We start from the raw sequence: 56,327 nt of genomic DNA, 5'->3' as shown, positions 1-56,327 counted from the left end.
ACCGCGAAGGTGGCCGCCTTGATGGTGATGACGAGCGCCGTCGCATAAGGGTCGAGGGAGAGCACGACGGCCAGGGCGGTCGCGGCGGCGGTGAAGCACACCGCCCAGAAGCGGGTGATCACGGTGTTCAGCGCACGGAAGGCGGCGGTGCCATGGACCTCTTCGGGCGCCATGGCCCTGGCGATGCCGAGTGTGAAGGGGGTGCGCAGGGCCAGCGACCCCCAGGCCATGAGCGCCAGGGCCGCGTTGAGCAGTGCGGGCCCGTAGCGGGGCAGTTCGGAGTCGGGCCGCAGGAGCGAATAGAGGACGACGAGGGCGAAGAAGGCGGCGGCCGTGGTCTCGACCATGGTCTCGTCCCACCCCCGGCCCTGGGCCCGGTCCCAGGCGATGAGGACCAGGGCGATCCCGAGGCCGACGAGCCCGCCCCACCGCCACTCGTCGCCGGTGGCGATGAAGCCGTAGACGATCCACGGCAGGAATCCGATCAGTCCGCGCATTCTTCCCCCTCCTCGGACGGCACCCCAAGAAACTAGACCGTCCACAGTGACACGTCAAAAAGGAGTGTGAGGAAGGGGCGTGCGGCCTCCGGCGGCGGCACCGGGGGGCCGAGGCGCCACCGGATCGGCCGGGCGGCTCAGCCCTGCCCGGAGACCAGGACCGCGGCCCCGGAGACCGCCCCGGCGGCCAGCGCCTCCAGCGCCTCGTCCGCCCGCGGCATCGGGTACCGCTCGGTCTCCACCCGGATGCCGTTGGCCACCGCGAAGTCGAGGAACGCCCTGCCGTCCGCCCGGGTGTTCGCCGTGACGCTGCGCAGCGTCCTCTCCTGGAAGAGGTGCCCCTGGTAGTTGAGCGCCGGGACGTCCGACAGGTGGATCCCGGCGACCGCCAGCGTGCCCCCGCGGTCCAGGGACTCCAGCGCCTTGGGCACCAGCTCCCCCGCGGGGGCGAAGAGGACCGCCGAGTCCAGCAGCTCGGGCGGCCCCTCGGCCGGGGACGACGCCGACGCGCACCCCAGTTCCACGGCCAGCCGCCGCGCGCGGGCCGAGCGTGTCACCACGTGCACCGTCGCCCCCTTGGCGACCGCCACCTGCGCGGCCAGATGGGCCGACGCGCCGAACCCGTAGATCCCCACCCGCGCGCCGTCGGGCGGATCGGCCCGCTCCAGCGCGCGGTAGCCGATGATGCCCGCGCACAGCAGCGGTGCGAGCGTCACCGGGTCGGCGTCGCCGGGCAGCCGGTAGGCGTACCGGTCGTCGACCACCGCGTACTCGGCGTACCCGCCGTCGGCGTCCCAGCCGGTGTAGCGCGAGGACGGGCACAGGTTCTCCGCTCCGCGCGCGCAGTACCGGCACCTCCCGCAGGTTCCGCGCAGCCAGGCGATGCCGACCCGCTCCCCCTCCTCGCGCGGGCGGGCGGTGGGCCCACACGCCGCCACGCGGCCCACCGCCTCGTGCCCGGGGACCGTGCTGGGGCGGCGCGGCAGCAGGTCGCCCTCGGCGAGGTGCAGGTCGGTCCGGCACACCGCGCACGCCTCGATCCGCACCAGCAGCTCACGCCCGACGGGCTCGGGCACCGGCAGCCGCACCGGGTGCAGGGGCCGCCGGGAGAGCGGGCCGGGGCGGTCGACCACCCATGCGTCCATGGTGTCGGGAATCGTCGGCGCCATGACTCCCACTGTCGGTCAGACGGGGAGGGCGTGTCGAGGCCGGGTGCGGATCAGACGTTGAACGCCTTCTCCAGCTCTGTGATGTCGAGCTTCTTCATGGTCATCATCGCGTCGGAGACGCGCTGCACGCGCGCGGTGTCCGGGTCGCCCATCATCTCCAGGAACACCTTGGGGATGACCTGCCACGAGACGCCGAACTTGTCCTTGAGCCAGCCGCAGGGGCCCTCCTCGCCGCCGTCGGCGGTCAGGCGGTCCCAGTAGTAGTCCACCTCGTCCTGGTCGTCGCAGTGGATCTGGAAGGAGATCGCCTCATTGAAGGTGAACATCGGGCCGCCGTTCAGGCCGACGAACTTCTCGCCCTTGATGGTGAAATCGACGAGCAGCTCGTCGGCGGGCGGGGAGGGGAGCCCTTCCGGCTGGGCGATGGCCGTCCCCATGAAGGAGTCGGGGAAGACCGAGGTGTAGAACTCCGCCGCCTCGCGTGCCCGCCCGTCGAACCACAGGCAGGTCGTGAATCCGTCGCTGGACATGCCGTCCCCCTCGGGCCGCCGCGCACCCTGTGTGCGCGCTCAGGGATTAAGACCCCGGCGGGCGCCGGAACTCATCGCTCCGGCGCCCGCCCGATCGCCCGGGCCGGGCCCGGGTCGCTCCGGGTCACTCCTCGGCGGGCCGGACGCTGCCGGTCACCTCGCCGAACCCGATGACCGACCCTTCCGGGCCGGGCGCCGTCGCGCTGATGGCGACCGTGTCCCCGTCCTCCAGGAACGCGCGCTCGGACCCGTCGGGCAGCTTCAGCGGCTCCCTGCCTCCCCAGGTCATCTCCAGCAGGCACCCGCGCTGCCCCGGCTCCGGGCCGCTGACCGTTCCCGAGGCGTACATGTCCCCCGTGCGCACCGAGGCGCCGTTGACGGTCATGTGGGCGAGCTGCTGGGCGGGGGTCCAGTACATCTGCGCGAACGGGGGCCGGGCGACCACGTGCCCGTTGATCCGCACCTCCAGCGCCAGGTCCAGCCCCCACGGCTCGTCCTTGGCGTCGCGCAGGTACTCCAGCGGCTCGGGGTCGCGCACCGGCGGTTCGACGCGTGCCGCCTCAAGCGCCTGGAGGGGCACGACCCACGGCGACACCGAGGTGGCGAACGACTTGCCCAGGAACGGCCCCAGCGGGACGTACTCCCAGGCCTGCAGGTCGCGCGCGGACCAGTCGTTGACCAGGAACGCCCCGAACACGTGGTCGGCGAAGCCGCCGACCGGCACGCGGCCGCCGCGCCGGCTCGGGGCGCCGACCACGAACCCCACCTCGGCCTCGATGTCCAGGCGCCGCGAGGGGCCGAAGACGGGGGCGGGGTCGTCCGGCCCCTTGCGCTGGCCGCACGGGCGCACGACGGGCGCCCCCGAGGGGACGACCGTCCCGGCGCGCCCGTGGTAGCCGATGGGCAGGTGCTTCCAGTTGGGGGTCAGGGGCGCGGAGTCGGGCCGGAAGATGCGCCCGACGTTGGTGGCGTGGTGCTCGGAGGAGTAGAAGTCGACGTAGTCGCCGACGGTGAAGGGCATGTGCATGCGCACGCGGTCGCGTCCGATGAGGTGGGGGCGGACGCCCTCCTCGCGCGCGGGGTCGGTGAGCCAGCGCAGCACGGTGGCGCGCACCTGCTCCCACACGGGCCGCCCGGCGGCCAGCAGGCCGTCCAGGGAGGGGCCGGAGACCGCGTCGGCGAACGGGGACCCGGCCGCCCGGGCCGCCGCCCCCAGGTCGAGCACGTGCGCCCCGACGGCCACCCCGGTCCGCGGGCCGGGGTCGCCGGGTTCGCTGAACACCCCGTAGGGCAGGTTGTGCAGGCCGAACGGTGAGTCCGGCGCGATGTCGAGCCAGCTTTCGGGCACCTCGTGGTCCTCCTGGGGTCGTCGGTTCGGGCGGCCGGGGTCAGGCGCCGTCGGCGGGGGCGCCGGGCGGCAGCCCCAGCGCCTCCAGGTCCTCCAAGGGCTCGTCCACGCTGCAGGTGCCGAACCCGGTGAAGGCGGCGCGCACCGCGCGGGAGCGCCGTTCATCGCCCAGCACCGTGCGCGCCTCCTGGGCGAGGGTCTTCCCGTCGCGCTCGCCGAGCACTCCCTCGGCCTCGGCGGCGCGCGCGCCGCGCAGCAGCGCGTCCGCGGCCAGCAGCACGTTGAGGAAGCCGTGGTGCTCGAACCCGGTTGCGGCGCCGGTGTGGCGGACGGCGTTGTGCAGCCCGGCCGTGCATTTGAAGGGCACCCCCGCGTCGACGGCGGCGGCGATGCGGGCGGCCAGCTCGGCTTCGGAGGGGAAGGCGTCGGCGGTGGTGCCGCCGGTGCGGAACTTGGCGCGGTGCCCGGCCCCGGCCAGGGCCGCCATCGCCGGGGCGGGGTCGGCCCGGCGCGGCACCTCGACGTGTCCGTGCGCCCCGTCGGGCAGGTGGTCGGTGAGGGCGCGGGCGGTCCTGCGGACGTCCTCCGCGGAGTCGCCGCCGGCCGCCTCGGCCCCCACGACGCGCACCCGCGGCATCCGCCGCGCGCGCTGCAGGGCGGGCCCGACGGCCGCCGCACCCCCCGGTACGGTGACGGCGGCCTCCAGCGCCCCCGCGGGCCCGGCCCCGCCCGCCGTCTCCTCGGCGAGCACGGACTCCAGGTCTGCGAGCCAGGCGTCGGCCACGATGAACGGGCCGACGTAGTCGGCGGTGGGCCCCTGCCGGAGCGCGCGGTGGCGCGGCACCGCGCGCTCCATGGGGGCGTTGCCGGGCGGGAACAGGGCGGCGTCGTCGAGCATGCGGGTGAACAGCGGGGGCGCGCTCATCCCCGCTGCCCCCGGCCCGCCCACGTCCAGGCGTAGGAGGGGTCCTCGGCGGCGGTGCCGCCCTCGCCCAGGTCCAGCGGGCGGAAGGTGTCGACCATGACCGCCAGCTCGTCGAAGGCCTGCACGCCGACGCTGCGCTCATAGGCGCCGGGCTGGGGGCCGTGCGAGTGGCCGCCGGGGTGCAGCGACACCGACCCCTGGCCGATGCCCGAGCCCTTGCGGGCCTCGTAGTCGCCGCCGCAGTAGAACATGACCTCATCGGAGTCGACGTTGGAGTGGTAGTAGGGCACCGGGATCGACTCGGGGTGGTAGTCGACCTTGCGCGGCACGAAGTTGCACACCACGAAGTTGTTGCCCTCGAAGACCTGGTGGACGGGCGGCGGCTGGTGGACGCGGCCGGTGATGGGCTGGAAGTCGGCGACGTTGAAGGCGTAGGGGTACAGGCAGCCGTCCCAGCCGACGACGTCGAAGGGGTGGTGCGGGTAGGTGTAGCGGGTCCCCGCGATGCCGCCGGGCCCGTTCCCGCGGTGCTTGATGAGCACGTCCACGTCGGTGCCTTCGAGGAGCAGCGGCTCCTCGGGGCCGCGCAGGTCGCGCTCGCAGTAGGGCGCGTGCTCAAGGAACTGGCCGTAGCGCGACAGGTAGCGCTTGGGCGGCGCGATGTGGCTGTTGGCCTCGATGGCGTAGGCGCGCAGCGGCTCCCCGCCCTCGGGAAGCCAGCGGTGCGTGGTGCCCCGGGGGATGACGATGTAGTCGCCTTGGGCGGCGTGGAGCTCCCCGAAGACGGTCTGCACGGTGGCGCCCCCGGACTCCACGTACACGCACTCGTCGCCGATGGAGTTGCGGTACAGCTCAGAGGGCGCTCCGGCGGCCACATAGGAGATGCGCACGTCGTCGTTGCCCAGGACGAGCCTGCGGCCGGTGACGGTGTCGGTGTTCTTCCACTCGTCGCCGAAGAGGCCGTGCAGTTTCAGGTGGCGCGGGGCCAGCGGGGCGTTGGAGGTGCGCGTCAGGTCGGGCACCTCCCACACCCGGGCGTCGACGATGGCCGACGGGATGTGCCGGTGGTAGAGGAGCGAGGAGTCGGAGGAGAAGCCCTCCTCCCCCATCAGCTCCTCGTAGTACAGGCCGCCGTCGGGGTTGGGGTGCCGCGTGTGCCGTGTGCGCGGGACCTCACCCGCTCGCCGGTAGTACGCCATCGGTGGTCTCCTCTCTGGGTGCGTGGGGGGCGGCCGTTGCGCCGCGTCCGCCCAGGGCGGTGCGGACGGCGGCGGCGATCGCCGCGGGGTCGGAGGCGTCTGCCACGGCCGCGATGTGGGCGTCGGGCCGCAGCAGCCAGGCCTCGCCCGAGCGCGGCTCCAGGGCGCGCTCCAGGGCGCCTTCGGTGTCGATGTCGGTGATGCGGTAGGCCGCCGCGGGGGCGGGCGCGGCGGCCCGGGCGGCGGCGAGGACGGCCCCGGGGTCGGCGGCGCCGCCGAGCAGGAAGGTGAGGCCTTCGCGCGCCAGTGGGCGCAGCCGCTCGAGGTCGGGGCGGCCGGGCACGGTGACCGGCGCGTCGGGCACGAGCACCCCCGGGCAGGGGTCGGGCGCGCTCCCCCGGGGCGGGCGGCCGCCGAAGACGCGCTCGGGGTGGGGGGTGGTGAGGGGCGAGCCGGTGTACCAGAAGGGCTCGGCCAGGCGGCCGGAGTCGACCTCCTCGCGCGCGTGGGGGTCGGTGAGGGCGCGCCGCAGGACGCTCTCGCGGTACGCCGCCTCCGCGGGGCCCGGCGGGACGAGGAACCGCATGGTGGCGGAGGTGACGTCGGCGTTCTCCCGGGCGGCGGCGCCGCGCTCGGCGGCGTAGCTGTCCAGGAGCGCCTCCCCGTCCCCCCAGCCGCGCAGGGCGAAGGCGATCTTCCAGGCGGCGTTCTCGGCGTCCTGCACTCCGGAGTTGAGCCCGCGGGCACCGAAGGGGGCCACCAGGTGGGCGCTGTCCCCGGCGAGCAGCACCCGGCCGGCGCGCATGCGGTCGGCCACGCGGGTGTGGAACCGGTAGACCGAGCGCCACACCACCTCGTAGGGGCGGTCGCCGATGATCTGCCGCACCCGCCGGTCCAGCCCGCCGCCGGCCTCCTCGCCCTCCAGGTCGAAGTCGGGCGGCACCTGCCAGTCGATCCGGTACACCGAGCCGGGGCAGGGGTGGATGAGCACCTGGCGGCCGGGGTTCCACTCGGGGTCGAAGTAGAAGCGGCGCTCGCGCTCCCAGCCGGGCAGGTCGGCGCGGATGTCGCAGATGAGGAAGCGGTCCTCGAAGCTGCTGCCGCGCAGGTCGGCGCCGAGGGCGCGGCGCACCGCGCTCCCATGGGCGCCGGTGCAGGCAACGGCGTAGGAGCCGCGCAGCCGCACCGTGCCCTCGGGGGTCGCGCACACGGCGGTGACCCCCTCCGCGTCCTGCTCGACGGCGGTGACCTCGTGGCCCCAGCGCACCGGGACGCCCGCGCGCTCCAGGGCGCCGTCGAGGATCTCCTCGGTGCGGGCCTGGGAGATGTTGACGAAGGGCGGCAGCGGGCTGGCGCCGCGGTCGCGCAGGCGCACCGCGAACAGTTCGTCGCTCCGGTAGAAGGTGCGGGCGGTGTCCCAGGTCAGGCCCTCGTCGGCGACGGCTCCGGCGCCCGCGGTCTCCCAGATGTCCAGCACGTCGCGCTGCTGGACGATGGCCTTGGAGCCGACCGGGTCGCGTTCGGGGCGCCGGTCGAGCAGGACCGCCTCCAGGCCCCAGTGGGCCAGCAGGAGCGCGGCGGTCTGCCCGACGGGTCCGGCGCCCAGGACGAGCACGGGCGCGCCCGCGCACGGGGGGTGGTGTCGGTTCGGCATGGGGGGCTGCCCTCCGATTGCTCCTCTGGATGTCGGTCCTGCTGGATGTCAGTCCTGCAGCTGGGCCCAGACCTCGCGGTCCCGCTCGGCGGTCCAGACGACCGGCCGCTCGATCCCGGAGAGCTCGTCCCACAGGCGGGAGACGTCGAAGGGCAGGCAGTGCTCGAAGATGGGCCAGTGGCCGTAGTCGGGGGCCAGGGCGGCGTGGGCGGCCTCGAAGGCCTCCTTGAGGGTTCCGCCGCGGTCGTGCACGGCGCCGACCCGCTCCAGCATGGTGGTGAGGAAGGCGCGGGTCTGCTCGACGGCGGCGCCGACGGCCGCGCGGCCCCGGGTGACCGGGCCGCGCCCGCCGATGAGCATGTCGGCGCCGTAGGCGGCGACGCGGTCGAGGGTCGCGCCCGCCCATTCGCGGTGGAAGGCGTCGCCGGTGTAGAGGGCCGCCTCGGCCTCGACCAGGTCCCCCGCGTACAGGATGCGGTGGCGGGGCAGCCAGGCGACGATGTCGCCCTCGGTGTGGCCGCGCCCGACGTGCTCCAGGACGAGCTCGCCGCGGTCGCCGCCCAGGTCGATGGTCATGCGGTCGGCGAAGGTGACGGTGGGCCAGGTGAGGCCGGGGACCGACCCGGGGTCCTTGGCCAGCCGCGGCATCCGGGCGAACTCGCTGGCCCAGTCCTCCTTGCCGCGCTCGGCGATGAGGTGCCGGGTCTTCTCATGGGCCACGATGGCGTCGGCGCCGAAGGCGCTGGCCCCCAGCACGCGCACCGCGTGGTAGTGCGAGAGCACCAGGTAGCGGATGGGCTTGTCGGTGTGCTCGCGCAGCCGGGCCAGCCATTCCCGGGCGGCGGTGGGGGTGGCCATCGCCTCGAAGCAGACGAGGAAGTCCTCGCCCTCGATCGCGCCGATGTTGGGGTCGCCCTCGGCGGTGAGCGCGTAGACGCCGTCGGCGAGGACTTCGAGGGTCTGCTCCTTGTCGTCCAGGTCGGCCGATGACGCGAACGGCTTGGCCATTGCGGGTCCTCCTGTCCGGGGCCGCGTCCTGCGCGGCCGGGGTCGCGGCGGTGGGGCGCGGATCACGCCTGCGCCCCAAGGTGGCACCCGTCACACCCATAGGTAAAGCACAAGAATCCGAGGTTCATCATTGGCCCGCCTTATGTGGCGGGCTCCGGGACGCGACCGGCACGGCCGACGCCCGCGCGGCGATTCGGGCATGCCGCGCGGGGGTTGCGGCCGCGCCGCCGCTACGGACCCACCACTCCTCTGTGCGAGCATCTCAACACTTTCAGTGACCGATCGGAAGGGGTGGGGCATGGCCACGGCGATCACGGGGGCGACGGGCTTCCTCGGACTGCACCTGCTGGAGCACATCGCGGCCGGACGCGAGGGGGAGGCCCCCGGCGAGGTGGTGCTGCTCTCGCGGCGCACCCGCGAGGACGCACTCGGCCTCGTCTACCGGCACCTGGAGGCCCGGGGGTTCGACGCGGAGGCGGTCGCACGCGCGCTGGGGCGGATGGAGGTGGTGAGCGCCGATGTCACACGGCCGCGCCTGGGGCTGGCGGACGAAGCGCACGCCGAGCTGGCCGACCGTATCGACGAGATGTGGCACAGCGCGGGCGACACGACGCTCTCCGACGACGCCGACCACGTGCACAGCGTCAACGTAGAGGGCACGCGCAACGTTCTCGCCCTACTGGAGCGCAGCGCGCGCCGCCCCGTCCTGCGCCACATGAGCACGGTGGCGGTGGCGGGCCGCCGGGCCGAGGGGCTGGTGGGCGACGGCGACTTCGACGGCTCCTACGGGTTCCACACCCCCTACGAGCGCTCCAAATACGACGCCGAGGAGCTGGTGCGCGATTGGGCGGAACGGACGGGCGGGTCGGCGGCCGTGTTCCGGCCGAGCATCCTGGTGACCGACCGGCCCGCCTACCCGGGACGCCCGGTGAACATGCTGGAGCAGCTGCAGCACACGCTCGGGGCGGTGCACACCGCGCTCGCCGACTCCCTCCGCGGGCGGGAGGTCCCCGTCGCGGTGGCCCCCATCGTGCACATGGTCCCGGTGGAGGACGCGGCGCACGCCATGGCGGCGGCCGCGCCGCGCCTGACCGGGGCGGGGGCGCACACCTGCAACGTGGTGACGCGCAAGGGCACGAGCCTGTTCGAGGCGGCGGGCGTGCTCGCCGAGCCCTTCGGGATCCGCGTGGTCCCCAGCGACTCCAGCATCCCCGCCGATGTGGCGGGGGCGGTCGCGGACAAATTCCGCGGGCTGATCGGACACGAGGACCACACCCGGCGCTTCAGCGACGCGGTACTGCACTCACTCGGGCTGCGCCTGGCGCCCTCACGACGGGTCGACACCGCCTACCTCCGGCGCGCCCTGCTGAACGGCGCGACGGCCGCTCCCGCCTGAGCGGACCCCCGGGGTTCCGGACGCGAAGCGCACGGGGATGCGGCCACCCCCGGCTTTCCCACCACGATCTCCGTGTGTGACGCTAACGATACTTTCAGTTACGACGCGGTATGTCGTCGCAGCTCCGAGTGATGAGGAAACCAGACGTGAGCGTGACCGGATACGCCGAACAGGCGGTCGCGGTGGTCGGCGCGGGGTGCCGGCTGCCGGGCGGGATCGACGGGCTCGACGCCCTGTGGCAGGCCTTGGAGGGCGGGCGCGACCTGGTGGGCCGCGTCCCCGAGGACCGGTTCGACACCGCCCGCTTCGTGGACGAGTCGGCACCCCGGCCGGGCAAGAGCTATACGGCCGCGGGCGCCTTCCTGGACGACGTCGCCTCCTTCGACGCCGACTTCTTCGGCATCTCCCCCCGGGAGGCCGCCCCCATGGACCCGCAGCACCGGCTGCTGCTGGAGATGACGGCCGAGGCCCTGGACGACGCCGCGATCGCCCCCTCGCGGCTGGCGGGCACCGGCACCGGGGTGTTCGTCGGGATCTCCGACTCCTCCTACGGCGCCCTGCAGATGTCGTCGAACCAGCGGATCGGGCCCTACACCGCGCCCGGCGGCGCCCACTCGATCGCCGCCAACCGGGTGTCCCACGCCTTCGACCTGCGCGGCCCCAGCATGGCCGTCGACACGGCCTGCTCGTCCTCGTTGATCGCCCTGGAGCGCGCCTGCCGCCAGGTGGCCGCGGAGGGCGGGACCGCCCTCGCGGGCGGGGTGAACCTGCTCCTGAGCCCGCACGTGTTCGTGGCCTTCTCCCAGGCCTCCATGCTCTCCCCCGCCGGACGGTGCGCGACCTTCTCGGCGAACGCCGACGGCTTCGTGCGGGCCGAGGGCGGCGGAATGGTGGTCCTCAAGCGCCTGGAGGACGCGCGCGCCGACGGCGACCGGGTGCACGCCGTGCTGGTCGGCTGGGGCGCCAACAGCGACGGCCGCACCGCCGGGCTGGCGCTGCCCAGTCCCGAGGCGCAGGAGGAACTGCTGCGCTCCGTCTACGACCGGTCCGGGACCGATCCCGCCCGGCTGGTCTACATGGAGGCGCACGGCACCGGGACGCCCGTGGGCGACCCGTCGGAGTGCACGGCGATCGGCCGCGCGCTCGCGCGGAGCCGCCCGCGTCCCCTGCCCATCGGCTCGGTCAAGTCCAACCTCGGCCACCTCGAACCCGCCTCCGGGATGGCCGGGCTGTTCAAGGCCATGCTGGTGCTTCGGCACCGGCGCATCCCCGAGTCGCTGCACGCGTCACCGCTCAACCCCGACATCGACTTCCCGGCGCTCGGCCTGGCCCCCGCGGTGGCGCCGCTGGACGTGTCCGCCCCGGAGGACGGACCCGCGCTCGCGGGGGTGAACTCCTTCGGGTTCGGCGGCGCCAACGCCCACGTCGTCGTCGCTGAGCCGCCCGCCGCGCCCGCCCCCGTGCACGAGGGCGCCGCCGACTCCGCCGCACCGCTTCCCGTGGTCGTCTCCGCCCGGACGCCCGAGGCGCTCGCCGAGGCCGCCGGGCGCACGGCCGAACGGCTGGAGTCGGCCGACCCGGCCGAGTTCTACGACATCGCCTACACCTCCGCCGTCCGCAGGGGCGCCCACCCGCTCCGGGTCGCCGTGCGCGCCGAGGATCCCCGCCGGGCCGCCCGCCTGCTCCGCGCGGCCGACACCGCCGGCGCCTCCCCCGCCGCCGACGACGGCCGCGTCGCCTTCGTCTTCTGCGGCAACGGCGCCCAGTGGGCCGGGATGGGCGCCGACCTCCTCCACCACGACCCGGTGTTCACCGAGGCCGTCCATGGGGCCGACGCCGCCCTGGCACCCCATCTGGACTGGTCGGTCGCCAAAGAGATGGCCCTGCCGCCGGAGCAGTGGCGCCTGGAGCGCACCGAGGTCGCCCAGCCCCTCCTCTTCGCCGTGCAGGTGGGCCTGGACCGCATGCTCCGGGCGCAGGGCGTCCGGCCCTCCGCCGCCGTCGGGCACAGCGTCGGCGAAGTCGCGGCCGCCTGGACGTGCGGCGCCCTGACCCTCGACCAGGCGGCGCGCGTCGTCGCCGCCCGGGGCCTGGCCCAGGCGCCCACCGCGGGCACCGGGCGCATGGCGGCCGCCGCCCTCTCCCCCGAGCAGGCGGAAGAGGCGCTGGCCGGCCACCCCGGGCTGGAGATCGCCGGGATCAACAGCGCGGGCGACGGGGCACGCCTGGCGGACCTGGGCGCCGAGCTGGAGCGGCGCGGCGTCTTCTTCCGCATGCTCGACCTCGACTACGCCTTCCACAGCTCGGCCATGGACGCGGCGCGCGACCCCCTGCTGGCCGCGCTGGAAGGGCTCGCGCCGTCCGCCCCTGAGATCCCCTTGGCCTCCACGGTCACCGGCGGCCTCGTCGAAGGGGCCGCCACCGGCGCCGAGCACTGGTGGCGGGGGGTGCGCGACCCGGTCCTGTTCGGGCCGGCCGCCGAGCGGCTGCGCGACGCGGGCATCGGGGTGTTCGTCGAGGTCGGGCCGCACCCGGTGCTGCGCTCCTACCTGCGCCGCACTCTGAACGGCGGCCGGAGCCCCCGCGCCGTCCGCGCCACCCTGGAGCGCGGCGCGCCCGGCCCACACGCCATGGAGGCGGCCGTCGACGGGATCCTCGCCGCCGGGGCCGACATGGACCGGCGGGCGCTCTTCCCCCGGGCCGGGCGGGTGGCCGACCTTCCCGCCTACCCCTGGCAGCGGGAGCGGCACTGGCAGGGCGAACGCGACCAGTGGGCCGCCGTCCCCGCGGGCCCGGTCGAGCACCCCCTGCTCGGCCAGCGGCTCCCCGCCGCGGCCCCGTCCTGGGAGGGGCCGGTCGAGCCCGCGATGGCGCCCTGGATCGGCGACCACCGGCTCGGCGGGACCGTGGTCTTCCCCGGCGCGGGGTACATCGAGATCGCCCTGGCCGCCGGGGAGAGGGCGCTCGGCGGCCCGGTGGAGGCCGACGGGTGGGAGTTCACGCGCGCCCTGCCCATCGACTGGTCCCGGGCCGGCGAGGTCCGCGTACAGACCTCGCTGTCGCTGCGCGACGGGACCGTGGACATCACCAGCACCGACCGCCCGGGCGCCGATCCGCGGCCGCACGCGCGCGGGCGGGTGCGGCGCCTGGTCGGGCGGGCCCCGGAGCCGCTGGACCTGGAGGCGGCCCGGCGGCGGTGCCCGGCCTCCTCCGGTCCCGAGGAGGTGTACGAGCGGTTCACGGCGATCGGCCTCAACTACGGCCCCGCCTTCCGGCCGCTGACCGGGACCCGGATCGGCCCGGGAGAGGTCCTGGCCTCCTACAGCGCCGCCTCCCCCTTGGACCGGCTCGTCCTCCCCCCGGTGATCCTCGACGCCTGCCTGCAGGCCGGGCTCCCCATGGCCGAAGGCCTCCTGGAGCACGACGCCCTCTTCCTCCCGGTGAAGATGGCCTCGGTCAGGGTCTGGCGCGCCCCGGAAGCGCAAGGCTGGGTGCACGTCCTCGACCGGACGCGGAGCGCCGAGGAGCCGTGCTGGGACATGCTCGTCACCGACTCCGAGGGACGGGTCTGCGCGGAGATCCAGGGGGCGCGGCTGCGGAGGCTCTCCGGCCACGGCCCGCGTCGGCTGAACGTCCAGCGGACCGTGCTGGAAGCCGCGCCCCTTCCGGACGCCCCGCGCGGGGCGGGAGTCCCCGCGCACGCAGCGCTGCCGTCCCCGGCGCAGGCGCTCGCGCGCGCGGAGGACCGCCTCAGGGAGGTGCGTGAGGACTGGCCCCGGTGGGGGCACCCGCGCTTCGTCGAGGACGTGAAGACGTGCCTGTCCCACGCGGTGGCCCGGTGGCTGACCGAACTGGTGCCCGGGGCCGCCGACGGCGGGGCGGCCCCCGCCGACCTGGAGGCCGCCGGGATCCGGGGCCACTTCCGCCGCTTCCTCGACCTCTGCCTGCCGACCGCGGAGAGCCGGGGAGTGCTCTCCCGCACGGAGGAGGGGCGCCTCAGGGCGCACACCTCTCCCGAGCGGTTCGATGCCGCGTTCCGCACCCTCTTCGACGAGCACCCGGCCTACACCCCGGCCGCGATGCTGGCCCTACGCCACTCCGCCGAACTGGCGCCCATGGCGCGGGGGGAGACCGACCCCCTGGAGCTGTTCGCCGACGCCGGGGGCGGCGAGCTCCTGCGCCAGTTCTTCGCCACCAGTCCACCGTTCCTGTTCTGCTACCGCCTGGCGCAGGCCCTGCTCGGAGGAATCCTGGACGGACTCCCCCGGGACCGGCCCCTGCGCGTGCTGGAGATCGGCGCGGGCACCGCCGGCCTCACCGGGGCCCTGCTCCCCCTGCTCCCGGCGGACCGCACCCTGTACACCGTCACCGACGCCTCGCCCTACTTCTTCGCGGCGGCCCAGAAGCAGCTGGCGGAGTACGACGGCGTCGAGTACCGGGTCCTCGACCTGAACGCCGACCCCGCCGAGCAGGGGTTCACACCCGGCGGGTACGACCTGGTGGTCGCCGCCAACGCACTGCACACGGCCGAGGACATGGCCGCGGCCCTGCCCCGGGTGGCGTCGCTGCTGGCCCCGGACGGGCGACTGCTCGCGGTCGAACAGCACGACGCGGTGGCGCCCGCGCTGGGCTTCGCCGTCCTGGAATCGTTCTGGGAGGCCGCCGACACCGGTCTGCGCCCCGACGGCGCGTTCCTCTCCCGCGGGCAGTGGGCGCCGCTGCTGCGCGAGGCCGGTTTCACCGGCATCGTCCAGGTCGGCGACGACGAGGGCCCAGACGCCGAGGCCTTCTCGGTGATCCTGGCGGCACGGGGCGCGGACGCGCCCGCCGCCGCGCCGCCGCCCGGCGCACCGGCCCCCGGAGGGGTGCACGTGGTCGTCGCCGAGGACACCGACGAACTGCCGACGGCCGAATCGCTCGCGGGAATGTGTCCTGAGGGCCGTGCGGCGGCCGCCCCCGGGGACGAGGAGGGCTGGCGGGCCCTGCTGGGGGCCGACGCGGCGGAGGCGACCGTCACCGTACTGCTGTCCGCCCCCTCCGGCGCGGGCGGCGGGGACGGCGGCTGGGCCCCCGATCCGGTCGGGTCCGCCGACCGCCGGGGCGCGCTGCTGCGCGGCCTGGTCGCCGCGCTGCCCGAGAGCGGCGCCGACCGGGACCTGGTCCTGGTCACCCGGCCCAGCGGGGTGCACCCCGCCCCGGAGCGGTGCGAGGAGCCGGCCGACGCCGCCGTATGGGGGATGGCGCGCACCCTGTCCAACGAGCGCCCCGACCTGTCCGTCACCCGCATCAGCCTGGAGCGCGGCCCGGACGCCGCGGCCGACGCCCGGCGCCTGGCCGCCGAGCTGGCCGAGCGGTCGGCGGAGGACGAGGTCGTCCTCACCCGCAACGGGCGCTTCGTGCCCCGCGTCGTCGAGGACGCCCCGACCGTTCCCGCCGATGAGGCCGGACCGGTCGCGCTCGCGCTGCACGACATCGGGCTCGGCTACCGGCTGGAGTGGACCCGCTCCGGCGGATCGGCCGTCCCGTCCGCCCTGGCACCGGGGATGGTCGCGATCGACGTCCGCGCCGCCGCGCTGAACTACCGGGACGTCATGCGGGCGAGCGGCCTGCTCCCCGCCGAGCTGGTGGAGGGCACCCACACCGAGCACGGCCTCGGCCTGGAGTGCGCCGGAGTGGTCAGTGCGGTGGGGCCCGGCGTGCGGTCGGTCGCGCCCGGAGACCGCGTCATGGCCATCGCCCCGCACAGCCTGGCCTCGCAGGCCCTCACCTTCGAACACGCGCTGTGCCCGGTCCCCGAGGGGGTGTCCTTCGCCGAGGCGGCGACCATGTCGGTGGTCTACGGCACCGTCGACCACGCCCTGGGCGAGGTGGCCCGGCTGGGCGAAGGGGAGACGGTCCTCGTCCACGGGGGTGCGGGCGGCGTCGGGCTCGCGGCGCTCCGGTACGCCCGCATGTGCGGCGCCGAGGTGATCGCCACCGCGGGGTCCGGAGCGAAGCGCTCGCTGCTGCGCCGCCTGGGGGTGCGGCACGTGCTGGACTCGCGCAGCCTGGACTTCGCCTACCGGGTGAGGGAGCTGACCGGCGGACGCGGCGTCGACGTGGTGCTGAACTCCCTGGCGGGCGAGGCGCTGCAGCGCAGCCTGGAGGTCCTGGCCCCGTTCGGGCGCTTCGTGGAGCTGGGCAAGCGCGACTTCGTGGAGAACAGCCCCCTGCCGATGCGGCCGCTGGGCGACAACACCGCCTTCTTCGGGGTCGACCTGACCGGCCTGGTCAACGACACCGGGCGGTGCCGCCGGATGTTCGAGCGGGTGGCGCGGCGCATCCACGCCGGCGACTACCGGCCCCTGCCGCACACCGCCTACCCGGCCGCACGGGTCCGGGAGGCGTTCACCCTGCTCCAGCACTCCCGGCACGTCGGCAAGGTGGTCGTCACCCTCGACCCCCTCGACCCTCTGGGGGACGTCCGGGACGGCGGCGGCGCGCCCGCCGCCCCGCGGCCCGACGGGACCTACCTGGTCACCGGCGGGCTGGAGGGCCTCGGCGCGGCCACCGCGCGGCGCCTGGCCCGGCGCGGGGCCCACCGCCTGGCCCTGGTCTCGCGCAGGGGCGCGTCGGCGCCGGGGGCCGAGGCCCTCGTCGAGGAGCTGGCCGGGCTGGGGGCCCAGGCCACCGCCTACGCGGCCGACTGCTCCGACGCCGCGGCGATGCGGGCGGTGCTGGAGGGCATCGAGGCGGACGGGTCCGAGCTGCGCGGGGTGGTGCACGCGGCCATGTGCCTGGACGACGACGAGTTCGGCGAGCTCGGCGGCGGGCGCTTCGCCACCGCCCTGGTCCCCAAGATCGGCGGGGCACAGGTGCTCGACGACCTCACCCGGGGCCGGGACCTCGACCTGTTCTGCGTCTACTCGTCGGAGGCGAGCCTGTTCGGGAGCATTCGGCAGGCGTCCTACAACGCCGCCAACGCCTACCTGGAGGCGCTCGTCCGTGCCCGTCGCGCGCGCGGGGAGGCGGGCACGGCCGTGCAGTGGGGGCAGATCTCGGACACCGGATACGTCGCGCGCCACGGGCTGTCCCTCGTCCTGAGCCGGTTCGGGCTCGACCCGATCACCTCGGACGAGGCGTTCGGCGCCCTGGAGCGCCACGGCGGCCACGACGTGTTCGGCGTGGCGCGGCTCAACATGGGCGAGCTGCGCCTGTCGATGCCCAAGGTCACGTTGTCGCCGCGGATGAGCTCGCTGGCCGGCGCGGCGAGCGGGGACGCCGCCTCGCTCCAACAGCAGATCCTGGACCGGCTGGCGGGCCTGAGCCCCGCGCAGGCGCACCGGGCGCTCTCGGACCACTTGGCCAAACTGCTGGGCGGGGTCATGCAGGTCGACCCCGACCGGCTGGACCACCACCGCCGCCTGGACGAGTACGGCATGGACTCACTGATGGCGACGGAGCTGCTGGCGACGTTCAACCACGAGTACGGGTTGGAGATCCCGCCGTTGGAGCTGTTGCGCAGCGGCGGGACCATCGCCGACCTGAGCCAGCTGATCCTGCTCAGGCTCGGGCTCGCGGCGAAGGGGCCGGAGGCCGGGGCGTCGCCGGAGGAAACCGGGGATGCGGTCACCGCGGATGCCCCGGAGGGCCGGGCCGGAACGACCGGTGCAGCCGACGGGAGCGGAGCGGTCGCGCCCGTGGCCTGACCTCCTGGGGTGGGCGGACACGGCTGGTAACATAAAGTCATCTACCCATGACTTTATGTGTCACCCGAAAGGGGTTCACCACCCGTGTCCGCCCCCGCCCCGCCGTCCGACGGCGTGCCGCCCGCCGAGCCCGGAAGGACGGGCTGGAGGCGGTTCGCCGTCGTCCTCCTGGCCGCCCTGGCCGCTGCCGCCGCCATGGCGTTCTGGACCGCGCGCGGGGGTGTGGCCGCGTCGCTCGCGGTCTCCGGGCACGTCTTCAAGGTGCGCGCCGACCGGCTGGAGGGCACCGGCTTCGCCCAGTACCCCGACACCGCGGTCACCGCCGACGGCGAGGCCCACCCCGTCGCCCTGACCGTCATCGACAGCGCCGAGCTCGACGACCTGTGCCAGTCGGCGCTGATCGACACCCCCGTCGGGCAGGCGACCTTCCTCGTCCGCGCGGGCGGGGACGGGCGGCCGGTGCGGGCCGAGCACATGGTGGTGGACATGCGCCAGCTCACCGGTGACGCCGAGTTCGGCGACATCGAGATCGGTCGGGACGCCTCCACCCTGGCCAACGACTCCGGCCGGACCGGGGAGCCCGGGGGCTTCGCCCTGCAGGGCCGCACCGTGGAGATCACCGGCCTGCGCCAGCGGGCGTACTCCGTCAACGCCGGGACCTTCACGCTGACCGGCCTCGAACTCGAAGTGAAGCGCGGCGACCACGAATGTTTCTGATCCCCGCATCCGCCGCCTCCGCCGCCCCGGGCCGCGTCCGCCGGGGCCGGCTCACCCGCCGGGGCCGGTTCCGCCACTGGCGCCGGTCGCGCCCGTTCTGGGGCGGGCTGCTGGTGACGGCGGGCGGCGCCGCGGTGGCGCTGGCCCCGCTCGCCCCCCTGCCGCTCATCTTCCAGCAGGGCGTGGCCGGGGTGTCGGGGTACGCGGTGGGCCTGCTCATGGTGGCGGTCGGCGTGCTGAGCTGGGCACAGCCGGCGCAGCGGGTGTTCTTCGGCCTCACGGCCGTGCTGCTGTCGCTGTTCTCGTTCCCCGCCTCCAACTTCGGCGGCTTCGGCGTCGGGATGCTGCTCGGCCTGACCGGCGGCGCCCTGCTGACGGCTTGGATCCCGGGAGGCTCCGCCGACCGCGCGGAATGACCCCTCGGAGGGGGTCATCCCTGCCGTCTGCGGGCGCGGAAGGCGGCGGCCTTGGTCCTGTTCTGGCAGGCGGTGGAGCAGAACCGGCGCGTACCGTTGCGCGAGGTGTCGGCGAACACCCGGTCGCACCGCTCGGCCGAGCAGATGCCCAGGCGGCCCGCCGCCGAGCTTCCCAGGACCACGGCCAGACCCGTCGCCATGGCCGCGCACCAGCCGACCGCCCAGGGGGCGTCGACGGCGTGGAAGTGCAGGTGCCACGGCTCGTCGCCGTGCCGGGCCAGGACCGGCATCGCCTTGGTGTCGGCCATGAGGGCGTTGGCGGCCCCACAGGCGGCGTCCATGTCGCCGGCCTCCACCGCGGCGAAGACCCGGTACATGCGCCGGACCAGCCCGCGCATCTCCTCGACCTCCTCCGGCGCGGGGATCTCGTGGGCGTACTGGCGCCCGGCCGCCGAGAGCGCCTCGGCGAGCACGGCGGGCCCAGCGGCCCCGTCGTGGGCGCGGCCGCCCTGCTCCCCGGGGACCAGCAGGTTGACGGCGCGCACGGCCGCCTCCACCACACCGCTCATGTGACTGTCGAAATCCACTTGACCGGTCACTCCCTCGCACCGTACGTTCGTCACTGTCGAAAACAGTATCGATGGTTATGGAGGACCCCGTGACCGCAACCGACCAGAGCGCCCGCGTCCCGGCCGACGCAGCGGCCGAGTGGATCGCGCGCTGGGACGCCCAGCAGGAGGGCTACATCCCCTTCCGCGAGGAGCGCTTCGCCGTCCACGCCGACGCGGTCGCCGCCGCCCTGGACGACGTCGAGGCCCCCGTCGTCGTCGACCTGGGGTGCGGCCCGGGGTCGCTGACCGCGCGGCTCGCCGACCGGCTCCCGAACGCCTCGTTCATCGGCGTCGACGCCGACCCCCTGCTGCTGGGCCTGGCCACGGCGCACTACGGGGACACCGCGCGCTGGGTCCGCGCCGACCTGGCCGACCCGTCCTGGGCCGGGGCGCTGCCCCCGGTGGTGCACGCGGCCGTGTCCACCACGGCGCTGCACTGGATGGGGCGCGACGACCTGGCCGCCCTGTACCGCTCTCTGGCCGGGCGCACCGCCCCCGGCGGGGTGTTCGCCAACGCCGACCACATGCCGCTTCCCGATGAGCGCATGAACGCGCTCGCCGACGCGGTCGGGCGCGGGCGCACCGGCCGCGCCGAGACCGGGGAACGCGAGGAGTGGGGCCCGTGGTGGGACGCCGCCCTGGCCGACGAGCGGCTGGCGCCCCTGCGGGCCGAGAAGCGCCCGACCCCGCAGACCACCGAGGACGCCCCCACGGGCACGCCCGAGCACCACCACGGCAGCAACCTGCTCTCGGCCGCCGACCACCTGGACCTGCTGCGCGAGGCCGGGTACGCCTCCGCCGGGGTCCTGTGGCAGGCGGGCGACGACCACCTGGTGGCCGCCGTCCGCTGACCTCCCGGCTCTCCGGCCCCCTCCCCCCTGCCGAGGCGATCTCCGGACGTTTCAGTCGCTGTGGGGGAGCCCGCTACCTGGCCGGGGGACCAACCTGGTCGACGACATGAAGCGCGGCGTCAGGGAGCGGAGCTGCTCGTGGACGTGCGACGCTTGCCCCTCGGGGGCACCGTCCCCCTCCCCGGCAAAGGGCTGCACATCGGCGCGGGCGTGCCCGACTCCGACCTCGCCGCGGACCCGGCCGTCCGGCACGGCTACCCGGTGCTGTCGAAGGCGCTGCTGTCCGGCGCCTCCGGCCGGCTCCGCAACCTGGCCACCACCGGCGGCAACCTGCTGCCCCTACTGGCCGTCCTGGGGACCTCCGAGCACTGCGCGGCGGCGCTGTGCGCCCCGGACGCGCGTGGTGGTGGCGGGCGGCGCCGGATCCCCGTCACCGACCTCCCCTTCCTCCCCGGGAAGCACGCCGCGCCGGGAGACCGCGCTCTCTCCCGGGGAGGTCAGCCGTATTCAGCGATGACGTCGCGGGCGGCCTCGAGCTCGGCGCTCTTGGCCTGCGCGAACCCCTCGAACACATCGGGTTCCGCATGAACGGCCTCGAGCTGGATGCGGCTCTCGACCCCGGACCACACTTCGACCAGGCGGGTGGAGCGCTTGCACCGGACGTCGGCCTCGGCGACGGCGATCTCGTGGTCGGTCGGGCGCTCCGACCGCGCCCACGCGGGATCGCCCAGGACCTCCATCGGATCGGAGTAGTCGAACCCGCCGTCCCGCATGCACGCGCTCCAGGCACCGAAGACGCGCTCGACCGCGGGATCCTCCATCGATGCCTCGAACGCCTCGGACTCGTAGTCGAAGACGCGCGATTCGGCGGGCGGTGGCACATCCTCGCGCAGCCGGTCCTCCGCCCGCTCTTGGCACCCGCCCCCGCCGTCCTCGCCCCCGCCGCCGAAGGCGGCGCGCTCGTCCCCGGGGGACAGCTCCTCACGCTCTTCGTGCACCCGCAGGCGCTCTCGTGTCTCCGGCGCGGGCGGCGGCATGTGGTATCCGTAGCGCGCAGCGACCTGCGGCTCGATCAGGCCGTACCGCCGCCGGTCCGTCGGCGCGGGGTCGCGCACCGGCGGCTCGAGGACCTCCCACTCCCTGCCGAGGTCGCGCATGCACGAGCGCATGAGCAGGTCCCGTGCGTACGCGACCTCCTGGTGGTCCACCACGGAGAGCCGGTACTCGTCAAAGGGAACGTGCAGGGCGTACACCTCCGGGGCGACCGGGACGGGACCGTCCTCCCCCGCCGCCCCGGAGCCCGCAGCGCAGCCCACCGCGGCCAGGAGGGCCAGGACCGCGCCGAATCCGCGCACGGACCGGCCCGCGGGTCCCGCCCCCCTGTTCCCGGACCGTTTCGACACGGTGTCTCTCGACCGCCTCTCAGCCGTGGAAGATGATGCAGCTCGCACGGTTGTCGAAGTCGTTGTTGGTCAGATCCCGGTCCTCGGAATCGGCGCGGGCGTAGTAGGTTATGCCTCCACAGCTGCTCCCCCCGTGCTGGTACATGGAGATTCCGTGGTCGGCGTGGTTCTTCATGGAACTGATGTGGTCGTTCATGGCGCCGCCGCCATCGAAGTAATTGTTCGCCAGGTTGCGGTCGCTTCCGTTGAACTCCTGGTTGCGGCCGTTGAAATCGTCGTGCTCATAGACGTGGAAGTCGGCGGCGGCCGCCGTCCCGACCATTCCGGAGAATCCGAGGAGGCCGACACTCGCGACGATCGCGATCTTTTTCAGCACGACATACTCTCCTTTCGAGAGGAAAACGGCTCCCGTGGCGATCCACGGCGATCCACGGACAGCGGAGTTGATGCTATGCACGGGCTCCGAGTACCACAAGGGCCCCCTCGGTCCCGGGAATGAACACACCCGGCGATAGTCGCGTTCCCCCTGCTTTCACGCTTATTATTCGAATGAGGCGTCCGGGACTCTCGGGTTCCGGTTCCGGTTCCGGGCCCCGCCCCCGACCGCTTCCTGCCCTGAGTCCCTTCCCTGGGAAGGAGGCCGACCGCCCGTGGACGGGAATCCCGGGCCCCGGCTCGGTGCGCGCCGCGCCGGCCCCGCGGGAAAACGCGACACGCCGACCGGGCGGACACGCCTCCGGCGCCGGTGCGGGTATCACCGGAGGGCGGGAGGTGCCCCGGCACCGCCCGGCCCGGCCGGGCACCGCCGGCCGGGCACCGCCGCGAACCGAGGACCGCACGTGAAAGACGACCCGTCCCTGCTCTACCGGCTCGGCGACGCCGCCTGGCGGATCCTGCTCATCGGAACCGTCATCGTCCTGCTGCTGTGGGGGCTGGCCTACGTCAAGGTCGTCTCCGTCCCCGTGGTGCTCGCCGTCTTCCTCACCTCGATGCTGATGCCGCTGGTACTGCGCCTGCGCCGCCTGGGGCTGGGGCGCGGCCCGGCCACCACCGGCGCCTTCCTGGGCGCCCTCGTCGTGCTCGGCGGCGTCGTCACCCTGGTCGTGCGGCCCGCGGTCTCGGGGACCGAGGACCTGGTCGAGAGCCTCGGGCGGGTGCCGGACACCCTGCAGCGGTACGCCTACACCCTGGGCCTGGACCCGCTGCTCCTCAACGACGTGGTGGACTCGGCCTCCCAGGAGGCCACCCGGATGGTCGAGCAGAACCGCCAGCAGCTCGTCACCGGGGTGTGGTCGGCCGGGACCGCCGCCCTGGAGGTCCTGGTGGGGGCGCTGCTGGTGCTGGTGCTGACCGTGTACTTCCTGCACTCGGGCGACCGGCTGATGGAGTGGAGCTACTCGCTGCTGCCGTCCGCCTCCCGGCCGGGCCTGCGCGCCTCGGCCGAGGCCGCCTACGGGGTGGTGGGCCGCTACATCCGCGGCGTGGCCATCGTGGGCCTGATCGACGCGGTCGGCATCGGCGTCCCGCTGCTCTTCCTCATCGATCCGGCGCTGGCCGCGCCGCTCATCCTGCTCACCTTCCTGGGCGCCTTCCTGCCGATCGTCGGCGCCTTCATCTCGGGGCTGTTGGCGGCGCTGGTCGCCTTCGTCACCGAGGGCCTGGTGACCGCGCTGATCGTGGTGGCGGTGGTGCTGCTGGTCCAACAGGCCGAGAGCCACATCTTCGCCCCGCGCGTCTACGGCAAGGCGCTGGACCTGCCCAGCGCCGTGGTACTGGTGGCCATCGCCTGCGGCGGCGTGATCGGCGGCATCCTCGGGATGTTCCTGGCCACCCCGGTGGCGGCGGTGGTGGCGGCGCTGCTGCGCGAGCGCCCGTTCGCGGCGGCCGAGGCCGAGGCCTCGGAGGGCACCGCCCCGGAAGACGGGGGCGGCGCGCCGAAACCGTCGAAGGGGAAAGCGAAGGCGAAGGCGGCGGCAGCGAGCTCCCCCGCCGAGGGCGGCCCCGGGGGCGGCGGCAAGGACTCGGGCACAGGCACGGGAACAGGCACTGGCGCGGGCACGGGCCGAGGCGCCACCGCCGAGGGCGACTCCTGACCCCGCCCCTCACCCGCCCTGCACGACCCGCCCCCGGCTGAAATCGCCCGTCCGCAGCGCCTCGGCCGGGAAGGGATAGGGAACCAGCCTCCGACGACACCGCTGTGGGCCCCTAGCGGGGCAGGGGCGGCAGTTCGTGCTCCAGCCCCGGGGCGGGGTCGCGGGCGGTCTCCTCCAGGCGGCGCGCGATGGCCTGGGCCGCCGTCTTGAGGGGCGGGACGAGGCGCGCCGGGTCGGCCCTGTGGCTGCGGACGACGATGCCCAGGGCGGCCGCGGGTTCGGGGGGCGGGTCGCCCGTCCCGTCCCGCCGCGCGGCCCCTTGAGTGTCCGGTCCGCTGCCGACCTGCGCCACCGGGACCGCGACCGACACCGACCCCAGGGTCATCTCCTCCCGCGTCAGCGCGTACCCCCGCCTGGCGACCGCGCGCAACTCGCGGTCCAGCCGCCCGCGTTCGACCAGCGTGAAACCGGTGGGGCGCGGCAGGGTCCGGCCGAGATAGCCCTCGCGCACCGCCGGGTCCGCGCCCGCCAGGAGCGCCTTGCCGACGCCGGTCGCGTGCAGCGGGAGCCGCCCGCCGACCCTGGACACGATCGGCACCGACCGGTGCCCGCACAGCTTCTCCACGTACAGCGTGTCGAAGCCGTCCCGGACCGCCAAGTGGATGTTCTCCCTCGTGGCCTCGTACAGGTCCTGCATGTACGGCAGGGCGACCTGCCGGAGACGGCTGGACACCGGCGCGAGCAGCCCCATCTCCCACAACCGGTTGCCCACCCTGAAGCGGCCGTCGCTCCCCCGCTCCAGCGCGCGCCAGGACTCCAGCTCACCGGCCAGGCGGTGCGCGGTCGCCAAGGGCAGCTCCGCCCGGCGCGCCAGCTCCGACAGCGTCAGCGCCGGATGGGCCACGTCGAAGGCGGCCAGCAGCCGCAGCGCGCGGCCCGTCACGGAGCGGCCTTCCCGCTCGGCGTCGGCGGCCATCCGCGCCCCCTCTCCACGCCTCCGTTCCCGGGGCCCGGCCGGGCCCCGGGGCCTTCCACTGAACGGAAGCCAAGACTAGCCCGTGACTCAGGACACCTAGTTGGGTGGCCCCATGCACACACGAGTGGGAATCCTCGGAGCCGGCCCTGCGGGCCTGGTGCTCTCCCTCCTCCTGGCCGAACAGGGCATCGAGTCCGTGATCGTGGAGACGCGCACGCGCGAGGAGATCGAACGGACCATCAGGGCCGGAGTCCTGGAACAGGGGACCGTCGACCTGCTGGTGCGGCACGGGGTCGGCGACCGCGCCCTCGCCCAGGGCGCGCGCCACGACGGGGTCGAGTTCCGGTTCGGCGGCGCGCCGCACCGCATCGACTTCGCCGGGCTGGTCGGCCGGTCGGTGTGGCTCTACCCGCAGCACGAAGTACTGAAGGACCTCATCGCCGCACGTCTGGCCGCCTCGGCCGACATCCGGTTCGGCTGCTCGGAGGTGGAGCCGCGCGGGATCGGCGGCGACCGCCCCGTCATCGCCTTCACCGGCGCCGACGGGACGCGGGAGGAGCTGGTGTGCGCGGTGGTGGCCGGGTGCGACGGGTCGAACGGGATCAGCCGCCGGTCGATCCCCGAAACGGCGCGGACCGAGCACTTCCGCGCCTACCCCTTCGGGTGGTTCGGCATCCTCGCCGAGGCGCCGCCGTCCTCGGACGAGCTGGTCTACACGCACTCCGAACGGGGGTTCGCACTGATCAGCACGCGCAGCCCCGAGGTGCAGCGGATGTACTTCCAGTGCGCTCCGGACGAGGACGCGGACTCCTGGAGCGATGCGCGGATCTGGGACGAGCTGCAGGCGCGCGTGGCCGGGGACGGCTTCTCCCTCCGAGAGGGGGCGATCTTCCAGCGGGGCGTGATCCCGATGCGCAGCTTCGTGTGCGAGCCGATGCGGCACGGGCGCCTGTTCCTCGCCGGGGACGCCGCGCACGTGGTGCCGCCCACCGGCGCCAAGGGGCTCAACCTGGCGGTGGCCGACGTGGCCGTGCTGGCGCGTGCGCTGGCCGAGTTCTTCTCGACCGGCTCACCGGCGGGTCTGGACGACTACAGCGCGACGGCACTGCGGAGGGTGTGGCGCGCCCAGCACTTCTCGTGGTGGATGACCTCGATGCTGCACACTCCCCCGGACGCGTCCCCGTTCGACGTCCGGCGCCAGCTCGGCGAGCTGGACATGGTCACGGGGAGCGCGGCGGGGTCGGCCTACCTCGCCGAGGCGTACACGGGGTGGCCGCTGGAGGGATGAAGTCCGCCCGCCCACCACAACCCCGCTTTTGACCTGCGATTTTATGATTCTTTCACAGATTCGGGCTTCGCCCCCCGACGGGGACTCCTCCCTCCCCCAGGCCGCATAGGCCACCGGAACCACACCCCCGGGACGGCGGCGCCCCTCCCTCAGGCGTCCAGGACCTCGAACTCCACGGCGAAGCCGACGCCGTTGCGGGCCCCGGCCTCCGTGGCGGACCGGCGCAGCATGGACTTGTGGTCGAAGCCCTCCAGCGCCGCCATGTACACCTCGTGGGCGTCCAGGGAGGCGATCCCCGTCTTCAGGTCGTCCTCCTCGAAGGGGGTGTAGTGGGTCGCCCGGGGCGAGGCGGCGAACGCCACCGCCCGCACGCCCTTCCAGGCCTTGAGGCCCTCCTCGGCCAGTTCGGGGAAGACCCACGTGTTGGCGGCGTCGCGGACCGCGTCGAGCAGGGCGGGCCCGAGCACCCGGTGGTCGGCGTGGTTGTAGGAGCCCTGCCCCGGGAAGTGCTCGCGGAAGTTGATGGACAGCACCACCTCGGGGCGGTGCTCGCGGATGGAGCGCGCCAGCGCGCGGCGCAGGTCCAGGCCGTACTCCAGGGTGCCGTCGGAGAAGTCCAGGAAGTCCACGCGCTCGGCGCCCACGATGCGCCCGGCCGCACGCTGCTCCTCCACCCGCAGCGGACCGGCCTCCTCCGGCGGCACCGTCTCGATCCCCGCCTCCCCCTTGGTCACCAGGAGCTCACGGATCCGCTTGCCCTGGCGCGCCCACCTGGCGATGGCGGACGTGGCGCCGAACTCCAGGTCGTCCGGGTGCGCGACCACGGCCAGCGCACGGGTCCAGTCCTCGTCGAAGGGCTTCAGCGGCGTGTCGTTCGCGTCTTGAGCGGCCATAGGGGGACTCTAACGGCGAGGGCCCGCCCCGGCCCCGCTCCGCGCCCGTTCGGCGGGGTGAAGACCCGTGGCCGAATGCGGACACCGCCTGCGCCCGAACGGGCGTCGACCGGCGTCGGCCGGGGTCCGCGACCGCGTCAACGGCCCTCGACCGCCTCCCACAGCTCCGACACCAGGCGGCTCCCGCCGGGGACCGAGTACAGCTCGCTCGGCGTCCGCTCACCGTCCTCCAGAGTCGTCGGGCAGGCGCCGCCGAACATCCCGCCCAGGGCGGTGCCGGGGTCCTGCCTGATCTCGAACTCGTCCTCGTACACGGGCTCCCCCGTGGCGAGCTCCCGCACGTGGACGCTGAACCGCTGCGCGTACATCGCCACGGTGCGCTGTGACGGGTCGGCCGCGCTGTACGAGGAGTCCTGGTAGAGGCATTCGCCGAGCCTCTCCCCGGGCCCCTGCCCCTCGACGCAGGCGAGGAGCTCCACGTCTTCGGCGGCCTCGGGGGTCCAGCCGGTCACCGTGTTCCGGCCGGTGGAGGACGACTCGCCCTCCAGGTCCGTCAGCTCGAACCGGTCGGGGGCCCGGTCGTCCTCGGGCGCGTCGAGGAACACCGCCACCGAGTGCGGGGGGCCGGACTCCGCCTCCTTCGCCTGCGTGTACCGGCCCTCGGGGGTGTCGCAGAGCGCCCCGAGCCCTTCGAGGGAGTACTCGGCGAACTCCTCGCCGCCGACGGCCCCCCTGACCGAGGACGGCAGCACGGCGGCGCACCCGCCCGCGAGCAGGGGCAGGGCGGCGGCGAGGGCCCCGGCCCCCACCGCCCTGGGGGCACGACCGCGGGGAGGGGTGGGCGACGGCACGGCGGTCCTTTCTCGCTACCCGGGTCCGAGCGCCCGTTGGACGCCGCTCGGACGGTCGAACACCGAACGCGTCCGGCAGACTACAGCCCTTCCGCCCGGGCTCCGCACGGCCCCGGGCGACCCGCGCCCCGGACGGTGCCGACGGTGCCGCCGGTGCCGCCGGTGCGGGCCGCTGTGGTAGTCGAGAGACCATGGACGCTCACCGGCACCTGCTGCCCATGGACACCTCCGCCGACGCCGCGCACCGTCAGGGGCGCACGGCCCTGCTGCCGGTCGGCAGCTTCGAGCAGCACGGCCCCCACCTGCCCTCGGCCACCGACACCGTCATCGCCTGCACCATCGCCCGGGAGGTCGCCGCGCGGTACCCGGTGCAGGTGCTCCCGCCGCTGACGCTGTCCTGCTCGCACGAGCACGAGGACTGGCCCGGGACGGTGAGCATCTCGGCCTCCACCCTGCTGGCGGTGGTGCGCGACGTGGCCGCGTCGGTCCGGCGCTCGGGCGCGGCGGGTCTGGTGCTGGTCAACGGGCACGGCGGGAACTACGCGCTGGGCAACGCGGTGCAGGAGGCCCGCGGAGAGCTGGCGCTGTTCCCGGGGCCGTCCGACTGGGCGGCCGCGCGCGGCGCCGCCGGGTTGGAGAGCGGTGCCGACGCCGACATGCACGCGGGCGAGGTCGAGACGTCGATCCTGCTGCACGCCCACCCCGAGCTGGTGGGGCCGGGGTACGCGGAGGCCGACCACGACGCGGAGGACCGGCCGCACCTGCTGACGCTGGGACTGCGCGCCTACACCGCGTCCGGGGTGGTGGGGCGCCCGTCGCTGGCCACGGCGGGCAAGGGCGCGGCCGTGCTGGACAGCCTGTGCTCCTCATTCGGTGCGCTGCCGCCGCTGTCGGCGCGGGGCGGCTGAGGCCCCGACCGGCGCCTCAGGGCCAGCAGCACGGCGCCGGGCAGGCTCGCCGCCAGTGCCAGCAGGCCGTAGACGACGGCGGTGGCCAGGCCCAGTTCGGCGCCGAGCCCGGCGGTGCCGAACGCGGCGGCCGTGGCGGCCTCGCGTGGGCCCCATCCGGCGGCGTTGGCGGGTACGGCCATGGCGAGCAGGGCCACCACGGCCGGGGCGACCAGGTCGGCGGCGGGGGCGGCGGCCCCGGCGGTTCGGGCGGCCACCAGGAAGAGGACGACATGACCGGCCAGGACGGCGGCCGAGAGCGCGGCGACGCGTGGGCCCAGGCGGCGGGCGAACAGGGTGGCGCGGGCATCGGCGGCCACGTCGCGCACCGCCCGGCGGACGCGCGGCAGTGCGGTGCCGCGGCGCGCCCAGGCGAGCAGGACGGCGGCGCCCGTGGCGGCGGCGAGGGCGGCGACGGCCGCCGCCTCCGGGGCCAGGAGGCCCCACCAGGCGGGCAGCGCGGCCAACAGCAGGGCCCCGACGGTGATGAGGACCGCCTGCCCTGCGGTGCGCTCCAGCACGACGGCGCGGACGCCGGGGCCGAGGGCGCCGCTGCGGCGGCCGTGGTCGACGGCGCGGTGCACGTCGCCCAGGACGCCGGTGGGCAGGACGGCGTTGAGGAAGAGGGAGCGGTAGTAGGCGGCGACGGCGGGGCCGGTGCGCAGGGGGAGGCCCAGGGCGCGGGCGACGAGGACCCAGCGCCGGGCACTGAGCAGGGTGGTGGCGGCGCCGATGGCCAGGGCCGCCGCGACGGCCTGCGCGGCGGGTCCGGGGCCCACCGAGCCCAGGGCCGCCGCCACGGCGGCGAGGTCCAGTCGCCAGGCCAGGACGCCGAGCACGGCCAGGGCGGCCAGGGCCCGCGCCCACGGCCACACCGCGGACCGCGGACCGGCGCGCCGCCGCGGCTCAGGTTCGGCCGCCTCGGCCGCTTCCGTCGTCCCGGTCACCATCGCGCCCCCGTCCGGCCCTCCGTCCCGGGGCGGGCCAGGCTGCCATCATGATGCCACCGGGGCCCACACCGGTTGCCCCGATTCGCGAACATTCAGCCCCCCTCTCGCTGGGACTGCCCCGACAGCCCCAGATCAATGCAGGTCACGACGGCACAGCGGGACAGGGGCCCCGCTCGCGGCCTCGACCGGCCACCGGGGCCGGGCCACCAGGCCGCCCGCTGGTTGCGGTTTCAGGCCGGGCCGCGGCCTGCGGCATCCTCACGATGGCGCTCCCCCGGCGGCAGTGCCAGGACGTCCTCATGCTGCACCTCCACGTACAGGCCGCCGTCGGCGCACTCGGCCCGGCGGCGGGACAGGTACCTCTCCGCTCTCGTGGCCAGGTCCGGGCACTGCTCTACGGCCGCCCTCACCCACCCCTCCAGCCATTCGGCCGCCAGCGCGCGCCGGTCGGCGCCCAGGCGCCACGGGCTGGGCCGCGTCACGACCCGTGCCCCGGCCCTGGTGAACGCCTCCGCCGCGGCTTCCACCGCGTGCGGCCCCAGCAGTGCCCTGCCCCCGCCCTCCCGGCGCTGGTGCGCGTTGAAGGCCTCCTGGATCTCGCGGTCCAGGGGGTCTCCCGGGGTCACGGTGACCCTGCCCTTCACCGACATGGTGAACAGGGCCGGGCAGCGCGCGCCGACACACGCCGCGACCACTCCTTCGACCTCCTCGCGCGTGAACAGGTCCAACAGCGCCGAGGCGGTCACCAGGCCCGCCCCGCGCAGATCGGCCTCACGCAGGTCCATCAGGTCGGTGGTACGCGTCTCAACGGTCACCGGCCGCCCGTCGGCGGACGCGCGCGGGCCGTGCTCCCGCGCGCGCTCCAACAGGCCCGGGTCGTGGTCGTAGACGATCCAGTGCTGCGGTCCGGGCAGCAGCGGTGCCAGCCAGCGGGCCATCGAGCCGGTGCCTCCGCCCAGGTCGCGGATGACGAGCGGCGTTTCGGCGTCCGGCCGCCTCAGCTCCCGCGCGGCCTCCGCCGCAAGGTCCCGGTCGCGCGCGGCGGCATCGGCGGGCTCCCTCAAGGCGAGCCAGTACGGGGCGAACCCCGAGTGCTCCGGAACGCTCATCGCGCCCCCTCCTGTGTCCGGCGCGCGGCCGCAAGCCGTTCCAGGACTCCGGCCATGTCCCGGGCCGCGCTCTGCCAGGTGCGCAGTTCAGCTCTCCTCGCGCGCGCTGCGGCGCGCAGCTCGTCGCGCAGGGCCTCGTCCTCCAGCCAGCGCCCGATCGCCGCCCCGAGCGCGGACGCGTCGTCCGGCGGGACGAGCAGGCCGGGCACCGTGCCGTCCGACGATCGCCCGACCGTCGCCGGGAGCGCGCCCGCCGCGCCGACCACGACGGGGATGCCCCGCGCAAGCGCTTCGGCCACCGCCATGCCGAACGTCTCCGCGCGCGAGGGCTGGAGGACGAGGTCGGCCTCGGCGTAGGCGCGGTCGAGGGCGGGCGGCTCCAGAGGGCCGGTGAAGCGGACCCGGCCGGTGAGGCCGTGCTCGCCGATCCGCCGCCGCACCTGCCGCGGGAAGGCGGAGCCCGCGGGTTCGGGTCCGGCGCACACGCACACCCACCGGCGTGCGCGGTTCGCGGCGAGCGCCTCGACGAGCACGTCGTGCCCCTTGCGCGGGGTCACCGAGGCCACGCACAGCAGCCGCGAGGCACCGTCACTCCCGGGTGCCGCGGGGGCGGGAGCGGTGCCCGGCTCCACGGTGCACACCCGCTCCGGGTCGAGCCCGTGGCGCCGGGCGAGGTCCCGCGCCGCGTGGCCGCTGGTGGCCACCACCAGGTCCACCGCGCGCAGCACCGCCCCCTCGCCGCGTTCGAGCACCGAGGCGCGCCCGGGCGGCGTCCCCGTCTCGTCGGCCAGGGGGAGGTGCACGAGCACGGCCAGCCGCAGCCGGGCCGCGGCCGGGACGACGACCTCGGGGACCCCGCACGCCACCAGGCCGTCCACCAGTACCGGCGCACCGTCCGGCAGGTCGGCGAGGGCGGCCGCCAGCCGGCCGCTCCCGGACGCGTCCGGGAGCGGCCACGCGCCGTCCACCGGGACCCCGCGCACGGGCACCCCGGTGCGCGCCAGCTCCTCCAGGATGCGCCGGTCGTAGACGTTCCCCCCGCTGGGCGCCGCCGGGTCGGCGGCGGCCGCGGGGACGACGAAGACCGTGCCGCCCACGGCGCTCACGGCACTCACAGCGCCCGCTCGTAGCCCGCCCACGCCACGTGGGACTCGTGCAGGGTGACCTGGAGCCCGGTGAGGCCGCGCGCCCCCTCCCCCATCCCCCCGGCCCGGATGCGCTCGGCGAGCCGGTCGGCGATGGCCTTGGCCAGGTACTCCGTCGTGGTGTTGGCGCCCTTGAACTCCGGGTGCCCGTCGAGGTTGCGGTAGTTCAGGTCGGCCAGGACCTCGCCGAGGCGCGCGCTCGCCAGGCCGATGTCGACGACGACGCCGTCCTCGTCCAACTCGGGGCGGCGGAAGGAGGCGTCGACGACGAACGTGGCGCCGTGCAGGGCCTGGGCGGGGCCGAAGACGTCGCCGCGGAAGCTGTGGGCGGCCATGAAGTGGTCGCGGACGGTGACGTGGAACACGGGGGCCTCCTCAGGCGTAGGCGATGGTGTGGCACAGGGCGGGGATCCGGCCGTCGGCCAGGCCCGGCATGACCTCGGGCAGCTCCTCGAACGGGCTCTCGCCGGTGATGAGCGCGTCGTAGGCGGGGTCGGCGAGCAGGCCCACCGCGAGGGCCAGGCGGTCGCGCAGCGTCCTGCGCGCGCTGCGCGCCGGGGACACCCGCCCCACCTGGCTACAGCGCACCGCCAGCCTCCGGGGGTGGAACGCCTCCCCCAGCGGGAGGCGCACCTGCCGGTCGCCGTACCAGCTCAGCTCGATCACCTCGCCTTCGGTGCCGAGCAGCCCCAGGGACAGGGCCAGCCCCTCTTCTGAGGCGCTGGTGTGGAACACCAGGTCGCACCCGTCCTGGGCGGCGCCGGGCGCGGCGAAGGGGACGCCCAGCCGCTCGGCGGCCCGCTCCCGGCCGGGGTCGGTGTCCACGAGCCGCAGCCGCACCCCGGGCAGGGCGGACAGCAGCCGCGCCACGCAGCAGCCCACCATCCCCGCCCCGACGACGCAGACGCGGTCCCCGACCCGGGGGGCCGCGTCCCACAGGGCGTTGACGGCGGTCTCGACCGCCCCGGCGAGCACGGCCCGCCGGGCGGGCACCTCCGTCGGCAGGGGGACGACGGCGTCCGCAGGCACGACGTACCGGGTCTGGTGCGGGTAGAGGCAGAACACCTCGCGTCCGACGAGGCCGGGCGGCCCCTGCTCGACGACGCCGCTGTTGAGGTAGCCGTATTTGACCGGGCCGGGGAACTCGCCCTCCTGGTGGGGCGCCCGCATGTCCTGCCTGAGGCTCTCGGGGACGCGGCCGCCGAACACGAGGGACTCGGTGCCCCGGCTGACGCCGGTGTAGAGGGTGCGGACGACGACGTCGCCGTCGCCCGGCTCGGGGAGGGCGGCGGGGCGGATCTCCCCGCGCCCGGGGGCGGTCACCCAATAGGCGCGCGCTGTGCGCTGCACGTACTCATCCTCCGTTCGGTGTCCGTTCCCGCACGCGCCGCCGTTCCCGCGCGCGCCACAGCCACAGTGCGTCCCTGCCGAAGGACCACGCCAGCAGTGCCAGAGCCCCCGCCGCCACTGCGACCGCGAACCCGTGGGGCAGGACACCGCTGACGGCCACGATCAGCGCCACCGCCTGCACGACGGCCACCGCCTTGCGCGCGGTGCTGGGCGGAAGGTCCCCGCCCAACCACGGGGCCACGCGCGCGGCACCGGCGAAGGCGTAGCGCGCCCCGCCGATCGCCAGCGTCCACGGCCCGAGGAGGAACGCGGCGTGCACGCTGAGCACCAGGATCAGGAAGGCATCGACCTCCATGTCGAAGCGGGCCCCCAGCCGCGAGGCCGTGCCCGTGCGCCGGGCCACCGGCCCGTCGAGCCCGTCCATGGCCAGCGCCACCGCGGACATCGCGACCAGCGTCCACGTGTGCCCCGGCCGCCCGAAGGCCGCGTCGGCCACCAGTGCGGCGGCCCCGCCCACCAGCACCGCGCGCGCCAGGGTGACGCGGTCGGCCGGGCGCATCGTCGCCGCGCCGTCGCGCCGCAGCCCGCGCGCGAGCAGCACCCACAGCACGAGCGCGTAGACGGCCCCTGCCGCCCAGCCCGCGGCGCCCAGGCCGACGGTCGCGGCCATGAGCGACATCAGCACCGGCAGGGCGAGGGCGCCCAGCGCCGTCCCGCACCACGGCCCCGTGGGCGGCGCGGCGGGCCGCGCGTAGGCGGGGATCTCACAGATTCCCATATGCGCGCTCCACCTCCGCCATCAACGCTTCGCGGACCCCGGGGGCCACGGCGATGGTCGCCTCGGAGTCCACCGTGTGCTCGGAGCCGTCCCGGTCGAGGACGGCCCCTCCCGCCTCGCGCACCAGGAGCACCCCGGCGGCGGTGTCCCAGGGCCGGTTGGCCAGGATGAGCGCCGCGTCGAGCCGCCCGTGGGCGGTCCAGGCCAGGTCGGCCGCGGCGGTGCCGAGCATCCGGATGCGCTGCACCCGGGCGCCCAGCCGCCCCAGCAGGTCCAGGCGCACGCGGTTCTTGGCCTGGGCGCCCGGACCCACCGCGAAGTCGCCGACCGACACCAGGGCCGCGGCCTCCTCGGCGGTTCCCGCGACGCGCAGCCGCTCGTCCCCGCAGTAGGCCCCTACCCCTGCCGCCGCCGCGTACGCGGTGCCCAGGAAGGGGAAGTCGATCGCGGCCGCGACGGCCGTGCGGCCCCGCACCAGCGCGACGGTCACCCCGCACAGCGGGATGCCGCGGGCCAGGTTGGCGGTGCCGTCGACGGGGTCGACCACCCAGTAGGGCGCGTCCCCGGCGCCGGTGCGCCCGCCCTCCTCGCCGAGCACGCCCAGCTGGGGCGTCTCCCGGCCCAGGAAGTCCCGCAGCGCCTCCTCCACGGCCAGGTCGACGTCGGTCACCATGTCGCGGTCGCCCTTGGAGGCGACCGATCGCGGGGCCCGCTCGGCGATGATCCGCCGGGCCAGGGCCGCCGCCTCGCGCGCGACCGGGAGCAGGTCGGCGCCCCGGGGGTCCGGCTCACCCACGGCGGCCCCCGGCCGCGCCGTCGACCTGCGGAAGGTCGTGGCCGAGGCGGTCGCGCTTGGCGGTCAGGTAGGCGATGTTGCCGCTGTGCGCGGGCGCCAGCAGCGGCACGCGGGCGGCCACCGGGACGCCGTGGGCCTCCAGGGCCGCCACCTTGTCGGGGTTGTTGGACATCAGGCGCACCGCCCCCACTCCCAGGTGCCGCAGGATGCGCGCGGCCGGGCGGTAGTCGCGCACGTCGACCGGGAACCCCAGGGAGGTGGCCGAGTCGACGGTGTCCAGGCCCTGCTCGTCCTGGAGGATGTGGGTGCGCACCTTGGCGAGCAGGCCGATGCCGCGGCCCTCGTGCCCGCGCATGTAGACCAGCACCCCGCGCCCTTCGGCCGCGATCGCCTCCAGGGCGGCGTCGAGCTGCTCGCCGCACTCGCACCGGGTGGCGCCGAAGACGTCCCCGGTCAGGCACTCGGAGTGGACGCGGGCCAGCACGGGCCCGCCGCCGGAGAGGGGGCCGCGCACCAGCGCCAGGTGCTCGCCGCCCTCCTGCGGGTCGCGGAAGGCCACGGCCCGGAAGGGGCCGCGGCGGGTGGCCAGTTCCGACTCGGCGGTCTCCAGGGGCTGGTCACCGCCGGAGGCGGTGTCGTGGTCAGGCATCCTTCTCCCCTCGCCGGCGGGGGGACCGCCGATCGGCGGTCCGGACCCCGCGCGTTCACGCGCGTCGCACAATAGAATGAACCTGATATTCGGAATTTGAGACATCGTATCCCAAGGACGGATCCATGAGCGGGCACCCCCGGAAGGACGCGGGACCGACGCGGCGGCGCCGCCGCCTGTCCGACACCGAGACCGAGCAGCGCATGCTCCGGGCCGCCGTCGACCAGGTCAACGGGGCCGGCCTGACCGTGGGCCTGGACCACATCAGCTTCGAGGACGTCATCCGCGACGCGGGCGTCTCCCGCAGCGCGGTCTACCGCCGCTGGCCCTACAAGGACCTGTTCTTCAGCGACCTGCTGCTGGAGCTGGCGCGCGGGGCGAGCCCGGCCGTCGGGGGGACCAACCCCGAAGCGGTGCGCGGCGTCGAGCGGACGGTCCTGGAGCACCTCGACCGGCTCCGCGTGCCCTCCCAGCGCGTGGGGGTGGCCGCCGAGGTGCTGCGCCGGGGCGCGCCCCGCGAGCTGGAGACGTTCTTGAACTCGCCCGAGTGGCGCACCTACCTGGCCCTGCACGCCACGTTCCTGAGCCTGCCCGAGAGCGACTTCCGCGAGCGGGTGCGGGGGGCCCTGGCCGATTCCGAGCGCCGGTTCGCCTCCCGGCTCGCCGCCTTCTACGAACAGTGCGCCGCGCTGCTCGGGCTGCGCCTGCGCCCCGGGCTGGGGGCGGGCTTCGAGGCGCTGGCCGCGATCGCGGGGGCGACCGTGCGCGGCATGGTGGTCATGGCGCCCACCACGCCCGTGCTGTCCGAGCAGACGGTGCGCACCGACGCGCTCGGGGTCCCCGGCGCGACCGAGTGGTCGCTGCCCGCGCTCGCGCTCGCCTCGGTCGCCACCGCCTTCCTGGAGCCCGACCCCGGGGCCGCCTTCGACGACGCCCGCATCGAGGAGGTGCGGCGCGTGCTGGCCGAAGGCGGCCTGTTCCGGAGCGCCGACCCCGGTGACGCCGGGGGCCCAGAGGACGCCGGGGACGGCTAGGGTGTGTCTATTGGAGGCTTTTCCGATCAGCGAGCGTCGTTCTGGTAGTCGCGAGCCGAAAATGATCCAAGAAACACGCCCTAGGCCCTCACCTGCGCTTGTACCGGGACCGGGGGCGTAGGTGCGCGTTGGGCAGGGCGGGCGCGGGCAGGGGGTCCGCGGGGTCCCCGGGAACCCCTCCGAAGCGCTCCGAGCCGAGCGGTCCCGAATCCGGCCGATCCGCGCGCGGTACGGCCCGTTCCTCTTCCCAGGCCTCGCGCGCGGCCACGATCTCCTCATGGCTGCGCCCCACGAAGTTCCAGAACATCACCAGGTCCTCTTCGAAAGGGGTCCCTCCGATCACCAGCGCGCGCGACCCCCGGTGCCCGTTCAGGGCCAGCTCCCGGCGCCCCCGCCCCAGGTAGAGCATCGAGCCCACCGGGACGTCGCACCCGTCGGCGCCCACCGGGCCGATGAGGCACAGCACGGCGTGCTCGAACTCCGGCTCCAGGGGCAGGCGCAGCGGGCCGTCCCCCACCAGCACCGCCTCGGCCCCCAGCAGGGGCGAGAAGAACCGCGCCGGTGAGGTCTCCCCCGCCATCTCCCCGGCGATCAGGCGCACGGTGCCCGCGGCGCCCTGCAGGTCGGGCAGGTCGGCGTGGTGCTCGAACGCGGCGGGTCCGTCACGGTCGGCCTCGGGCTGGGCCACCCACAGCTGCACGCCGTGCAGGATCGAGGGCCGGTCGCCCGGCGAGCGCTCGGAGTGGGCGATGCCGCGCCCGGCGGTCATGAGGTTGAGCTCCCCGGGACGCACGGCGGCATCGCTACCCAGGCTGTCCTTGTGGGCCACCTCCCCTTCGACGAGCCAGCTCACCGTCTGCAGGCCGGTGTGGGGGTGGGGAGGGACCTGCATGCCGGGCCCGTCGGCGACGTCGGAGGGCCCATAGAAGTCGGCGAAGCACCACGCGCCGACCATACGGCGCTCGCGGTTGGGCAGGCTCCGCTGCACCGGCATGGCGCGCGGCCCGCCGAGGGGCACCTCGCGCGGCGCCAGGAGCTCGATGTCGGGCTCGGCGGCCGGAGGCGCCGGCGCCTGGGCGGGGCCCGGCGCCCCGGGCGCGGTGCCCGGGGCGCACACGGTCTGCTCGGAGGGGCGGGTCTCGACATTGCTCACCGCACCACCGTAAACCGGGCCCGGGCCGCCGCCCAGGCTCCACGCGGGGCGGGGGTCAGCCGCCCTGGCCGCCCTCCAGTCCGCGCACCCATGCGGCGAGGCGGTCGAGGAAGGCCTCGGCCGTCTTGAGGCGGGGCTCGTCGGCGAGCACGGGCATGTGCGGCACGTGCGGCATGCCCTCGTAGAGGTCGAGCGCCACCCGAACGCCCTGCTCGGCGGCGGCCTCGGCGAACCGCACGGAGTCGTCGAGCAGCAGCTCGTCCTCCCCCGCCGCCAGCAGCAGCGGCGGGAGCCCGGCCAGGTCACCGTACAGCGGGGACTGCGGCGCCGCGTCGGCCGGGGCGCCGTTCAGGTACCCGGGGCCGATGTGGTCCATCAGCCCCGCGGGGACCAGGTCCCGGCCCTCGTTGCGCACCCGGGAGCCGCCCTCGGCCGCGAAGTCGGTGAGCGGCGAGACGGCCACCGCCCCCGCGGGCAGGGGGTCGCCCGCCTCCTTGAGCACCAGGAGCGTCGAGAGGACCAGCGTGCCCCCGGCGGACTCGCCGGCCAGGACGATGCGCCCGGGCGGCACCCCCTGGGCGACCAGGGAGCGGTAGACCGCCGCCACGTCCTCCACCGCCGCGGGGAAGGGGTGCGCGGGCGCCAGCCGGTAGCCCGCACGCAGGGCGGGGCGCCCCGCGGCGAGGGAGAGCCGGTGGGCGATGACGCGCTCGGCATCGGGGTGCTCGAACTCGAACCCCCCGCCGTGCGCGTAGAGGACCGCCCCGGCGCCGAGCCCGGCCCCGTCGGCGTCGACCCAGTCGCACGGGACGCCGCCGGTGTCCTGCAGCAGCGCAGCGGTGCGGGCCGACTCGGGCAGGGCCGCGCCGGACAGGGCCCCGCCGGTCATCAGCGCCCGCACCTCCTCGCGCTCCCGGTCGGTGGCGCGCACGCGCTCGGTGCGCGGGCGCGGGCGTTCCCCCTCTCCTGCGGGCCCCTCGATCCCGGCGTTGAGCAGCGGCACGAGCTCCCGTTCCTCGTAGTCCAGGTGGGCGAGGAGGTCGGCGGTGAGGCGGTCGACGTCGGCCAGCACGGCCGCGGTGTCGGTGCCGCCGCCGGAGACGCGTTCGCGCAGGGCCGCCAGCAGTTCGGCGACGCGGGCGTGCTCGGCGCTCAGGCGCTCGACGACCGGCGCCAGGTCCGGCCGCGCGGCCGCCACCGCGGGGAAGACGCCTTCGTCCTCCTGGGAGTGGTGGTGCTGCAGCCCCTGGCACAGCATCAGGCAGTTGATGCGGAGCTGGGCCCCGAGCGCGGCCGTGCCGGTGGCGGCGACCTCGTCGCGGACCAGTTCCAGTTCCCGGCGGAAGGCGTCGTGCACCGCCACCAGGAAGTCCCCGGCGTCCGGGGCGCCCGTCGGGCCTCCGTCGACGGGGTTCAGCGCCACCACGGGCAGGGTGCGGCCCGATTGCTCCTGGTAGGCGCCCCAGCCCCGGTCGGCCTCGACGGCGCGGGCGAAGACGCGGTCGCGCTCCTGGCCTTCGAGCACTTCGGCGTCGGCGGTGAAGGTGAAGGGGCCGTTCTCCACGGTGACGCGGGGGTGGGCGAGCAGGTTGCGGTACCAGGCCGGGTGGCGCGGGGATCCCCCGGCCGACGCGATGACGAAGACCCGGCCGCCCTCGTCGTTGAGGTAGCCCAGCGGGGTGGTGCGCGGGAGCCCGGTGCGGGCGCCGGTGGTGGTCAACAGCAGCAGGCGGGCCTTGGCGAACGGCCCGGACAGGCGCCCCCGGGTGGCACGGTACTCGTCGATGACCTGCTGGTTGACGTCGGTGGTCGAGTCGGTGGTAATGGCGGCATCTCCTTGAATGCACGGATGGCCGGCGCACGCCCGGTCACGGGGTGCGCACGGAAACGGACAGGGGTGTCTCCGCACACGCGTGGGAACGGATGGCGGGCATCACGGGCGCATGGGCACGCGGAGACCTCGTCGAATCACGGGTCGCCGCCGATGCGGCGGAGAAGGGGGCGCCTGCTCACGCGCCGGGCAGGGAAAAGGCCGACGGGCGCGGAGTCATGCGGCGCCGTGCGCTAGATCAGTCCGCAGACGCGTGCTTCCATCACGGCATCTCTCCAGGGTCAGGTGCCGCCCGGCCGCCGCCTTCGTCGCTGCGGCGCCGCGCTGCACGCCCGCTATTCAATCCCTGGACCGGCGGGCCGTCAACCCTGAAGGGGCGGGCGGTGCGCCCGCACCGTCCGCCCCTTTTCTCCTTCCAGGTCAGCCGTCGTCGGCCACCCGCAGCAGGGTCTTGCCGAGCGTCGTGCGCTCGGCCAGGGCACGGTGTGCGTCCTCCGCCTTCTCCAGGGGGAACACCTGCCCGACCTTCGGGGAGATCTCGCCCTGCTTCACCTTGTCCAGCAGGCGCTGGAGGAGGTGGCGCTCCTTGGCCAGGTCCAGGGCGGGCAGCTCCAGGAGCGCGAGCGCGCGGATCCCCCGCTCCTGGGCCCGTGCGCGGTCGATCTCGGCGAAGTCGCCGCCCGCGGCGCCGTAGCCCACGAACCGGCCGCCGTCCTTGGTGAGGGAGAAGGCCGCGGTCCCCAGGGCGGCCCCGGCGCCGTCGAGCACCACGTCGGCCCCGGCCCCGCCCGTCAGCTCCAGGATCCGGTCGGTCCACCCCTCCTGCGCGTAGTCGACCGTGTGCTCGGCCCCCTGCTCCGCGGCCCAGGCGCGCTTGCGCTCGCCGCGCACCGCGCCGATCACGCGGGCGCCGGCCGCGTTCGCCAACTGCACCAGGAGCGACCCGAGCCCTCCGGCCGCGGCGGCGACCACGACCGCCTCCCCCCGCGCCGGGGCCACCGTGTCGGCGATGAGCTGGGCGGTGACCCCGTCGGACAGCAGCGCCAGCGCCTGCTCCGCGCCCACCCCGTCGGGCACCGGAACCACGCCTGCGGCGGGCGCCGCGGCGTACTCGGCGTAGCCGCCCTGAGGGGCGGTGGTGCGCCCCGTCTCCGGGGAGCGCTCGCCGGTGCCGCTGAGCACCCGGGTCCCCACCAGGGCGGGGTCGGCGCCCTCCCCCGCCTCGGCCACCGTCCCGACGACGCCGCCTCCCGCGACGTAGGGCGGCTCCAGGGCGAAGTACTCCTTGCCCCAGCCGGTCCGCAGCTGGGTGTCGAGGAAGATGACGTCGGCCGCCTCGACGCCGACCACGACCTCGCCCGCTCCGGCCCGGGGCGCCGGGACGTCCGCGGGGACCAGCACCTCGGGGCCGCCGAACCGCTCCACTCGCACCGCGCGCATGGCGCCACTCCCCTTCCGGGTCCTGCCCTCCCGGCCTGTCCGGGACGGCGTGGGCACCACCCTCACACCTCAAGTTCAGTTAAGGTCAAACCCGTGGGCGAGGCGGGCGGGTCACGGTTCGCAGCGCCACTTCAGCGCGGTCGCCTCGATGTCGACGAAGCGGCGCATCCTCGCCCCCGCGATGGACGCCAGCACGGGCGCCGCGCGGCCCTCCAGGGACAGCACCAGGCGCACCCGCGTCACCCCTCCGGCGGCCTCCAGGTGGTGCTCGGCGGTCATCCGGGCGCCGAGGAACCGGGTCGCCCAGGTGAACTCGCGCGCGGGGGCGAACACGGTGACCGCCCACACGGCCGGAGGCGTGCGCCGCTGCACCAGCCGGTAGCGCACCCCCGGGCGCGGCGGTCCGTCGTCGAGCGCCTGCACGGAGGCGACCGTCGGCAGCCAGTCGGGCCAGCGCTCCACGTCGGTCATCACCGGCCACACCTCCTCCGGCCGCGTCGCGATCTCCGTCGTGCTCTCGTACCGCATCCGCATCCGACCGCCTCTCGACCGCGTGCACGGCCCGGTTGCGGCCGCCTGGCGCCATTGTCGGCCCCGGCGGCCCGGACCGCCAGACGGCAGACCCCCTCCCCGGCACCGCGCCCGCAGGGGCATAGCACGCGTCCCGGACGTATCGCCCACCCGTGGCGGAGTCGGGTGCGGCGCTCTAGAGTGGCATCACCCCAGGCCGGACCCCCTGCCGGCGCCTGCGCACCACCACCGCCCCGGAAAGGCCGGTGTCCCCGTGTCCGAGCCGCCCGCGCCGCCGCGGTTCTCCCTCCGCCAGCTCGCCTATTTCGTCGCCATCGCCGAGGCGGGCACCCTCACCGAGGCCGCCGAGCGGCTGCACATCTCCCAGCCCGCGGTGTCACTGGCCCTCAACGACCTGGAGCGCGCGCTCAAGGTGCAGCTGTGCGTCCGCCGCAAGGCGCACGGCGTCACCCTCACCCCGTCCGGGACCAGCCTGCTGGTCCGCGCCCGCCGCCTCCTGCGCGAAGCCGAGGAGCTGGAGGCCGAGGCCAGCGGCGGCGGCGCCCTCACCGGAGTGCTCTCCCTGGGCTGCTACGTCACGCTCGCCCCGACCGTCCTCCCCCCGCTGCTCCAGGGCTTCGCCTCCCTCCATCCCGAGGTCACCGTCGACTTCGCCGAGGACACCCAGGACGTGCTGCAGCGGCGCCTGCTCCGCGGCGAACTGGACCTGGCGGTCCTCTACGACATGGACCTGATGCCCGAGATGGAGCGCACCGTCCTGTTCTCCGTGCGCCCCCACATCCTGCTCCCCGCCGACCACCCCATGGCCGGCCTGACCGAGGTGTCGCTGCGCGCCCTGGAGGCCGAGCCCATGGTGCTCCTGGACGCGGCGCCCAGCTCCCACCACGCCCTGTCGCTGTTCCACCGCTTCGGCGTGACGCCCAGGGTGCGCCACCGGCCCACCACGTTCGAGACGGCGCGCGCGCTGATCGGGCGCGGCATGGGCTACGGCGTCCTCGTGCAGCGCCCGGCCAACGACCGCACCTACGAGGGCATGCACGTCGTCGTCAAGGAGATCGCCGAACCCGTCCGCGAGGAGGCCGTCGTCCTGGCCTGGCCGAGGAGCATGCGCCTGAACCGGCGGGCCCAGGAGTTCGTCGGCCACTGCCGCCGGAACGGCCCCGCACCGGCCTCCTGACTACACCGCGCAGCGGTCCCCGCGGGTCAGGCCGCTCTCCTCGAAGGGCACCTCCTGCGGCTTCTTGTGCAGCTCCCACCCCTGGACGTGCACGCCCGGGCTCTCGTGGAAGAGCCGCTCCTGCCACAGCCGCGCCTGGGCCGCCAGCTCCTCCAGCCCCTGCGACCGCGCCTCGGCCGCGCTGGTCTCCAGCAGCGCCTCCACCTCGTCGGAGGTGGTCATCCGCTCGTACCACGCCGTCTGCGCGGTGGACCCCGGCCCCGACGAGGGCGTCGCCGACGACGGCACCTCCGCCGCCTGGAGCGCCTGCGCCCCCTCGTGCCCAAGGGTCGCCCACACCACGCGGGCCAGCAGGACCTGCGCGGCGATACGGCCCCGCTGGTCCCCCGCCTTCCCGCACAGCCGCACCGCGCGCCGCGCGTGGTCCAGCACCAGCGACAGCTCCTTGCCCTCGCGCGGCGGCCCGGTGTACACCCCCACCGCCATCTGCGACTCCATCACCGCGTGGAACCGGGTCTGGGCGGTGATGCGGCGCGCCCGCGCCTCCCACCACCGGTCGCCCAGCGCCTCGAAGCCGCTCACCGCCTGGGAGAAGGCGTCCAGCGCCCGGTCGGCCTCCCCCACCTCGCTGAGCACCTGGCCCAGCACCAGCCGCGTGCGGGCGCTCTCCCTGCCGTGGTTGAGCTCGTGGAACAGCAGCAGCGACCTCTCGGCCAGCTCCAGGCGGGCCTCCGCGCGCCACGGGTCGGCCCCGCGCCGCGACAGCAGGCCGCCCACCAGCGACCCCAGCCCGCCGCCCGAGCGGCCGTCCCACACCTGGCCGTGGTCCAGCAGCGCCATGCCGCGCAGGCACCGCGCCAGGTGCACGCGCTTGCCCGCCCGCTCGAACCGCTCCCGGAGGGACTCCAGCAGCCGCCAGGCGTCCTCGTGCCGCCCGTTCACGTTGTGCAGGTCGCCCAGCAGGATGCGGGCGTAGTCGGCCCGCCCGTCGTCGCCCGCCTGGTCGAACCCGGCGATCGCCTGCTGCAGCGGCTCCTGGGCCGCCCCGCCGTCCCCGGTGAGCAGGTGCCGCTCGGCGGCGGCGAGGCGGGCCCGCGGGTCGGGGCCGCCCGGCGCGCCGCCCCCCGACGGGGTCCCGGTCGGATCCGACCACCGGTCGGGCGCCGGACGCGGGCGCGGCGGCGCCACCCCGGCGGCGGGGACGGCCTGCGTCTCCAGCTCGGCCGCGGCCTCCCGGCGCGGCGGCGCCACCCGCACGGTGGGCCCGGCCGCGGCGGTCCCCGGGTCGGGGGCGGGCGGCACCTGCTCGGCGCCGGTGAGCATGTCCAGCACCTCCCGGGCCGAGGGCCGCTCGGCCGGGTCCTTCACCAGGCAGTGCAGCACGACCGTGCGCAGGTACCCGGACAGGGCACCGGTCTCGGGTGGGCCCTTGATCACCCGCAGCATGCGCGCGCCCACGTTCGGCCCGGGGAAGGCCTGCCCGCCGCTCCCGGCGTAGACCATGGTGGCGCCCCAGGCGAACACGTCGGCCCGGTCGTCGATCCGCGACCCCTGGAGCTGCTCGGGCGCCATGTAGCCGACCGTGCCCACGGCGGCCGTGGAGGCCGCCCCGGCCTCGGCCAGCCGCGCCACGCCGAAGTCGATCACCCGGGGGCCGTCCTCGGCCAGCAGGATGTTGTCCGGCTTGAAGTCGCGGTGCACCACCCCCGCCGCGTGGATGGCCACCAGCGCGGTGGCGGTGTGCACGGCCAGGCGCTCCAGGTCGGCGCCGTGCCGCGGCCCGTTGTCGCGCACCTCGGCCAGCAGTGTGGGCCCCTCCACGTACTCCGAGGCGATCCAGGGGCGCTCGGAGTCGGCGTCGGCCTCCAGCACCGACGCGGTGCAGAAGCCGCGCACGCCCCGGGCCGCGTCCAGCTCGCGGCGGAACAGCTCGCGGGCGTGGGCGTCCTCCAGCATGTGGGGGTGCAGCTCCTTCACCGCCGCCTGGCGGCCCTCGTCGTCCACCCCCAGGTACACGGTGCCGAACCCGCCCCGCCCGAGCTCCCCGTACAGGGTGAATCCGCCGAGTCTCCTGGGTCCGTCCGTCATGCGCTCCCCTATTCGCCTTTCCGCCGCCGGCCCGCCCGCGGCGCGCCGCCGCGGGAGGCGTCGAGTACAGAACCCTAGTGCTCTTGGTGCCCGCACAGCAGTCTCGGGCCCGCGACATCACCCGATATGAGCGCGGATCCGCCGGATGTGGCCAGGGCCCGTGCGGCAGCAGCCGCCGATGAGGCGCGCCCCCGCCGCCCGCCAGCCGTCCGCGCCGGAGGCGAACTCCTCGGGGTCGGCCGTCCCGGTCCACGCGCGCGCCCGGGCGTCCCAGGACTCGCCCGAGTTGGGGTAGGCCACACCCGGCCGCCCCGACGCCGCGACGGCGGCGGCCACCAGAGAGGCGACGTGCCGGGGCGGCGTGCAGTTGACGCCGACGGCGACCACTTGCGGCCGGTCCCCGAACAGCGCGGCGCATTCGGCGATGGGCGTGCCGTCGCTGATGTGCGCGTCGTCGCGGCCGGAGAAGGACACCCACACGGGCACCTCCGGGCTCTCCTCCATCAGCGCCGCCAGCGCGTGGGCCTCCTCCACGGACGGCACCGTCTCGCAGGCGAGCAGGTCGGCGCCGGATCCGGCCAGCAGGTGCCAGCGCTCGCGGTGCCAGTCGGCGAGCGCCTCGGCGTCCAGGGCGTAGTCCCCGGTGTACTCCGCCCCGTCGGCGAGCGCCGCACCGTAGGGGCCGATTCCGGCCGCCACAAGGCCGCCTCCGGCCTCGTCGCGCGCCTGCGCGGCCAGGCGCACCGAGCGGAGCATGAGGGCGGCGGCCTCGTCGCGGCCGATGCCCCTTTCGGCGAAGCCGGTGAAACTCGCCTGGTAGGACGCGGAGACGGCGACGTCGGCGCCGGCGTCGAAGAAGTCGCGGTGCACGCGGCGCACCAGGCCGGGGGCGTCGGCCAGCAGCCGCGCCGACCACAGGCCGCCGGACAGGTCGCAGCCGTACTCCTCCAGGCGGGTGGCCAGCCCGCCGTCCAGCACCACGGTGTCCCGGCCTCTGAGCAGCGCCTCCATGGCCGCCACTCTAGAACCGGCCGGGGCCCTTGTGGGCCCTTTCCCGGCAGGGGGACGCTCGGACCCAGGGCGCCCGGCCATGGGCGGCAGGCGCGATTCGCCGAGGACGGTGCACATGCTCAAGGTCATCGGCGCGGGGTACCCGCGCACCGGAACGCTCTCCATGAAGGCCGCGCTCGAACGGCTCGGGTTCGGGCCCTGCCACCACATGTTCGAGGTGATGAGCCGCCCCGAGCAGAGCGCGCTGTGGTCGCTCACCCCCGGCGAGGGCGAGGCGTCCTGGGACCGCCTCTACGAGGGGTACGCGTCCGCGGTCGACTGGCCGACGGGCTACTACTGGGAGGAGGTGTACCGGGCCAACCCGGACGCCAGGATCCTGCTCACCGTCCGCGACCCCCGGCGCTGGTACACGAGCGCCCGCGAGACCATCTTCCAGGCCGCCACCACGGTCGACGCCGCCGGGCAGGAGGCGCCCGAGGAGCTCGGCCCGGAGGCCGCGCAGGCCGTGGAGCGCCTGCAGAAGCTGCGCCGGACGCTGCTGAACACCATGTGGCGCGGGGCCTTCGGCATCGACGCCGACGCGGTCCCGGACGAGGCGACGGCCATCGCGGCCTTCGAACGCCACGTGGAACACGTGCGCGCGACGGTGCCCGCGGAGAACCTGCTGGTGTTCGAGGTGTCGCAGGGCTGGGAGCCATTGTGCGACTTCCTGGGCGTGCCGGTCCCCGAGGGCGAGCCCTTTCCCCGGCTCAACGAGGCCCAGGAGGTCAAGAAGCGCTTCGGGAGCGTGATCAAGGGGGAGGCGCCCTACTCCTCCTGAGGGCCCCTCCCCCGGAGGGGCGTCACCCCTCGACGGGGCCCAGACGCACGGTCCCGTCCTCGTCCACGCTCCAGCCGGGGTTGTGGCAGACCTCCCACACCACCCCGTTGGGGTCGGCGATGTGCCCGTGGTAGCCGCCGAAGTCGGCCCTCGCCGGGCTCTTGACGAGGCGGGCGCCCGCCTTCAGGGCCTGGTCGACGACGGCGTCGACCTCCTGCGGGGAGGCGACGTTGTGCGCGAGGGTCACCCCTCCCAGGCGGGCGTCCTCGGGCCCACCCTCCATGTCGGCGGCGAACCTGCCCGCCTCGAAGAGGCCGAGCACCGTGCCGGGGGCGATCTGGAAGAAGACGATCTCCCCCGGCACGTCCATGAGCGGGGTCCAGCCGAGCCCGGAGACGTAGAAGTCCCGGGCGGCGTTCAGGTCGAGCGTGGACAGGGTGATGAAGTGGACGGACTGGTTCATGCCCCTGATGATGGCGGTGTGGGGGGTGGCCGGTCTTGAACGAAACGGACAAGCGCGGATGCGGGTCCGCGCCCGTCGGCGGCCGGTCGTCCTACCGCGAGTTCCGGCCCGCCGGTCCCCCGGTCCCGGGCGTCTCGTGCGCGTGGGAGCAGCGGATCGCGCACGAGGGCGGGGGCGGGTACGTCCAGCGGGTGCTTCCCGACGCCTGCGCCGACGTGGTGGTCACCTCAGGCGGAGAGGCCCGCCTGGTCGGCCCAGCGGCACAGGCGGCCCTGGCCCGGCTGTCCCCGGGATCGGCGGTGCGCGGGCTGCGCCTGCGCCCGTCGGCCATCGGCCCGGTACTCGGGTGGCCCGCCGACGCGCTGCGGGACGCGGATGCGCCCTCGGAGAACGTCCTGCCCGCAGGAGAGGCGCGGCTCCTGGCCGAACAGGTCTGGAACGGCGACCCGCCGGAGCTGCGGCCGCGCCGACACTCCGACGCCCGCGTCCGCGCGGCCCTGCGCGCGCTGGGCACCCCGGCGGCGTCGGTGGGCGGCTGCGCCGAGGCGGCGGGGGTCTCCGAGCGGCACCTGCGGCGGCTGGTGTTGGAGGCGACGGGCCTGGACCCGAGGGAACTACAGCGGGTGATGCGCCTCCAACGGTTCCTGACCCTGGCCGACGGGGGCCCGGGGCGACGCTTGGCCGAGCTGGCGGTAGAAGCGGGCTACGCCGACCAGGCCCACCTGAGCCGGGAGGTACGGAGAATGTCGGGCCTGCCCCCGAGAGCGCTGCTGAAGGAACGCACCTCGGGAGTAGGGGCCGTCCTGCCAGAAGAAACGGCCTGAGACCCGCGTAGGGCCCACACCCCCGCGTGCGCGGGGAGCACGGCAGGGACTCGGCGGCGGGCTTGAGGACCTCGCGACCATCCCCGCGTGCGCGGGGAGCACTCGCGGGCGGCCGCCAGGCGCTCGTCGGCCTCGGGACCATCCCCGCGTGCGCGGGGAGCACCAGGGCGACGTCGACGCCATCGACACCTTCCTGGGACCATCCCCGCGTGCGCGGGGAGCACGCCGGGGTGGATGAGGAGTAGTGAGCCCTCCAGGGACCATCCCCGCGTGCGCGGGGAGCACCCTACTCCCCCGGGGTCGCCGCGGTCGAAGCCGGGACCATCCCCGCGTGCGCGGGGAGCACTGCCCGCCCTGCTCCTTCAGGAGCCGGGTGGCGGGACCATCCCCGCGTGCGCGGGGAGCACAGCAAGCGCATTTTGCGCTCGACCTCGCCCACGGGACCATCCCCGCGTGCGCGGGGAGCACCGCCGATTCGGTCGCGGCGATCTGCCACAACGGGGACCATCCCCGCGTGCGCGGGGAGCACACCCACCTGGTGCTGCCGCGCGTGCTGCTGCAGGGACCATCCCCGCGTGCGCGGGGAGCACGACACCTCCAGCCCGTCGATGATCGAGGCCTGGGGACCATCCCCGCGTGCGCGGGGAGCACTTCGTGGACCTGGGCGCCGCCATTTGGGACGCGGGACCATCCCCGCGTGCGCGGGGAGCACACCGCCTCCGCCACGGCGCTGGTCACCGTGTAGGGACCATCCCCGCGTGCGCGGGGAGCACTCCTGGTCCATCTCCATGACGGCGGCGGGCACGGGACCATCCCCGCGTGCGCGGGGAGCACGGCGGGCGGCCGCGCCCGCCGCCACCCGAACCGGGACCATCCCCGCGTGCGCGGGGAGCACGGCACCGGCGGACACGCCGCCCTGGAGCACACGGGACCATCCCCGCGTGCGCGGGGAGCACGAGTTCGTGGCCAGAGCGTCCAGGAAACCGGCGGGACCATCCCCGCGTGCGCGGGGAGCACGTTGACAGCATCGGCGGTGCTGCGGGGGTTGAGGGACCATCCCCGCGTGCGCGGGGAGCACGCGAACTACTACGAGGCCCGCGGGTGGCCGGCGGGACCATCCCCGCGTGCGCGGGGAGCACTCGCGCACGGCGTCCAGGAACGCGCTCCACTCGGGACCATCCCCGCGTGCGCGGGGAGCACGCGCAAGACCCGAACGAAGGAGATCCGGTGACGGGACCATCCCCGCGTGCGCGGGGAGCACGCGGGGGCGGCGTCGGCGGGTTCGTCGGCGAGGGGACCATCCCCGCGTGCGCGGGGAGCACGTGCGCTCATCCGAGCTGATCGCGATGGTGGCGGGACCATCCCCGCGTGCGCGGGGAGCACCCGGTTCTACCTGAAGAACGCGGGGACTCAGGCGGACCATCCCCGCGTGCGCGGGGAGCACGTCGAGTACAACCGCCCGAAATGGCTCGGGGGGGGGACCATCCCCGCGTGCGCGGGGAGCACATCAGATCCCGGGCGGCCGGCGGGGTCACCGCGGGACCATCCCCGCGTGCGCGGGGAGCACTACCAACCGGGCCTTGCCTACAGCATCGAGGAGGGACCATCCCCGCGTGCGCGGGGAGCACATGTACTCATGGTTTGAGGAGTACGCCCCCCAGGGACCATCCCCGCGTGCGCGGGGAGCACCCGCCGTTCTGGCCCTGCAGCCCGACCTGCCGGGGACCATCCCCGCGTGCGCGGGGAGCACGCCGACGCGCCCACCTCCCTGCCCGGGAACCTGGGACCATCCCCGCGTGCGCGGGGAGCACCGGCGGGCCTGTTGCTGCGTTTCCTGCTCGCCGGGACCATCCCCGCGTGCGCGGGGAGCACTCTTTCTGACCTGCAGCTATTCGCCAAGCAACCTCTTGTTTTGAACCACTTTACTGATCTGCCCGCCGCCCCGCCGCTCCTCGGCCGAAGATGTGCCACCAACGGCGCCTGCGCCTCTCATCCGCCGCCCTCTGTGCCTCTCGCGCGCGTTCGGCGCGTCCCTCTTCCGCCTTGCGCAGGTCGGCGGCCCTCCGCTCCCTCCATTCGGCCACGACCTCTTCGACGTCGAAGGGCATCATGTTCAGCGGCGGCCCGCCGGTGTGGAACTTGACCGTGCGCACGATCTGCTCGTTGATCTCGGCGATGATCCTGCGCGCCTGGTCCTCGGTGCGGGCCCCCACGGCCGCGGCCCGGGCCTCTTCGGCCTCCTTGCGGACGCGCAGCGCCGGGGGCAGCGGCGCCACGCCCTCCTGCTCGGTCTTGCGCCGCACCCACCACAGGTCGTCGCGCGGGCGGTCGATGTCCGGGATCGGCTTGCCCGCCCCCGGCAGGCCGTCGAACTCCCCGCGCTCCATGGCCTCGCGGACCTGCTGGTCCGCCCAGGACTCCCACTCCACCCCCGAGGGCTTGCGCTCGGTCATGGCCGCTCCCCCAACTCCGTGCTCCGCCGGGGCCGGGCGTCCGCTCCGTACCCGACCGACCTTCATGATACGTCTGTATCATGAAGGTGCGCCACCCCGGCACCGCCCTCGAAGACCCCCTGGAAGGAGCGCACCCCCGTGCCCAGAACCGTCGACCACCGCCAGCGGCGCGCCGGTATCTGCGACGCGCTGGTCCGCACCGCCGCGCGCGACGGGCTGCACGCGGTCACCATGCGGTCGGTGGCCGCCGAGGCCGGGGTGTCGCTCCGCCTGGTGCAGTACTACTTCGCGACCAAGGGCGGCCTCATGCACGCCGCACTGCTCCACCTCGAGGAGCACAGCCACCGGCGGTGGAACGAGCGCCTCGCCGCCCTCCCCTCCCCCGCCCCGGCCCGCGCGCGCCTGCACGCCTTCGTCGCCGAGGCGGTCCCCGACGACGAGGAGAGCCGCGTGTTCCATCTGCTGTGGACCTCCTTCGCCGTCCTCGCCATGACCGACCCCGCGCTCGCCGAGCAGCCCTTCGTCTCCGGCCCGGAGCGCCTTGAGCGCCAACTGGCCGACCTGCTGGAGGAGGCCCGCACGGACGGCTCCCTCCCCGCCGACCGCGATCCGGCGCTGGAGGCCACCCGCCTGCTGGCGCTCACCCACGGGCTCGGCACCGACGTCCTCACCGGGCGCCTCACCCCCGACCGCGCCCGCGCCGTCGCCGAATACCACGTGGACCGTGTCCTCGACGGACAGCCCGCCCCTTAGGTCCTGTCTGGAGTTCAGCGACGTCACGCCGAGTGGGCGCCCCCTCGTCGATGATCTCGACAAAAGTGCTGTCATTCCGGCGGATTTGGCAACACTTTCGTCGAGATCAACGAGGCGGCATGATTCCCCCATGCACGAGACCCACCCCCCGGCCCGGCCCTCCTCCGACGACCACGACGACGCGCTCCACTGGACGGGAGCCGCCGAGCTGGCGCGCATGCTCCGGGAGCGGCAGGTTTCGGCCCGCGAGGTCGTCGCGGCGCACCTGGACCGGATCGCCGCCATCGGTCCACGGGTGAACGCGGTCGTGACGGTGTGCGGCGACCGCGCGATGGAGGAGGCCGCCGCCGCGGACGAGCGCCTGGCCGCGGGCGCCGACCCCGGCCCCCTGCACGGACTTCCCGTCGCGGTCAAGGACACCCACGCCGTGGCGGGCGTGCGCACCACCCTGGGCTCGCCGGTCTTCGCCGACCACGTCCCCGACGCCGACGACCTGGTCGTGGAGCGAATGCGGGCCGCCGGGGCGATCGTGGTCGGCAAGACCAACGTCCCCGAGTTCGCCGCCGGGTCGCACACCTTCAACCCGGTCTTCGGCACCACGCGCAACCCGTACGCCCCCTCCCGCTCCGCGGGCGGCAGCAGCGGGGGCGCGGCGGCGGCGCTGGCGGCCGGGCTGGTCCCGGTCGCCGACGGGTCGGACATGGGCGGGTCGCTGCGCAACCCGGCGTCGTTCACGAACGTGGTCGGCCTGCGGCCGTCGCCGGGGCGGGTACCGGCGTGGCCGTCGGCGCTCCCCTGGGAGACGCTGTCGACGCCCGGTCCGATGGGGCGGACCGTCGCCGACACGGCGCTGCTTCTCTCGGTGCTCGCCGGGCCGGACCCCAGGGCGCCGATGGCGCTGCAGGAGCCCGGGGCGGCGTTCGCCGAACCCGCGCCGGGCGGGGTGCGCGGCGCGCGTGTGGCGGTGGCGCCGGGCTTCGGCGGGGCGCTGCCGGTCGAACCCGAGGTGGTGCAGGTCGTCGCCCAGGCCGCCGGGACGCTGGAGCGCCTTGGGGCCTCGGTCGAGGAGGCGCTACCGGACTTCTCCGGGGCGGACGAGGTCTTCCGGACGCTGCGGGCCTGGCAGTTCCATCTTGCCTTTGGGCCGGTGATCGAGGCGCACCCGGGCCAGGTCAAGGAGGCGGTCGTGCGCAACGCGGCCGAGGGGGCGGCGCTGACGGGTGAACAGGTGGGGCGCGCCAAGACGGGGCTGGCGGAGCTGTACCACCGCTTCCGCGTGTTCTTCGAGCGCTACGACCTGCTGCTGCTCCCGGTGAGCCAGGTCCCGCCGTTCGACGCCGGCCGGGAGTACCCCTCGGAGGTCGCGGGCCGGCCGATGGGCGACTACCTGGAGTGGATGGCCTCCGGCTTCTGGGTGACGGTGACGGGCTGCCCCGCCCTGTCGGTCCCGGGCGGGTTCACACCGGACGGGCTGCCCGTGGGCGTTCAGATGGTCGGGCCGCACCGGTCGGAGCGGCGCCTGCTCGGCCATGCGGCCGCGTTCGAGGAGGCGACGGGCCATGGGAGGCGGCGTCCGCGGCTGGGGTGAGCGGGGGCGGACCGATCACCACCTTGACGATGTAGATCCCTATTTCCGCTCACGCACGCTCCGCACGGTCGGCCGCCCCCTCTCCCACCAGCAGGGCCGACGCCGACGCGCGCAGGGTGGTGCGCAGTTCATCCTCGCCCATGCCGCCGGTGATCAGGCGGCGGAGCTGGCCCGCCCCTACGGCCCAGTTCACCAGGGACAGCAGCATGAACAGCAGCACCTCCGGGCGCATGTCCGCGCGCACGCGGCCGCTGCGCTGGGCCTCGGCGATCACCGCGACCTTGCGGCGGTAGCGCTCGGTCCGCCAGTCCTCCGCCGGGACCGGGCCCTCGGTGTAGTGCAGCTCCTCCCACATCAGCAGCCGCAGGTACTCGGGCCGGCCGCGGTTGTAGTCGTGGACGCGCACCACGTACTCGGCGAGGTCGTCGCCCTCCTGCAGCGGCACCTCGGCCGACAGCCGCGAGCAGGCGTCCGACAGCACCGTGGTGAACAGCTGCTCCTTGCCGCCGAAGTAGTCGTAGATCGCGCGCTTGTTGGCCTCGGCCGCGGCGGCGATCCGGTCCACGCGGGCGCCCGCGATCCCGTGGTCGGCGAATTCCCGTGTTGCCGCCTTCAGGATGCGGGCCTTGGTGGCGGCGGCGTCGTACCCCATGGGATCCACACTACATTTTCGAACCAGACGGTTCGTTCCCTCCGATCCGAGGTGTAGAGTCGCCCCCACCGCCAACCGAACCATCTGGTTCGTTCCATCCTCTCCCCTTCGGAGGCCGACCATGCCCGCACCGTCGACCGCGGAGCGACCGACTGGGCCCCGCCCCACGAGCGGCCCGGGAGCGGGCGCCCCGGCGGGCGTCACCGGCACGCTCACCGCCGTGCTCGCCCTGGCCTGCGCCGTGACGGTCGCCAACATCTACCTGAGCGCCCCGCTGCTCGGACTCGTCTCCGACTCCATGGGCATCTCCGCCGACCAGGCCGGGCTGGTGACCACCGCCGGGCAGCTCGGATACGCCTTGGGCCTGCTGTTCCTGCTGCCGCTCAGCGACACCGTGCGGCGGCGCCCCCTGCTGATCGCGCTGGTCGCCGGGACGGTCGGCGCCCTGGCCACCGCCTCCGCGGCCCCCGGGCTTCCCGCACTCGCGGCGGCCGTGCTGGCCGCCGGGGCCTTCACCGTCATCCCGCAGCTGCTCGTGCCCGTCGCCGCCGGACTGGCCGGCCCCCAGCGGCGCGGGCGGGTGGTCTCCGTCCTCCAGGCCGGGGTGTTCACCGGCGCGATCGCCGCGCGCGTGGTCGGCGGCTCCTTCGGCGAGTTCGCCGGGTGGCGCCCGGTCTTCGTCGCGGCGGCGGTGGCCACGGCCGCCGTCGGCGCACTGACCATCGCCCTGCTCCCGCGCGCGGCCGACGCCCCCGCGGCCGCCCCGGGAAGCGCGCGCCCGTCCTACCCGGCGCTGCTGGCGTCCCTGCCCGGCCTGCTGCGCGTCTCGGCGCTGCGCCGGTCGCTGCTGTTCCAGGGCGCGGCCTTCGCGGCGTTCAACATGGTCTGGACGGCGCTGGTCTTCCTGCTCACCGGCCCGGGCTACGGGTTCTCGACGCTCGGGGCATCGCTCTTCGGCGCCTTCGGGGCGTTCGGCATCCTGGTGGCGCCCGTCGCCGGGCGGGCGATCGACCGGTTCGGGACCTGGCCGGTGCGGGGCGCCGGTCTCGCGGCGATCACCGCCGGGGCCGCCCTGCTGATCGCGGCCCACCTGGGACCGCCCGTGGCCGCCGTGGGCATCGCGGTCCTCTACGCCGGGCTCCAGGCGGCGCAGGTCGGCAACCAGACCGCCGTGCTGGCGTCCAACCCCGAGGCCGGGGGCCGGATGAACACGGTCTTCATGTTCGGCACTTTCCTGGCCGGCGCCGCCGGGTCGGGCGTGGGCGCGGCCCTGTACGAGGCGGCCGGCTGGGTCGCCGCGAGCGGGGCGGCGACGGCCACCGTCGCGGTCGCCCTGGCGGCCTGGGCCCTGCTCACGGCCGCCGACCGCCGGCGCCGGCGGTGACCCTCTTCGCCTTGAGGCGTTCGGCGTCGGGCCAGCGGACCTTGTACGCCCAGCCCAGCTTCTCGAAGGCCCAGATGACCCGGGCGGAGATGTCGACCTGCCCCTTGAGCACCCCGTGGCGGGCGCAGGTGGGGTCGGCGTGGTGCAGGTTGTGCCAGGACTCCCCGAAGGAGGGGACGGCCAGCCACCACACGTTCCGGGAGCGGTCCCGGACCTCGAAGTCCTCCTCGCCGATGGTGTGGCAGATGGAGTTCACCGACCACGTCACGTGGTGCAGCAGCGCAACCCGGACCAGTCCGGCCCAGAAGAACGCGGTGAAGGCGCCCCACCAGGACATGGTCACCAGCCCGCCGATGAGCGCGGGCGAGAACAGCGAGAACACGAAGATCGGCACCGACCAGCGGTCGATGCGGGCGATGTCGCGGTCCCGGAGCAGGTCCGGGGCGAAGCGGCGCAGCGAGGTCCTGCGCTTGTCGAGGTAGAGCCACCCCATGTGGGCGTAGTAGAGGCCCTTGGCGACCGAGCGCCAGTCGTCGCCGAAGCGCCACGGCGAGTGCGGGTCGCCCTCGGCGTCGGCGTACTTGTGGTGGCGGCGGTGGTCGGCCACCCACTTGATGACGCTGCCCTCGAAGGCCAGCGTCCCCGCGAGCGCGAGGGCGATGCGCAGGGGGCGCTTGGCCTTGAAGGAGCCGTGGGTGAAGTACCGGTGGAACCCGACGGTGATGCCGAGCCCTCCGACCAGGTAGAAGACGAGGCCGATGGCGATGTCCGCCGGCCCCAGGGCCCACCCCCAGGCGAAGGGCACGGCGGCGGCCAGGGCCGCCAGGGGGAGGAGCACGTAGGCGAAGACCGTGGCGCGTTCGGCGCCGCCGCGGACCTCCGGGTCGAGGTCGGCCTCCGGCGCGCCGGACGCCCGCCGGTGCGCGGGGTCATTGGGTGCGGGGCCGTGGGGCGGGGCCGGTGTTCCGGGTGCAGCGGTCATGTCCCCCCTCTGCGGTGCGAACGTCGATTACCTACGACACCGTAACTTACGGTTCCGTAGGTTGCCAGGGCCGTCCGCACCGCTGCCGGGGGCGCCGGAGGGTGGGCCCTCCGGGCTCACTCCTGCGCCACGAGCGTGTTCTGGCAGGCGGTGAGGAGCCATTCCCCCTGCTCCTTGGCCATGACGTAGAGCGGGCTGCCTTCGGGCCCCACCCGTTCCCCGTCCGGGCCGCGGTAGGTCTGGCGCACCTTGACGGCGGCCACGTCCGGACGGATGAAGAGCACGCCCAGCACCTCGTACCTAGGCGTATTGCCCCGCATCGCGCCGGGGAGCACCCTGCGGGTGAAGGCGGCGATCTCCTCCCGGCCCACCAGCCGCTTGCCGTGCCCCGTGGTCCAGACGGCGTCGCTGCGGAAGTGCCGGAGGAACTCCTCGGGGAGCTCGTCGCGCTGCGCGCGCTCCACCCCGGCGACCACCTTCTCGATCGCCTCGACCTCGGCCTCCGCGTCCGCGGGGGCGTTCTCCGTCGTCTCGAACTCCGTGATGTCCATGGCCCCACCCTCGGACATCAAGTTCACTTCAGGTCAAGTCTCGGGGCGGTGCGGCCGCCGCCACCCCCGTGGGCCCCCGGCGGGGGTCAGCCCCCGGCCGCACCCTCCAGCAGCACGTGGGCCACCGCGCTGTCCGTCACCAGGGTCGACACCAGCCCGCTCGTGAGCGCCGCGCCGATCGCCCGGGCCTTGGCCTCGTCCCCCGCGCCGGCGACCGCGACGACCTCGGGCACCTTGCGCAGCTGCTCGGCCCGGATGCTGATCACGCGCTCGTCCAGGTCGCAGTGGACCGGCTCGCCCTGTGCGTCGATCAGCTGGGCCGAGACCTCCGCGCGCACCCCCAGGCCGGCGTAGC

49 protein-coding genes, 1 pseudogene and 1 CRISPR repeat array (2 of these 51 cut by a window edge) are annotated in these 56,327 nt (G+C 75.1%); of the genes and pseudogenes, 16 read left to right on the top strand and 34 right to left on the bottom strand.

What is annotated here, in order from left to right:
• The 8 genes from O4U47_RS05885 to O4U47_RS05850 all read right to left on the bottom strand — a co-directional run.
• Window positions 1–497 carry the 5' portion of a hypothetical protein gene (locus O4U47_RS05885; RefSeq protein WP_270676520.1) on the bottom strand. 58 nt of this gene lie to the left of the window's left edge, so 497 of the gene's 555 nt are visible here — the first part of the coding sequence; its start codon is at window positions 495–497; its stop codon lies beyond the left edge, outside the window.
• Window positions 498–634: 137 nt separating this feature from the next.
• On the bottom strand, window positions 635–1,666 hold the full coding sequence (locus O4U47_RS05880) for a zinc-dependent alcohol dehydrogenase family protein (protein ID WP_270676519.1): 1,032 nt from the start codon (window positions 1,664–1,666) through the stop codon (window positions 635–637).
• A 50-nt stretch (window positions 1,667–1,716) separates the two neighbouring features.
• Window positions 1,717–2,196 (bottom strand): VOC family protein, encoded by a 480-nt coding sequence (locus tag O4U47_RS05875; protein WP_270676518.1) that lies wholly within the window; start codon window positions 2,194–2,196, stop codon window positions 1,717–1,719.
• A gap of 124 nt (window positions 2,197–2,320) precedes the next feature.
• Complete coding sequence (gene fahA / locus O4U47_RS05870; protein ID WP_270676517.1) at window positions 2,321–3,544, bottom strand: fumarylacetoacetase; 1,224 nt, start codon at window positions 3,542–3,544, stop codon at window positions 2,321–2,323.
• A 40-nt stretch (window positions 3,545–3,584) separates the two neighbouring features.
• The gene (locus O4U47_RS05865; protein ID WP_270676516.1) at window positions 3,585–4,469 is read right to left on the bottom strand and encodes a hypothetical protein; all 885 of its coding nucleotides are present in this window, start codon (window positions 4,467–4,469) and stop codon (window positions 3,585–3,587) included.
• The gene (locus O4U47_RS05860) at window positions 4,466–5,668 is read right to left on the bottom strand and encodes a homogentisate 1,2-dioxygenase (RefSeq protein ID WP_270676515.1); all 1,203 of its coding nucleotides are present in this window, start codon (window positions 5,666–5,668) and stop codon (window positions 4,466–4,468) included. The genes O4U47_RS05865 and O4U47_RS05860 overlap by 4 nt, the downstream gene beginning before the upstream one ends.
• Window positions 5,643–7,322 (bottom strand): FAD-dependent monooxygenase, encoded by a 1,680-nt coding sequence (locus tag O4U47_RS05855; RefSeq protein ID WP_270676514.1) that lies wholly within the window; start codon window positions 7,320–7,322, stop codon window positions 5,643–5,645. Before O4U47_RS05855 ends, O4U47_RS05860 begins: the two co-directional genes overlap by 26 nt.
• A 48-nt stretch (window positions 7,323–7,370) precedes the next feature.
• Window positions 7,371–8,330: an MBL fold metallo-hydrolase gene (locus O4U47_RS05850; protein WP_270676513.1), complete on the bottom strand. Its 960-nt coding sequence runs from the start codon at window positions 8,328–8,330 to the stop codon at window positions 7,371–7,373.
• A gap of 298 nt (window positions 8,331–8,628) precedes the next feature.
• Here O4U47_RS05850 and O4U47_RS05845 point away from each other — a divergent pair, with 298 nt between their 5' ends.
• From O4U47_RS05845 to O4U47_RS05830, 4 genes are all read left to right on the top strand, one after another.
• A complete protein-coding gene (locus O4U47_RS05845) occupies window positions 8,629–9,726 on the top strand; it encodes an SDR family oxidoreductase (protein WP_270676512.1) in 1,098 nt (365 codons plus the stop codon).
• A gap of 146 nt (window positions 9,727–9,872) precedes the next feature.
• Entirely contained in the window at window positions 9,873–17,414 is a 7,542-nt protein-coding gene (locus O4U47_RS05840) for a type I polyketide synthase (RefSeq protein ID WP_270676511.1), read from the top strand.
• A gap of 84 nt (window positions 17,415–17,498) precedes the next feature.
• Window positions 17,499–18,131, top strand: a complete 633-nt coding sequence (locus O4U47_RS05835) for a DUF6230 family protein (RefSeq protein WP_270676510.1) — start codon at window positions 17,499–17,501, stop codon at window positions 18,129–18,131.
• Window positions 18,122–18,547, top strand: a complete 426-nt coding sequence (locus O4U47_RS05830) for a DUF6114 domain-containing protein (protein ID WP_270676509.1) — start codon at window positions 18,122–18,124, stop codon at window positions 18,545–18,547. Before O4U47_RS05835 ends, O4U47_RS05830 begins: the two co-directional genes overlap by 10 nt.
• Window positions 18,548–18,561: 14 nt before the next feature.
• Here the strand turns inward: O4U47_RS05830 and O4U47_RS05825 are convergent, their stop codons facing one another.
• On the bottom strand, window positions 18,562–19,134 hold the full coding sequence (locus O4U47_RS05825) for a CGNR zinc finger domain-containing protein (protein WP_270676508.1): 573 nt from the start codon (window positions 19,132–19,134) through the stop codon (window positions 18,562–18,564).
• A 71-nt stretch (window positions 19,135–19,205) separates the two neighbouring features.
• Here O4U47_RS05825 and O4U47_RS05820 point away from each other — a divergent pair, with 71 nt between their 5' ends.
• Both O4U47_RS05820 and O4U47_RS05815 read left to right on the top strand, forming a co-directional pair.
• The gene (locus tag O4U47_RS05820) at window positions 19,206–20,009 is read left to right on the top strand and encodes a class I SAM-dependent methyltransferase (RefSeq protein ID WP_270676507.1); all 804 of its coding nucleotides are present in this window, start codon (window positions 19,206–19,208) and stop codon (window positions 20,007–20,009) included.
• Window positions 20,010–20,153: 144 nt separating this feature from the next.
• Window positions 20,154–20,597 carry an FAD binding domain-containing protein gene (locus O4U47_RS05815; RefSeq protein WP_270676506.1) on the top strand — a complete coding sequence of 148 codons (444 nt, stop codon included), beginning with the start codon at window positions 20,154–20,156 and terminating at the stop codon, window positions 20,595–20,597.
• On the opposite strand, the gene O4U47_RS05810 is transcribed toward O4U47_RS05815, so the two are convergent.
• Window positions 20,507–21,364, bottom strand: coding sequence for a hypothetical protein (locus tag O4U47_RS05810; protein WP_270676505.1), 858 nt, complete (start codon window positions 21,362–21,364; stop codon window positions 20,507–20,509). The two genes, O4U47_RS05815 and O4U47_RS05810, sit on opposite strands and share 91 nt — an antisense overlap.
• 67 nt (window positions 21,365–21,431) lie before the next feature.
• The gene (locus O4U47_RS05805; RefSeq protein ID WP_270676504.1) at window positions 21,432–21,788 is read right to left on the bottom strand and encodes a peptidase inhibitor family I36 protein; all 357 of its coding nucleotides are present in this window, start codon (window positions 21,786–21,788) and stop codon (window positions 21,432–21,434) included.
• Between the two features lie 463 nt (window positions 21,789–22,251).
• On the opposite strand from O4U47_RS05805, the gene O4U47_RS05800 reads away from it, so the two are divergent.
• Window positions 22,252–23,505, top strand: a complete 1,254-nt coding sequence (locus tag O4U47_RS05800; RefSeq protein WP_270676503.1) for an AI-2E family transporter — start codon at window positions 22,252–22,254, stop codon at window positions 23,503–23,505.
• Window positions 23,506–23,617: 112 nt separating this feature from the next.
• Here O4U47_RS05800 and O4U47_RS05795 read toward each other — a convergent pair whose 3' ends face one another.
• On the bottom strand, window positions 23,618–24,481 hold the full coding sequence (locus tag O4U47_RS05795; RefSeq protein WP_270676502.1) for an IclR family transcriptional regulator: 864 nt from the start codon (window positions 24,479–24,481) through the stop codon (window positions 23,618–23,620).
• A 112-nt stretch (window positions 24,482–24,593) separates the two neighbouring features.
• Between O4U47_RS05795 and O4U47_RS05790 the strand changes: the two genes are divergently transcribed.
• Complete coding sequence (locus O4U47_RS05790) at window positions 24,594–25,769, top strand: 4-hydroxybenzoate 3-monooxygenase (RefSeq protein WP_270676501.1); 1,176 nt, start codon at window positions 24,594–24,596, stop codon at window positions 25,767–25,769.
• 149 nt (window positions 25,770–25,918) lie between these two features.
• Here O4U47_RS05790 and O4U47_RS05785 read toward each other — a convergent pair whose 3' ends face one another.
• Entirely contained in the window at window positions 25,919–26,662 is a 744-nt protein-coding gene (locus tag O4U47_RS05785) for a PIG-L deacetylase family protein (RefSeq protein WP_270676500.1), read from the bottom strand.
• A 137-nt stretch (window positions 26,663–26,799) separates the two neighbouring features.
• On the bottom strand, window positions 26,800–27,513 hold the full coding sequence (locus O4U47_RS05780) for a hypothetical protein (protein ID WP_270676499.1): 714 nt from the start codon (window positions 27,511–27,513) through the stop codon (window positions 26,800–26,802).
• A gap of 191 nt (window positions 27,514–27,704) precedes the next feature.
• Here O4U47_RS05780 and O4U47_RS05775 point away from each other — a divergent pair, with 191 nt between their 5' ends.
• Window positions 27,705–28,421 (top strand): creatininase family protein, encoded by a 717-nt coding sequence (locus O4U47_RS05775; protein WP_270676498.1) that lies wholly within the window; start codon window positions 27,705–27,707, stop codon window positions 28,419–28,421.
• A gap of 107 nt (window positions 28,422–28,528) precedes the next feature.
• On the opposite strand, the pseudogene O4U47_RS05770 reads toward O4U47_RS05775, so the two are convergent.
• From O4U47_RS05770 to ribA, 8 genes and pseudogenes are all read right to left on the bottom strand, one after another.
• Window positions 28,529–29,410 (bottom strand): annotated as a pseudogene (locus O4U47_RS05770) (lysylphosphatidylglycerol synthase domain-containing protein); the annotation flags it as partial.
• Window positions 29,411–29,640: 230 nt separating this feature from the next.
• Window positions 29,641–30,519 (bottom strand): class I SAM-dependent methyltransferase, encoded by an 879-nt coding sequence (locus O4U47_RS05765; RefSeq protein ID WP_270676497.1) that lies wholly within the window; start codon window positions 30,517–30,519, stop codon window positions 29,641–29,643.
• Window positions 30,516–31,625 (bottom strand): glycosyltransferase family 4 protein, encoded by a 1,110-nt coding sequence (locus tag O4U47_RS05760; RefSeq protein ID WP_270676558.1) that lies wholly within the window; start codon window positions 31,623–31,625, stop codon window positions 30,516–30,518. Before O4U47_RS05760 ends, O4U47_RS05765 begins: the two co-directional genes overlap by 4 nt.
• Window positions 31,626–31,630: 5 nt before the next feature.
• Window positions 31,631–32,029 carry a 6-pyruvoyl trahydropterin synthase family protein gene (locus O4U47_RS05755; RefSeq protein ID WP_270676496.1) on the bottom strand — a complete coding sequence of 133 codons (399 nt, stop codon included), beginning with the start codon at window positions 32,027–32,029 and terminating at the stop codon, window positions 31,631–31,633.
• Between the two features lie 10 nt (window positions 32,030–32,039).
• The gene (locus tag O4U47_RS05750) at window positions 32,040–33,014 is read right to left on the bottom strand and encodes a zinc-dependent alcohol dehydrogenase (protein WP_270676495.1); all 975 of its coding nucleotides are present in this window, start codon (window positions 33,012–33,014) and stop codon (window positions 32,040–32,042) included.
• A gap of 4 nt (window positions 33,015–33,018) precedes the next feature.
• Window positions 33,019–33,792: a CDP-alcohol phosphatidyltransferase family protein gene (locus O4U47_RS05745; RefSeq protein WP_270676494.1), complete on the bottom strand. Its 774-nt coding sequence runs from the start codon at window positions 33,790–33,792 to the stop codon at window positions 33,019–33,021.
• Entirely contained in the window at window positions 33,779–34,588 is an 810-nt protein-coding gene (locus tag O4U47_RS05740) for an inositol monophosphatase family protein (protein WP_270676493.1), read from the bottom strand. Before O4U47_RS05740 ends, O4U47_RS05745 begins: the two co-directional genes overlap by 14 nt.
• Window positions 34,581–35,237 carry a GTP cyclohydrolase II gene (gene ribA, locus O4U47_RS05735; protein ID WP_270676492.1) on the bottom strand — a complete coding sequence of 219 codons (657 nt, stop codon included), beginning with the start codon at window positions 35,235–35,237 and terminating at the stop codon, window positions 34,581–34,583. Before ribA ends, O4U47_RS05740 begins: the two co-directional genes overlap by 8 nt.
• Before the next feature lie 125 nt (window positions 35,238–35,362).
• Between ribA and O4U47_RS05730 the strand changes: the two genes are divergently transcribed.
• Window positions 35,363–36,271 (top strand): TetR/AcrR family transcriptional regulator, encoded by a 909-nt coding sequence (locus O4U47_RS05730; protein ID WP_270676491.1) that lies wholly within the window; start codon window positions 35,363–35,365, stop codon window positions 36,269–36,271.
• Between the two features lie 88 nt (window positions 36,272–36,359).
• Here the strand turns inward: O4U47_RS05730 and O4U47_RS05725 are convergent, their stop codons facing one another.
• From O4U47_RS05725 to O4U47_RS05710, 4 genes are all read right to left on the bottom strand, one after another.
• On the bottom strand, window positions 36,360–37,424 hold the full coding sequence (locus O4U47_RS05725) for a pirin family protein (RefSeq protein WP_270676490.1): 1,065 nt from the start codon (window positions 37,422–37,424) through the stop codon (window positions 36,360–36,362).
• Between the two features lie 55 nt (window positions 37,425–37,479).
• Entirely contained in the window at window positions 37,480–39,333 is a 1,854-nt protein-coding gene (locus tag O4U47_RS05720; RefSeq protein ID WP_270676489.1) for a nitroreductase/quinone reductase family protein, read from the bottom strand.
• A gap of 342 nt (window positions 39,334–39,675) precedes the next feature.
• Window positions 39,676–40,695, bottom strand: a complete 1,020-nt coding sequence (locus O4U47_RS05715) for a zinc-binding dehydrogenase (protein ID WP_270676488.1) — start codon at window positions 40,693–40,695, stop codon at window positions 39,676–39,678.
• A gap of 111 nt (window positions 40,696–40,806) precedes the next feature.
• A complete protein-coding gene (locus tag O4U47_RS05710; protein ID WP_270676487.1) occupies window positions 40,807–41,229 on the bottom strand; it encodes an SRPBCC family protein in 423 nt (140 codons plus the stop codon).
• Between the two features lie 250 nt (window positions 41,230–41,479).
• On the opposite strand from O4U47_RS05710, the gene O4U47_RS05705 reads away from it, so the two are divergent.
• On the top strand, window positions 41,480–42,403 hold the full coding sequence (locus O4U47_RS05705) for a LysR family transcriptional regulator (RefSeq protein WP_270676486.1): 924 nt from the start codon (window positions 41,480–41,482) through the stop codon (window positions 42,401–42,403).
• On the opposite strand, the gene O4U47_RS05700 is transcribed toward O4U47_RS05705, so the two are convergent.
• Window positions 42,404–44,491 carry a serine/threonine protein kinase gene (locus tag O4U47_RS05700; RefSeq protein ID WP_270676485.1) on the bottom strand — a complete coding sequence of 696 codons (2,088 nt, stop codon included), beginning with the start codon at window positions 44,489–44,491 and terminating at the stop codon, window positions 42,404–42,406. It lies immediately after the preceding gene.
• 117 nt (window positions 44,492–44,608) lie between these two features.
• Complete coding sequence (gene mmuM / locus O4U47_RS05695; RefSeq protein WP_270676484.1) at window positions 44,609–45,502, bottom strand: homocysteine S-methyltransferase; 894 nt, start codon at window positions 45,500–45,502, stop codon at window positions 44,609–44,611.
• A gap of 115 nt (window positions 45,503–45,617) precedes the next feature.
• Here mmuM and O4U47_RS05690 point away from each other — a divergent pair, with 115 nt between their 5' ends.
• Complete coding sequence (locus O4U47_RS05690) at window positions 45,618–46,322, top strand: sulfotransferase family protein (protein ID WP_270676483.1); 705 nt, start codon at window positions 45,618–45,620, stop codon at window positions 46,320–46,322.
• Between the two features lie 22 nt (window positions 46,323–46,344).
• On the opposite strand, the gene O4U47_RS05685 is transcribed toward O4U47_RS05690, so the two are convergent.
• A complete protein-coding gene (locus O4U47_RS05685) occupies window positions 46,345–46,785 on the bottom strand; it encodes a VOC family protein (protein ID WP_270676482.1) in 441 nt (146 codons plus the stop codon).
• A gap of 35 nt (window positions 46,786–46,820) precedes the next feature.
• Between O4U47_RS05685 and O4U47_RS05680 the strand changes: the two genes are divergently transcribed.
• Complete coding sequence (locus O4U47_RS05680; RefSeq protein ID WP_270676481.1) at window positions 46,821–47,609, top strand: helix-turn-helix domain-containing protein; 789 nt, start codon at window positions 46,821–46,823, stop codon at window positions 47,607–47,609.
• Window positions 47,610–47,621: 12 nt separating this feature from the next.
• Window positions 47,622–49,481: direct repeats of the CRISPR family, unit length 29 nt; unit sequence GGGACCATCCCCGCGTGCGCGGGGAGCAC.
• A 50-nt stretch (window positions 49,482–49,531) separates the two neighbouring features.
• Here the strand turns inward: O4U47_RS05680 and O4U47_RS05675 are convergent.
• Entirely contained in the window at window positions 49,532–50,062 is a 531-nt protein-coding gene (locus tag O4U47_RS05675) for a DnaJ family domain-containing protein (protein WP_270676480.1), read from the bottom strand.
• A 138-nt stretch (window positions 50,063–50,200) separates the two neighbouring features.
• Between O4U47_RS05675 and O4U47_RS05670 the strand changes: the two genes are divergently transcribed.
• On the top strand, window positions 50,201–50,815 hold the full coding sequence (locus O4U47_RS05670) for a TetR/AcrR family transcriptional regulator (RefSeq protein WP_270676479.1): 615 nt from the start codon (window positions 50,201–50,203) through the stop codon (window positions 50,813–50,815).
• 130 nt (window positions 50,816–50,945) lie between these two features.
• Complete coding sequence (locus O4U47_RS05665) at window positions 50,946–52,403, top strand: amidase (RefSeq protein ID WP_270676478.1); 1,458 nt, start codon at window positions 50,946–50,948, stop codon at window positions 52,401–52,403.
• A 49-nt stretch (window positions 52,404–52,452) separates the two neighbouring features.
• Here O4U47_RS05665 and O4U47_RS05660 read toward each other — a convergent pair whose 3' ends face one another.
• Window positions 52,453–53,055 carry a TetR family transcriptional regulator gene (locus O4U47_RS05660; RefSeq protein ID WP_270676477.1) on the bottom strand — a complete coding sequence of 201 codons (603 nt, stop codon included), beginning with the start codon at window positions 53,053–53,055 and terminating at the stop codon, window positions 52,453–52,455.
• A gap of 121 nt (window positions 53,056–53,176) precedes the next feature.
• Between O4U47_RS05660 and O4U47_RS05655 the strand changes: the two genes are divergently transcribed.
• Window positions 53,177–54,439, top strand: coding sequence for an MFS transporter (locus O4U47_RS05655; RefSeq protein WP_270676476.1), 1,263 nt, complete (start codon window positions 53,177–53,179; stop codon window positions 54,437–54,439).
• Here the strand turns inward: O4U47_RS05655 and O4U47_RS05650 are convergent.
• The 3 genes from O4U47_RS05650 to O4U47_RS05640 form a co-directional block, all read right to left on the bottom strand.
• On the bottom strand, window positions 54,408–55,421 hold the full coding sequence (locus tag O4U47_RS05650; protein ID WP_270676475.1) for an acyl-CoA desaturase: 1,014 nt from the start codon (window positions 55,419–55,421) through the stop codon (window positions 54,408–54,410). The two genes, O4U47_RS05655 and O4U47_RS05650, sit on opposite strands and share 32 nt — an antisense overlap.
• Window positions 55,422–55,537: 116 nt before the next feature.
• On the bottom strand, window positions 55,538–55,972 hold the full coding sequence (locus tag O4U47_RS05645; protein ID WP_270676474.1) for an SgcJ/EcaC family oxidoreductase: 435 nt from the start codon (window positions 55,970–55,972) through the stop codon (window positions 55,538–55,540).
• 86 nt (window positions 55,973–56,058) lie between these two features.
• On the bottom strand, window positions 56,059–56,327 hold the 3' portion of the coding sequence (locus O4U47_RS05640) for a sugar-binding transcriptional regulator (protein ID WP_270676556.1). It continues 664 nt past the right edge of the window; 269 of the gene's 933 nt are visible here — the last part of the coding sequence; the start codon falls outside the window, past its right edge; its stop codon occupies window positions 56,059–56,061.

Source organism: Nocardiopsis suaedae, from assembly GCF_027706745.1.
Taxonomy (GTDB): Bacteria; Actinomycetota; Actinomycetes; order Streptosporangiales; family Streptosporangiaceae; genus Nocardiopsis_A; species Nocardiopsis_A suaedae.
This window is presented reverse-complemented; position numbering and strand designations above follow the sequence as displayed.

What these genes read in the sequence shown, in the direction of transcription:
- O4U47_RS05880 (WP_270676519.1), bottom strand. Translation starts at nt 1,666, where the DNA reads ATGGCGCCGACGATTCCCGACACCATGGACGCATGGGTGGTCGACCGC.
- O4U47_RS05875 (WP_270676518.1), bottom strand. Translation starts at nt 2,196, where the DNA reads ATGTCCAGCGACGGATTCACGACCTGCCTGTGGTTCGACGGGCGGGCA.
- O4U47_RS05865 (WP_270676516.1), bottom strand. Translation starts at nt 4,469, where the DNA reads ATGAGCGCGCCCCCGCTGTTCACCCGCATGCTCGACGACGCCGCCCTG.
- O4U47_RS05860 (WP_270676515.1), bottom strand. Translation starts at nt 5,668, where the DNA reads ATGGCGTACTACCGGCGAGCGGGTGAGGTCCCGCGCACACGGCACACG.
- O4U47_RS05855 (WP_270676514.1), bottom strand. Translation starts at nt 7,322, where the DNA reads ATGCCGAACCGACACCACCCCCCGTGCGCGGGCGCGCCCGTGCTCGTC.
- O4U47_RS05850 (WP_270676513.1), bottom strand. Translation starts at nt 8,330, where the DNA reads ATGGCCAAGCCGTTCGCGTCATCGGCCGACCTGGACGACAAGGAGCAG.
- O4U47_RS05845 (WP_270676512.1), top strand. Translation starts at nt 8,629, where the DNA reads ATGGCCACGGCGATCACGGGGGCGACGGGCTTCCTCGGACTGCACCTG.
- O4U47_RS05830 (WP_270676509.1), top strand. Translation starts at nt 18,122, where the DNA reads ATGTTTCTGATCCCCGCATCCGCCGCCTCCGCCGCCCCGGGCCGCGTC.
- O4U47_RS05795 (WP_270676502.1), bottom strand. Translation starts at nt 24,481, where the DNA reads ATGGCCGCCGACGCCGAGCGGGAAGGCCGCTCCGTGACGGGCCGCGCG.
- O4U47_RS05790 (WP_270676501.1), top strand. Translation starts at nt 24,594, where the DNA reads ATGCACACACGAGTGGGAATCCTCGGAGCCGGCCCTGCGGGCCTGGTG.
- O4U47_RS05785 (WP_270676500.1), bottom strand. Translation starts at nt 26,662, where the DNA reads ATGGCCGCTCAAGACGCGAACGACACGCCGCTGAAGCCCTTCGACGAG.
- O4U47_RS05775 (WP_270676498.1), top strand. Translation starts at nt 27,705, where the DNA reads ATGGACGCTCACCGGCACCTGCTGCCCATGGACACCTCCGCCGACGCC.
- O4U47_RS05765 (WP_270676497.1), bottom strand. Translation starts at nt 30,519, where the DNA reads ATGAGCGTTCCGGAGCACTCGGGGTTCGCCCCGTACTGGCTCGCCTTG.
- O4U47_RS05745 (WP_270676494.1), bottom strand. Translation starts at nt 33,792, where the DNA reads ATGGGAATCTGTGAGATCCCCGCCTACGCGCGGCCCGCCGCGCCGCCC.
- ribA (WP_270676492.1), bottom strand. Translation starts at nt 35,237, where the DNA reads ATGCCTGACCACGACACCGCCTCCGGCGGTGACCAGCCCCTGGAGACC.
- O4U47_RS05730 (WP_270676491.1), top strand. Translation starts at nt 35,363, where the DNA reads ATGAGCGGGCACCCCCGGAAGGACGCGGGACCGACGCGGCGGCGCCGC.
- O4U47_RS05715 (WP_270676488.1), bottom strand. Translation starts at nt 40,695, where the DNA reads ATGCGCGCGGTGCGAGTGGAGCGGTTCGGCGGCCCCGAGGTGCTGGTC.
- O4U47_RS05710 (WP_270676487.1), bottom strand. Translation starts at nt 41,229, where the DNA reads ATGCGGATGCGGTACGAGAGCACGACGGAGATCGCGACGCGGCCGGAG.
- O4U47_RS05700 (WP_270676485.1), bottom strand. Translation starts at nt 44,491, where the DNA reads ATGACGGACGGACCCAGGAGACTCGGCGGATTCACCCTGTACGGGGAG.
- mmuM (WP_270676484.1), bottom strand. Translation starts at nt 45,502, where the DNA reads ATGGAGGCGCTGCTCAGAGGCCGGGACACCGTGGTGCTGGACGGCGGG.
- O4U47_RS05690 (WP_270676483.1), top strand. Translation starts at nt 45,618, where the DNA reads ATGCTCAAGGTCATCGGCGCGGGGTACCCGCGCACCGGAACGCTCTCC.
- O4U47_RS05685 (WP_270676482.1), bottom strand. Translation starts at nt 46,785, where the DNA reads ATGAACCAGTCCGTCCACTTCATCACCCTGTCCACGCTCGACCTGAAC.
- O4U47_RS05675 (WP_270676480.1), bottom strand. Translation starts at nt 50,062, where the DNA reads ATGACCGAGCGCAAGCCCTCGGGGGTGGAGTGGGAGTCCTGGGCGGAC.
- O4U47_RS05665 (WP_270676478.1), top strand. Translation starts at nt 50,946, where the DNA reads ATGCACGAGACCCACCCCCCGGCCCGGCCCTCCTCCGACGACCACGAC.
- O4U47_RS05660 (WP_270676477.1), bottom strand. Translation starts at nt 53,055, where the DNA reads ATGGGGTACGACGCCGCCGCCACCAAGGCCCGCATCCTGAAGGCGGCA.
- O4U47_RS05655 (WP_270676476.1), top strand. Translation starts at nt 53,177, where the DNA reads ATGCCCGCACCGTCGACCGCGGAGCGACCGACTGGGCCCCGCCCCACG.
- O4U47_RS05650 (WP_270676475.1), bottom strand. Translation starts at nt 55,421, where the DNA reads ATGACCGCTGCACCCGGAACACCGGCCCCGCCCCACGGCCCCGCACCC.
- O4U47_RS05645 (WP_270676474.1), bottom strand. Translation starts at nt 55,972, where the DNA reads ATGGACATCACGGAGTTCGAGACGACGGAGAACGCCCCCGCGGACGCG.